Source organism: Mammaliicoccus sp. D-M19 (assembly GCF_022386695.1).
GTDB lineage: Bacteria > Bacillota > Bacilli > Staphylococcales > Staphylococcaceae > Mammaliicoccus > Mammaliicoccus sciuri.
This window is the reverse complement of sequence record NZ_JAJNHW010000009.1, coordinates 1-57671: the sequence shown is the minus strand read 5'-3', so window position 1 is coordinate 57671 and position 57671 is coordinate 1. Positions and strand designations below refer to the sequence as shown.

Sequence of the window (57671 nt, the reverse complement as noted above, 5' to 3'; positions counted from 1 at the left end):
GTTCAATGAAGTCTTCTCTTAAATCTTCTTTACCATCTTGTGTTTCAGTTTCAACAACTTCAGTCTCTGTTGTTTCTTCTAACACACCTTCAACTGGTGATTCTGCAATTTCATTTTCGTCTGGTTCAACTTTAGCTACTGTTGCCACATGTTGATTATCACCTAAACGAATTAATCTTACACCTTGAGCACTTCTACCATTTTGAGAGATATCCGCTACGTGTAGTCTAATAATAACACCTGAATTTGTAACAATCATCAAGTCTTCGTCACCGTTGACAGTTGTGATACAAACAAGGTTACCATTCTTCTCAGTTAGCGTGGCAGTCTTAATACCTTTACCACCTCTATTAGAAATACGATATTGATCAGCTGAAGTACGTTTACCATAACCTTTTTCAGTTACGATAAGTATTTCATCTTGTTGATCTTCATCTGTTACATCTAATCCAATAACTTCATCATCTTCTCTTAATGTAATACCCTTCACGCCAGCTGCTGTTCTTCCTAATGGGCGTAATTTAGATTCATCAAAGCGTATCAATGATGCATGTTTCGTACCAATAATGATTTCTTTCGTACCATCCGTCAGTCTAACCGCAATAAGCTCGTCGCCTTCTTTAAAGTTGATTGCAATTTTACCGTTTTTGTTAATTCGTGAGAAATTAGATAATTTAGAACGTTTAACTGTACCATGTTTAGTAGCAAAGACTAAGTAATCTTCTTCACTTGATAAGTCTTTAACAGCTATCATTGTACTAATCATTTCATCTTTATCGATTTCTAAAGCATTAACGATTGGTAAGCCTTTAGATTGTCTAGACATTTCAGGAATTTCATAACCCTTAAGTTTGTATACACGACCTTTATTCGTAAAGAATAAGACATTATCATGTGTACTTAAAGTTACGAGTTGGCTAACAAAGTCATCTTCTATCGTATTCATACCTTGTACACCACGTCCACCTCTATTTTGTGAACGATATGTAGATACCGGTAATCGTTTAATATAGTTGTTATGACTTAATGAAATAACGATTTGTTCTTCTGGGATTAAGTCTTCATCTTCAATTTGATCAAGACCCGCTGCCGTAATTTCTGTACGACGCTCATCACCATATTTATCTCTTATTTCAGTAATTTCTTCTCGGATGATTTCTAGTAATTTTTCTTCATCACTTAAAATCTCTTTTAATTCTTCAATAAGTTTAAGTAAATCTTGATATTCTTTTTCGATTTTGTCGCGTTCTAAACCAGTTAAACGACGTAAACGCATATCTAAAATCGCTTGCGCTTGTCTTTCAGATAGGTTGAAACGATTTTGTAAACCTTCCATCGCTTCTGAGTCACTTTGTGATTCACGAATTAATGTAATGATTTCATCGATATGATCTAACGCAATTCTTAATCCTTCTAGAATATGCGCTCTATCTTGAGCTTTTTTCAAGTTATATTTCGTACGTCTTGTTACGACATCTTTTTGGTGTTCTAAATAATGATATAGAACTGCACGTAAGCCTAATAATTTAGGTTTACCATCAACTAGTGCAATCATATTCACACCAAATGATGTTTGTAATGGTGTTTGTTTATATAGATTGTTCAGAATAACATTAGCATTTGCATCTTTTCTAACTTCTATAACAATACGTACACCGACTTTTAAGCTTGTTTCATCTCTTAAGTCTGTAATACCTTCAATTTTCTTATCACGCGCTAATTCAGCAATTTTCTCGATTAATCTTGCTTTATTAACTTGGTAAGGTATTTCAGATACGACGATACGTTCCTTACCATTTTTCATAACTTCAATTTCAGAACGAGCTCTCATTAAGATTGATCCACGACCAGTTTCGTATGCACGTCTAATTCCGCTTCTACCCATAATTAAACCAGCTGTTGGGAAGTCAGGACCTTGAACGATATCCATTAACTCATTTGTTGTAATTTCTGGGTTATGACTAAGCGCTAATACGCCGTCTATAACTTCATTTAAGTTATGAGGTGGAATATTTGTTGCCATACCAACTGCGATACCTGATGTACCATTCACCAATAAATTAGGGAATCTTGCAGGTAAGACTACCGGCTCTCTTTCATTTCCATCGTAGTTGTCTTGGAAATCAATCGTATCTTTATTGATATCTCTTAATAATTCACTTGTGATTTTAGCCATACGTGCTTCTGTATAACGCATTGCAGCAGCACCATCACCATCCATAGAACCAAAGTTCCCTTGGCCATCTACTAATGGATATCTATAACTAAAGTCTTGTGCCATACGTACCATTGCTTCATAAATAGATGAGTCACCGTGTGGGTGATATTTACCCATTACGTCACCAACAATACGTGCAGACTTCTTGTAAGGTTTGTCTGAAGTCATACCTTGATCATTCATACCATATAAAATACGTCTATGAACTGGTTTTAAACCGTCTCTAACATCGGGTAATGCACGAGATACAATTACACTCATTGCATAGTCTAAGAATGATTCTTTCATTTCTTTACTGATGTTACGTTCACTAACTCTTGATTGTGGTATTTCAGCCATTAATCATATCCTCCTTAAATCGTAAATGATGCTTTATATATCTAACGTTGCGTATTCGGCATTTTCTTCAATAAATTGACGACGAAACTCAACAACATCTCCCATAAGCATTTCAAAAGTTTCGTCAGCTTCTATCGCATCTGTTAGTGTTACTTGAAGCATTGAACGATGTTCAGGATTCATTGTTGTTTCCCACAATTGATCAGCATTCATCTCTCCAAGACCTTTATAACGTGCTATAGACAATTTCGGTGTTGAGCTAAGTTCTTCTTTTAATTTATCTAATTCTCTATCGTTAAATACATAATATTTTTTCTTACCTTGTTCAACTTTGTATAAAGGTGGTTGTGCAATGTATACATAACCCGCTTCAATAAGTGGTCTCATAAATCTATAGAAGAATGTTAATAATAACGTTCTAATATGGGCACCATCGACATCGGCATCTGTCATGATAACTAATTTATGATATCTCGCTTTACTAATATCAAACTCTCCACCAATACCTGTTCCTAGTCCTGTAATCATGGCACGAATTTCGTTATTACCTAAAATTCTATCTAAACGTGCTTTTTCAACGTTTAAAATCTTACCACGTAACGGTAGAATCGCTTGTGTCTTAGAGTCACGACCTAATTTAGCAGAGCCCCCGGCAGAGTCACCCTCAACGATATATAATTCACATTCTTCAGGTTTCTTACTTGAACAGTCTGCAAGTTTACCAGGTAAGCTTGAAACTTCTAATGCAGATTTACGTCTTGTAACTTCTCTCGCTTTTTTAGCGGCAAGACGTGCTCTAGAAGCCATGACACCTTTATCAACAATAATTCTTGCCACGTTTGGATTCTCTAATAAGAATCGTTCAAAGAGTTCAGAGAATAATTTGTCAACGATTTGACGTACTTCTGAGTTACCTAATTTAGTCTTTGTTTGACCTTCGAATTGAGGATCACCGTGTTTAACAGATACAACAGCAGTCATACCTTCACGTACGTCTTCACCAGAAAGCTTTTCTTCTCCTTCTTTAAGAAGCTTATTCTTAATACCATAGCTGTTAATAACACGCGTTAATGCACGTTTAAATCCATCCTCATGCGTACCACCTTCATAAGTATGAATGTTGTTCGCATAAGTTAATAAATTCGTCGCAAAACCGTTGTTATATTGAATTGCAATTTCAACTTCTACGTCATCTTTAGTATCGTGAATATAAATTGGCTCATCATATAGTACTTCTTTAGATTTATTTAACATTTCAACATAAGATTTAATACCGCCTTCATAGTGGTATGAATCTTCTTGGATGTTTTCATCATCTCTTTCATCTCTCAAAGAAATTTGGATACCTTTATTTAAGAATGCTAATTCACGAATACGTTTTTGTAATGTTTCATAGTCATATTCAGTTGTTTCAGTAAAGATTTCACCGTCAGCTTTAAAGCGTATTGTTGTACCTGTATGATCTGTATCACCAATGACTTTCAAATCAAATGCTGGTACGCCTCTTTCATATGCTTGATGATAAATTTTATTATTAAGGTGAACGTAAACTTCTAAATTAGAAGATAACGCATTTACGACAGATGAACCTACACCGTGTAAACCACCAGATACTTTGTATCCGCCACCGCCAAATTTACCACCGGCATGAAGTACTGTTAAGATAACTTCTACAGCAGGACGTCCCATTTTCTCTTGAATATCAACAGGTATACCTCTACCGTTATCTGTTACTTTAATCCAATTGTCCTTTTCTATTACAAGTTCAACATGATCTGCATATCCAGCTAATGCTTCATCGATACTGTTATCTACAATTTCCCAAACGAGATGATGTAATCCTCTTGCAGATGTAGAACCTATATACATACCAGGGCGTTTACGGACTGCCTCTAAACCTTCTAATACTTGTATCTGATCTGCACCATAACTTGAAGCGTTATTTTGTTCTGACACGTATTTCCACCTTCACTTTCATCTACTCAATAATATTGCCTTTAGATACGTTAAATACCTTGGCATCTTTCATAATCTCATGCTCTATTCCATCAACAGATGTTGTTGTTACAAACGTTTGTACCTTCTCTTGAATTGTACTTAATAAATGGGTTTGTCGATTATCATCAAGTTCACTTAGCACATCGTCTAACAGTAGAATTGGATATTCACCAACAACTTGATTAATCAACTCAATCTCAGCAAGCTTTATGGATAATGCTGTCGTACGTTGCTGTCCTTGAGAACCATAAGTTTGTACATTCATATCATTAACATGAAAACTAATGTCGTCTCTATGCGGTCCAAACCGTGCACTTCCACGCTCAATCTCTTTATCCATTGAATCATTAAGCAACGAACAAAAAACATTTTTAAGTCCAGGTACATCTTGATATGTTTCTGACAGTTTAATATTCGGCTCGTATTGAACCTTTAAACTTTCTTTTTCGCTCGTAATGCCTTGATGAATCACTTCGGCAATCTTTTCTAATTCACGAATAAAGTGCGCACGTTTCAAAGTCACATTTGCTGCCGCTTCTGAAAATTGTTCATTGAATACTTCTAACATCGTTCGATCTTTCATTTTCCCAATTTGTAATTGTTTGAGGTAATGATTTTTTTGTTTAAGTAATCTTTGATAATTAGATAAATGATTTAAATAGACCGCAGACATCTGACCGAGTTCCATATCAATAAAACGTCGTCTGATTTGCGGGCTACCTTTTACAATATTTAAATCTTCTGGTGCGAACAACACCACATTTAAGTGACCAATATACTGCGTTAATCGGCTCTGTTCTAGATGATTAACTCTCGCCTTTTTGCCTTTTTTCGTAATGATTAAAGAAATAGGCATTGAGCCGTGGCGATAACTTAGTTCACCTTCTATTTTACCATACTCTTCACCAAACTGTATGAGTTCTTTATCATTCGAAGTCCTATGACTTTTAGCTAGTGCTAAAGTATAGATAGATTCTAATAAATTCGTCTTACCTTGCGCGTTCTCACCAATTAATATATTAACATTGGAATTAAAATCAAGTGTACATTTATCATAATTTCTATAATGAGTTAAAGTAAGTTTCTGTAATATCATAATCTATTCACTGAGATGGTTAATACGAAATTGACCTTCAGAAGGAATTTCGACTAAATCACCATCATGTAATTTTTTTCCACGACGAGTTTCACGTTCACCATTTATTAATACTTCTTCATCTTGGAGGAACCATTTAGCCTGACCACCCGTTCCAATGACGCCTTCATTTTTTAGGAATTGACCTAAAGTAATATCGTCTTTTACTGAGATATCTTGTACCACTATCTTCACTCCAATCTTAATTAGTCATCTCTATATTATACCTTTTTTTCACCAAAAAATCATGCTTTTACGCACAATTCATTTTAAGATAAATTAATCTTCAAAATATTTATATTCTAAGTGAAAAATTAAGTCCGGAACTTAAACATTATTTTCATAATAAAATCAAAAAAGTATAGCTAACGAGTATAGTGAGATACTATGGCGCCTGTTAGTTACACTTCACGCGACTTTTGTTACTATAGACGCCCTATCCTTAAACTTTCACACGAAAAAGCTGAGACAATGATCTTTGTCTCAGCTTTCTAAATATTTATATTGCTTTATCTTTCTTTGTAAAAATTAAAATCAAACTGATTAACAGGAATGCTGTTCCTGCTAAAAATGGAATTGTGATGAAGCCAAATACATTAATATACTCTGATGAACATGGAACACCTTGTGTACATGGTTTGATTTCTGCAAATCCTGGTACTTTTTGCTCTAAGTAATGCCATGTGGATATCAATAGTCCAATGATTGATAAAGGTAGGGCTATTTTTTTAACATTAAAATCATTTTGGAATGAGCCAATTCCGAGTATTAACACGAGTGGATACATACAGATTCTTTGATACCAGCACATTGTACATGGGACAAATTGTCGTATCTCACTAAAGTATAAACTACCTAACATAGCTACTAAAGCTATTACCCAGGAAATAAATAGTGCATATTGTTGCTTCAAATATATCACCTATTTTTACTTATTTTTCTTTTCTATAGCTTGATCGATTGCTTTAGAAACTTTGTCGTAATCCATTGGATCTGATAATACTTTACCATCTACTACAATTGTAGGTGTAACGTCTACATCGTATTTATTTGTTAAATCTGAATCATTTTTCATTTGTTTATAAGACTCTGAATTTCTATCTTTCACTAATTTCATGATTTGATCTTTTTTAGATTTATTAATATCTAATCCGTCTACTGCTTTTTGGACTACTTTAAGATCTAACCATTCGTCATCTGTTTCTGCATTGTGGTCATCTGGTTGTGCTTCAAATAATGCTCTATGGAAATCCCAATATGCATCAGGTGCGATTTTATAAACAGCATGTGCTGATGCACCACCAATTTCAGATCCTTCACCGTGGAATGGTGCGTTCACAAATCTATATTCCACTTTGTCTTTATCGATATAATCTTTTTCTATTTGATCCATGTAATTCGTTTCAAATGCTTTACATGCTGGACATTTAAAATCTCCGAATTCAACTATTTGAACTTTAGCTTTATCTTTTTTATGTGTTGGATTATCTTTTGTATCTTTTGATAAGTCTGTGGCTTTAACAGTTCTATCAAATAGACTATCTTCTTTGTTGTCACTTCCGCTTCCACCAAACACAACAAGCAATACGATACCTACGACAACAACAAGTATTGCTATCATTAAAAACATAATATTACTGTTACTATTTTTATTCGCCATATTAATCCCTCAATCTCTTTTGTTGATAATATAAATTTTATACTATCACTTAAAGAAATTCTATATCATTCAATAAAAATTCATTAAGGTTTTGTGACAAAATGGTGATTAATATTTTCGTAAAAATTATTTAGTAATTTTTAATGCATTTTTTAAATTTTTGATAACGCCTTTTTCATAAGTGAGCACGCTACCACGATACGTTTTCGCTGCAAACACCAGTAGAATGATACATGTAACGATTGAAATGACAATTCCTAAAATTAAATGCCATTCAGGTGTAGTTTCTGATGTTGTTCTTAATAACATCACCATTGGCGATAACATTGGAATAAAGCTTGTCACTTTTACAAGCATTGTATCTGGGTTTGAAATACTAAATATCGCAATATAGAATGCTGCTAATGAAATAAATGTAACTGGCATCATAGATTGAGCAAGATCTTCTATACGGCTCGTTAATGCCCCTAGAATAGCCGCTAATGAAATATAGGATACAACACCCAAAATTAAGTAAACGGCGCCATAAATAATGATTCTCGTCGTCTCAGAGCCATATTCAACGCCAGCTGACTCAAATAGTCCTTTCAAATCAAATGCGAATATACTAATTACAATTGCAAGTATGATAAAGAATATTTGTGTAAAGGCTACTGCAATGATTGCGAGTATTTTCGCGGATACATGAATCGACGGTTTCACACTTGTAACAATCATTTCAATCACACGTGTTGTTTTTTCAGTCGCAATTTCTGAACCGATTTGGTTAGCGTAATTGATTGTGATAAAGAATGATAAGAAAATGATGATGTAAACAACAGCTGAGTTTAGTGCTTGAACTTTCGGATTAACATCACTAGATTGTTTTTCATCATTCGATTTAATTTCTTCTGTCTTCACATCACTTGGTGTATTTAACGTTTTCAAATCTTTTTCTGATAGATTTAATTTTTGCGCTGTTAATGATGATTGCATTTGGCTAAGCGTTGATTGTAAGGTCATTTTCTCACTTTCACTTACATTGCCTTTTTCATAAATTGTGCCATCTACTTTTTCACCATTCACGTTTACTTGAATTAAACGTTTATACTTTTCGTCTTTAACACCTTTTTTACCTTTTTCGAGTGAAACTTTTTCTACTTTTTCAATATCATCGTTTTGTTTATATTGCTTTTCTAATACTTTATAGATCATATCGTTATCTGTTTGTATCGCAACAACTTTACTATCGTTATCAAAGAAATCAATAATTTTGTCGATGTTACTTAATGCAAAGATTAAAATCATAAAAATTGCAGTCATGATGATAAATGATTTACTTTTCACTTTTTGCATATACGTTAAATTAAATGTCGGCCAGAATTTATTCATGCTTATCACCTACCTTAGCTATAAAGATATCGTTTAGAGATGGTTCTGCAACTTGGAATCGTTTGAGGTAACCTAACTTCGTCACATTTTGATAAATACTTTCTGCATGTTTTTCATCAGAAATTGTGATTTTAACGCCTTTTTTAGTCGTTTTAAATGCTTCTACACCTTCAAAGTCTTTTAAGAATTCTAAATCATAGTCGCCTTCGATAAATACATCTTTCTTACCAAAGTCATCTTTAACTTGATCAAGAGAACCAGCAACGACTGCTTTACCTTTATTCATAATGCAAATATAGTCACAAAGTTCTTCTACATGTTCCATTCTATGTGAGCTGAATATAATCGTTGTGCCTTGTTCTTTTAAATCTTTAACAGCAGCTTTAAGCAATTCAACATTGACTGGATCAAGTCCACTGAATGGTTCATCAAGAATTAATAATTCGGGTTTATGAATGATTGCAGCAATCAGTTGTACTTTTTGTTGATTACCTTTCGATAATGCTTCGATCTTTTTTTCTTTATTTTCAAATGCATCAAATCGTTTCAACCAATAATCTAATGCTTCTGAAATATCTTTTCTTTTCATGCCTTTTAGTTCAGCTAAATATTGCACTTGCTCCCAAACTTTTAATTTTGGATGCAATCCTCTTTCTTCAGGTAAATAACCAATCGTATTGGTCATATTATAGTCAATTGGCTTGTCGTTAAATGTCACAACTCCAGTTGTCTTTGGTAATAAACCTAAAATCATACGAAATGTTGTCGTTTTACCTGCACCATTTCCGCCTAAAAATCCATACATCGTACCTTTAGGAACTTCCAAATTAACATCATGTACAGCCGTAAAGTCATTGAATTTTTTGGAAACATCTTTAATTAGTAATGTCATAATGTTTACTCCTTTTCTTTAGATTCTATTTCTGAAATATCTATATTCTCGTCTTCTTCGAAAATAAATAATTCATCTATAGATACTTCGAACACTTGAGAAAGCTTATGTGCTAGTACTAACGTGGGATTGAATTTGTAACGCTCAATAGAATTGATTGTTTGTCTAGACACTTTAACCAATCGAGAGAGTTCACTTTGTGTCATGTTTTTCTGTGTGCGATATTCATAAACTTTGTTTTTCAATTCATCACTTCCTGTCAAGTTAACTTTACAATATATGAATTTTTACACCGTGTCAAGTAAACTTGACACAAAAAATAGCTGAGACCCAAATTAGGTCCCAGCCATTACATGTTTATTAATATGTTCTGATTGGTAAGATAAGTTGTACGACAGTTTCGTCGTCTTTAGGTTTAAGAATAAACGGTCTCATTGTACCAAAGAATTCTACTTGTACTTCATCGTTGTCGATAGCTTTTAATGCATCCATCATGTATTTAGAGTTAAATGAGATTTTTAATGATTCACCTTCAACATTGTCTGTAGATACATCTTCTTTAACTGTACCGATTTCTGGTGAAGTAGATGATAATTCAACTTTATCAACATCCGTAGATAATTTAATGACGTTGTTACCACCCTCACGTGCTAATAGTGATGCACGATCTATTGCATGATAGAACTCACTATTATCTAAGATGATTTTAGTTTCATAGTTCTCTGGGAATAGTCTTGTTGTATCTGGATAGTTCCCTTCAAGTAATCTTGAAATAAAGTTAATGTGACCAACTTTAAATAATACTTGGTTACTTGCAAAGAAGATATTGATGTCTTCTTCAGAATCAGAAACGATTTTGTTTAATTCAGATAAAGCTTTACCCGGGATAATAACATTTTTATCATCGATTTCTTCGTCTTCTAATTTTAATTTTCTTAATGCAAGTCTGTGTGAATCTGTTGCAGTACAGATTAGTTCATTGTTTTGAATAAGCCAGTTAACACCTGTTAATACAGGGCGTGTTTCTGACGTGGACACTGCAAAGTTCGTTTGTGCGATAATGTTCTTTAATACTTTAATTGGTAATTTAATTGCATCGTCTTCAGATACTTGCGGTAATAATGGATATTGATCTGGATCTAAGCCACTTACGTTAAATTCAGAATGTCCTGATGTGATCAGTGTTTTAAATTGATCATTCGTTGATAAATTAACGGTTTTACCTGGTAATTTTTTAACGATATCTACAAAGAAACGTCCTGGAAGTACTACAGAACCTTTTTCTTCAATATCTACAATTTTTTCACCATCAATATTTTGATTTATTGTTATTTCTATTGATATTTCAGAGTCTGATCCTGTTAAGATGATGCCTTTATCTGTAGCATCTATCTTGATTCCTGTAAGTATCGGTAATGTAGTTCTTGGTGAAATTGCTTTTAATGTATCATTCAATTGATTAAGAAAGTAATCTCGTTGAATTGTAAATTTCATAACTTATAAAACTCCTTCCAGTCGTTATATATTTAATTATATATCTTTTAAAATCATAGTAATAGTCATAGGGGCTGTGGATTGGTGGATAACTCGCCTTAAATGGTGATATAAAAGTTATTCACATGTTGATAAACTGTGTATGAATGTGCACAACTTATCAACATTATCCACGAATTTGTTTTTCCAGTTGTTCTAAATCATTTTTGAGTTCTGGGTTATTTTCTAAATCTTTTTTAATTTTATCATGTGCATGGATGACAGTTGTATGATCTCGTCCACCAAATTCTTCACCAATTTTAGGTAATGAAAAATCAGTAAGTTCTCTTGATAGATACATAGCGATTTGTCTCGGATATGCAATTGATTTTGTACGTTTCTTAGCAGCAAAGTCTTCGATTCTAACGTTATACATTTTACCAACAGCTTGTTGAATGTCTTGAATCGTGATTTTAGTAGATCTTGGTGATGAAATAATATCTTTAAGTGCTTCTGCTACTAAATCTGTATTAATCGGTTTATTTCTAAGTTTGGAGTACGCTAATACTCTCGTTAAAGCACCTTCTAATTCACGTATATTGGATTGAATTGAATTAGCGATATAAGTTAAAGCTTCAACAGGTATATCTAAGTTTTCTTCTTCGATTTTCTTTTGTAAAATAGCCATTCTCGTCTCAAAGTCAGGAGGCGTAATATCTACTATTAATCCCCATTCGAAACGTGTTCTTAAACGATCTTCTAAAGTTGGAATTTCTTTAGGCGGACGGTCACTTGAGATGACGATTTGCTTTTTATTTTGATGTAAATCATTAAAAGTATGGAAGAATTCTTCTTGCGTTTGCTCTTTCTTTTGAATGAATTGAATGTCATCTATTAAGAGCACATCGATGTTTCGATATTTGTCTCTAAAGCTTTCCGTATCGTTCATACGTATAGACTTAATAAATTCATTTGTGAATTTTTCGCTAGATGTATATAGAACGTTAGCATTTGGATTTTGTTCAAGCACATAATGACCAATTGCATGCATTAAATGTGTCTTTCCTAAACCGACGCCTCCATATATGAAAAGCGGATTATAAGCATTGGCTGGTTCTTCGGCTACTGCTAGTGAAGCAGCGTGCGGGAACTGGTTACCAGGTCCAATAACGAATGTATCAAAAGTGTTATTACTGTTCAGCTGACTATTTGTAACTTCTTCATATGCTTCAGTTTCTTTAGGTTTTTCTGGCTGTTCAGTGAAATCTTCACTTTGTAAATCTTCTTCTGATATAAATTTAACTTGAACTTTGTCTCCAATCACTTCATATATAAAGTTTGTGACGTGTTCATGATATTTATTGGTTAACCACTCAGCGACAAAAGGACTTTGTGCAACAACTATTGCGCGCTTACTATCAATTTGATGTAAGTAAGTCCCTTTGAACCATGTATTATAACCAGCAGAAGCGATTTGATCTTCAGCAATAGATAACACTTGCTCCCAAATTTCTTCTTTTGAATTCATAAAAGTCCTCTTTCTCATTTAAATTTATTGAGTTATACACATAAAATAAGATTGTTGATAAAGAAAAGCACAGGTTGTGAATTATTATCCACAACTTACACACAAACGGTGGATAACTACACTTTATAATTCTCTTGTCCACAATCTTTACACGTAAATATTTGTGAAATAATCACAGTAATATCAATGCTTTGTATAACTTATCCACACAATTATACTTTTAAACAAATCGAGTTGTCAAATACCTGTGAATATGTGCAGTTTGATGAGATTATACTGTGAATAAGAATATATCTTAATCAATTTATCCACAAAAAGTTGGTTATGTATTGTGAATAAGTGGATAACTTAATAAATAGAAGTTGTAAATTTCTTCTTGATTTTTAAAATCTGATTTGTTATAGTTTAGTAGTTATTGAAATTGTGACAAATCACACGTATGGTATAAATAATTTTGAAACTAATCTTCTGATATATATAAATGAATATCATACAAATGATAATCTAATGTAGAATTAGATGTTAAGAATAATTAATGGAGGTGTTCTTAAATGGTAAAACGTACGTATCAACCAAATAAACGTAAACATAGTAAAGTACACGGTTTCCGTGCACGCATGAGTTCTAAAAACGGCCGTAAAGTATTAGCTCGCCGTCGTCGTAAAGGTAGAAAAGTATTATCAGCTTAAGATCACTGAAGAGCAGTGGTCTTTTTTTTGTTTTAATTGAAGGAATTGTTTTGTATAATAAACAATAATTAAGTGATGTATTGTGGAGTGGATGTTTGTGGAAAAGGCTTATCGAATTAAGAAAAATAATGATTTTCAAAGAATTTATAAAAAAGGTAAGTCAGTCGCTAATAGACAATTTGTTATTTACACAGCTGAAAATGATCTTGATCACTTTAGATTAGGTATAAGTGTTTCAAAGAAAATGGGTAATGCTGTTACAAGAAATAGAATTAAAAGGTCCATTAGAGAATGTTTTAAGAATCATAAAGAAAATATTATTCCTAAAGACATCATTGTTATCGCTCGAAACCAAGCTGTTGATTTAAAAGTCATTGAAACACAGAAGAGTCTAGAGCATGTATTGAAGATTGCTAAAGTTTTTAATAAACGTATTCCCTAAGTATTGATATATTACTAGGAGGTTGCAGCATGCTTAAATCGCGCTATGAAGGACAATCAGTAGAACAAGCACTACAACAAGGTTTAGAAGATTTGAATGTTCAAGAACAACAAGTAAGAATTGATGTTATTAATGAAGGTAAAAAAGGTATTTTTGGATTTATGAAACAAGATGCACAAATTGAACTAACTGTAATCGATCCAGAACTTAAACAGTTTGAATCAATTGAAGCATTAAAAAATCGTCACGAGTCGGTCGAAGAGGACGATAGCCCATTAATAGATGAAGTGACACATCAAGAAGACACAATAATAGAAGAAAAAGATATTCAGTCAGAAACAGGCATACGTGAAAATCGCAATCAGAAAAAAGATTCATTAAATGAAGTGGCACAAAACACTTTAGATTATGTACTTAATATCATAAGAGAAATGGATATTGATGTAGATGGTTCATATGAAATTAAGTCTAATACAATTTATATTAATATGACTTCCAACAATGCTGCTTATATAATAGGTAAGCGTGGTCAAATTTTAAACGCCTTACAAATAGTAGGTCAAAATTATATGCATCAATTTGTTAAAGGTTATTATACGCTTATATTAGATATCGAATCATATCGAGAAAAGCGTAAAGAAACGTTAGAAAAATTGGCGCTTAATATGGCTAAGAAAGCAACTCAGACAAAGAGACCGGTTAAATTAGAACCAATGCCAAACTTTGAACGTAAAATTATGCATCAAGCAGTCAGTAAAATTGAAAATATCGAAACATACTCTGAAGGAAGAGAACCACATCGATATTTAGTCATTAAGAATAAATAAAAATAGTCGGAGTGAGTCATCTCGCTCCGCATTTTTTCGAACAATATATTCGAAAAATATTACAAAACCATTTACAATCAATAGAATAGTTATTAATGGTGGAGGAGAATATCATGGATTTAGATACAATTACAAGTATCTCAACGCCTATGGGTGAAGGTGCAATAGCAATCGTACGATTAAGTGGTCCGGATGCCTTAAATATTGCTAATCGTATATATAAAGGTAAGAAACAAATTACTGAAGTGGCATCACATACAATTAATTATGGTCATATTATTGATCCTGAGACTGATGAAGTCGTAGAAGAAGTCATGGTTGCTGTTATGAAAGCACCAAAGACTTTTACGAGAGAAGACATCGTTGAAATAAATTGTCATGGTGGTTTAGTAACAGTTAATCGTGTACTTGAGTTAACGTTATCTAATGGTGCTAGAATAGCAGAACCAGGTGAGTTTACGAAACGAGCATTCTTACACGGACGTATTGACTTGTCTCAAGCAGAAGCGGTTATGGATTTCATCCGTTCTAAGACGGAACGCGCATCGAAGGTAGCCTTAGGTCAGATGGAAGGACGTCTAAGTAGTCTTATTAAAGGCTTAAGACAGTCCATATTAGAAATACTTGCTCAAGTAGAAGTGAATATTGATTATCCTGAATACGATGACGTAGAAGAAGCTACGACTAAATTCTTATTAAAAGAATCAAGGCATATTGAAAATGAAATCGATCAATTATTAAGAACAGGCCAGCAAGGTAAAATTATGCGCGAAGGTCTATCAACAGTCATTGTTGGGAAACCAAACGTAGGTAAAAGTTCTATGCTTAACAACTTGATTCAAGATAATAAAGCGATTGTTACTGAAGTAGCTGGTACAACAAGAGATGTATTAGAAGAATACGTCAATGTTCGTGGTGTACCATTAAGATTAGTGGATACTGCAGGTATTCGTGAAACAGAAGACATCGTAGAAAAAATAGGTGTAGAAAGATCAAGAAAAGCTTTATCAGAAGCAGATTTAATTTTATTTGTTCTTAATTATAATGAAGCATTAACGGAAAATGACTATCAGCTATTTGATGTCATTAAAGATGAAGATGTGATTGTGATTATAAACAAAATGGACTTAGAACAGAAGTTAGATATTGATGAATTAAAAGCAATGATAGGTGACCATCCTTTAGTTCAAACTTCTATGGTTGAACAACAAGGTATTGAAGAACTTGAACAGAAGATTTCAGAGTTATTCTTTGGTGGACAAGTACAAGCACAAGATATGACATATGTCTCAAATTCAAGACATATAGCATTATTAAAAGACGCTAAGACATCTATAAATGATGCAATTCAATCTGCTGAAGACGGTGTACCTATAGATATCGTACAAATAGATTTAATCAAAACTTGGGAATTGCTCGGTGAAGTAATTGGTGAAGAAGCAAGTGATTCACTAATTGACCAACTGTTTAGTCAATTCTGTCTCGGAAAATAAAAAGGAGGAAAAATTTTGACACAAAAATATGACGTTATTGTTGTCGGCGCTGGACATGCAGGTGTGGAAGCTGGTTTAGCTTCTGCAAGACGTGGTGCAAAAACACTAATGCTTACAATTAACCTTGATAGTGTAGCATTTATGCCATGTAATCCATCAGTTGGTGGTCCAGCTAAAGGAATTGTTGTAAGAGAAATCGATGCGCTTGGTGGTCAAATGGCTAAGACAATCGATAAGACACACATTCAAATGCGTATGTTAAACACTGGTAAAGGTCCAGCTGTAAGAGCATTACGTGCACAAGCAGATAAAGTATTGTATCAAGAAGAAATGAAACGTGTGATTGAAGATGAACCAAATCTTGATATTATGCAAGGTATGGTTGAACGTTTAATTATAGAAGATAATAAAGTTAAAGGTGTAGAAATGGTTATCGGCTCAACTTATGAAGCGGATGCTGTTGTATTAACGACAGGTACATTTTTACGTGGTGAAATTATTTTAGGTAACTTGAAATATTCAAGTGGACCAAACCACCAAATGCCATCTATTAAATTAGCTGAACACTTGAAAGAATTAGGCTTTGATATCGTGAGATTCAAGACTGGTACGCCTCCACGTGTTAATGGTAATACAATAGATTACAGCAAAACAGAAATTCAACCAGGTGATGAAGTAGGACGTGCGTTCAGTTATGAAACGACAGAATACATTTTAGATCAATTACCTTGTTGGTTAACATATACAAATGAACAAACGCATAAAGTTATCGACGATAATTTACATTTATCTGCTATGTACTCAGGTATGATTAAAGGTACAGGTCCAAGATATTGTCCTTCAATTGAAGATAAATTTGTTAGATTCAATGATAAACCAAGACACCAATTGTTCTTAGAGCCAGAAGGACGTAAGACACAAGAAGTATACGTACAAGGTCTATCAACAAGTTTACCTGAACATGTTCAACGTAAAATGTTAGAAACAATTCCAGGACTTGAAAAAGCAGACATGATGCGTGCCGGTTACGCAATTGAATATGATGCAATTGTGCCAACACAATTATGGCCAACACTGGAAACGAAAGTCGTTACAAACTTATTTACTGCGGGTCAAATTAATGGTACTTCAGGATATGAAGAAGCGGCAGGACAAGGTTTAATGGCAGGTATCAACGCTGCTGGTAAAGTATTAGGTAAAGAAGACGTTATATTACGTCGTTCAGATGCTTATATCGGTGTGTTAATTGATGATTTAGTTACAAAAGGTACGAACGAACCATACCGTTTATTAACTTCTAGAGCAGAACATCGTCTATTATTAAGACATGATAATGCAGACTTAAGACTGACAGATATCGGTTATGAAATTGGTATGATTTCTGAAGAACGTTACGCTAAATTTAATCAAAAACGTGAAGCAATTTCAGCTGAACAAGAAAGATTAAGAGGTATTCGTATTAAACCGAATGCACATACACAAAGTGTTATCGAAAGTCGCGGTGGAACAGCGCTTAAAGACGGTATATTAGCTTTAGATCTATTACGTAGACCAGAAATGGATTACGCAGCTATTATGGAAATCTTACAAGAAACTTCACCAGTAGATGAAGACGTACAAGAACAAGTAGAAATTCAAACGAAATACGAAGGTTATATCCAAAAATCATTAGCACAAGTTGAAAAAATGAAACGTATGGAAGATAAAAAAATTCCTGAAAATATCGATTATGATGCAATCAATAGTTTAGCGACTGAAGCACGTCAAAAACTTAAAGAAGTTAAGCCACTTGATATTGCACAAGCTTCTCGTATTTCAGGTGTAAACCCTGCAGATATTTCGATTTTACTTGTGTACATTGAACAAGGTAAAATTCAGAAGGTGAACTAACATGAATGAACAAACTTTTATTGATACGTTAAAAGAATCAGGTATAACATTATCAGATAAACAAATTAGTCAATTTGAAACATACTTTGAGATGTTAGTAGAGTGGAACGAAAAAATTAACTTAACAGCAGTTACTGAAAAAGAAGAAGTGTACTTGAAACACTTCTTTGATTCAGTGACACCAAGCTTTTATATAGATTTTAATGAAATTGAAACGATTTGTGATGTAGGGGCAGGCGCTGGATTTCCGAGTATCCCTTTAAAAATCGTATATCCACACTTGCAAATTACGATAGTAGATTCATTAAATAAAAGAATTAAATTTTTAAATGAATTAGCTGCATCATTAGACTTAGATAAAGTAAACTTTGTACATGATAGAGCAGAAACATTCGGTAAATCACAACAGTACCGAGAAAGCTTTGATCTTGTAACTGCAAGAGCAGTAGCACGATTATCTGTATTAAGTGAATTATGTCTACCTTTAGTGAAAAAGGGCGGTCAATTTGTAGCATTAAAAGGCTCACAAGGTAATGAAGAGTTAGAAGATGCACAATTTGCAATTTCTGTCTTAGGTGGAGAAGTAAAAACAGTAAATGAATTTACGCTACCTCTTGAAGAAAGTATGAGACAGATCATTACGATAGATAAATTAAGACAAACACCTAAGAAGTATCCAAGAAAGCCAGGAACACCAAACAAAGAACCTTTAACAAAATAATTCCTGGGAAATATGTATGAACGAAAGTAGGTATATTGAGATGAAAAAGCCTTTTTCTAAATTATTTGGACTTAAAGACAAAGAATTAGAACACATAGAAGAAGCACGAGCTGAAGGTAATGTGGCAGTCATATCAACAGAAAGAATAGTGCCAAACCGTTATCAACCGAGAAAAGTATTCGATGAATCTAAAATTAAAGAACTCGCACAATCTATAAAAGAACATGGATTATTACAACCTATTGTTGTTCGTCCAATTGAAGAAGGTATGTATGAAATCATAGCAGGTGAGCGAAGATTTCGTGCAATGAAATATAACGATTTACCAGAAACTGAAGTTATAATTAAACCATTAAATGACAAAGAAACAGCAGCCGTTGCACTAATTGAAAATATACAAAGAGAAAATTTATCAGCTATAGAAGAAGCGGAAGCCTATAAGAAATTGCTGGATTTAGAAGATATTACACAACATGATTTAGCAGTTAGTATGGGTAAGAGCCAATCATTTATAGCCAATAAATTAAGACTGCTCAAATTATCAGAACCTATTATTATTTCATTACAAAAAGGTGAAATAACAGAAAGACATGCAAGAGCATTGTTAGGTTTAGATGATGAAGGGCAGCAAGAAGTCTTAACATCCATACAATCTCAGAACTTAAACGTTAAACAAACAGAAGATCGCGTTAAGAAAATACGCGGCTCTGAAAAAGTAAAAGCAAAACAATTTCAATTCGAACAAGACATCACAGAAGCACTTGATTCACTCGGACAAAGCATTAAAAATGTTGAAAAAGAGGGTATTAAAATCAAGCGAATTGATGAAGAACATAAAGACTTCTATGAAATTACGATTAAAGTTTATAAGAAGAAATAATATATAAAGTTTGGGACATTATATAATATCCCAAACTCTTTTTTATGTTTACATATAGAATTTCTGTAAATTTCCGATATATTATTGTTATTTGTAAAAAAGTCATTTATACTTTTATGTAAACGTTTTCATTTAAAAGGGGGATTTTAATGATTACATTTTTAGTTTCTATCGTTTTATTAGTTATAGGTTATTTTACATATGGCAAGTATATTGAAAAAATGTTTGGTGTTAAGGATGAACGTCCGACGCCTGCTCATGATCAAAGGGATAATATTGATTTTGTTCCGATGTCGACAAATAAGAACTCATTGATTCAATTGTTAAATATTGCAGGGGTTGGACCGATATTTGGACCGATTATGGGTGCTTTATATGGACCAGTTGCTTTTATTTGGATTGTATTAGGGTCTATATTTGCTGGTGCTGTTCATGATTATTTAACAGGTATGATTTCTATCCGTAATAAGGGGGCTCATTTACCTGAATTAGCTGGTAAGTTCTTAGGTAATGTGATGAGACATCTCGTAAACGTCTTTACACTATTACTATTGTTATTAACAGGTACGGTATTTGTTACGAGTCCGGCATTACTATTACATTCTTTAATGGATGGTAGAGTGGCTTTAGGTATTATTATTTTTGTTATTTTCTTATATTATTTCTTATCAACAGTGCTACCTATCGACAAAATTATTGGTAAAGTTTATCCGATATTTGGTTTCATCTTGATGATTTCTGCAGTAGGAATCTTTGTACGATTAATTATGACTGGTGCAGAAATTCCGGAACTAACTTTGAAAAATATGCATCCTGATTCGGCGCCAATTTTTCCTTTATTATTCTTTACGATTACTTGTGGTGCTTTATCTGGTTTCCATGCGACACAATCACCGATTATTTCTAGAACGACGAATAATGAGAAAAATGGTCGTAAAATATTCTACGGTATGATGATTGCTGAAGGTATTATTGCGATGATTTGGGCTGCGGCTGCTATGAGTTTATTTGGTGGCTATGGTGGTCTACAAGAAGTGTTAGCGAAAGGTGAAGCGGCGCTTGTAGTGAGTGAGGCTTCTACTATGTTATTAGGTTCTGTATTTGGAACATTAGCGATTCTAGGTGTTATTGTATTACCAATAACAAGTGGTGATACTTCGTTTAGAAGTGCGAGAATGATTTTAGCTGATTATTTTAATTTCGGTCAGAAAAAAGTAATGAATCGCTTCGCAATTGCGATACCTATGTTTGTTATTAGTTTTATTTTAACGAGAGTAGACTTCACAATACTTTGGAGATACTTCTCATGGGCAAACCAAACAACAGCTGTTATCGCTCTATGGATAGGCGCTATGTATTTATTACTATCTAAAAAGAATTTCTATGTCGCTTTAATACCTGCTTTATTTATGACATGGAATATATTCACGTATATATTAAGCCAACCAATTGGATTTGGGATGGATTTATCACTTAGTTATTGGTTGTCAGCTGGTTTGACGATTTTATGGTCTATGTATTTCTATTATTTATATCGTAAAAATAGTGAAAATGCGATAGAAATAGATTATCAAATCGGTGGATCACCCGTATCTAAATATTAAACAGTAAAAGCACCTTTCGATCTCCATCGAAAGGTGCTTTTTATATATTTAATATAGGGAAGGTAGTCTGCCATACGATACTCGCTCAAAAATATCATATGGCAGTGCTATTATTTAGGGGTAATAGCAAATGCGCGGACAGGGAATCCGGGTGCATTTTTAGGTTTAGGGCTAATGGCTAATATAACTGAACCACGAGTTGGTAGTTCGTCTAATCCGGTTAACAGTTCTATTTGAAAAGTATCTAAACCAAGTACGTATCGTTCACCGACAATGTCATTATTTTTACGGATGTCTACTGAAGCATCAGTATCAAATGTTTCATGTCCGATTGACTTGATCTTTCTCTCTTCAAACAAGTATTTAAGTGCGTCTAATGACCATCCTGGGAGATGTTCATGACCATCATTGTCTTTGTTCTCAAATTGCTCTTTATCTGGCCATTTCTTTGACCAGTCACTTCTAAATGCGACAAACGTTCCACTTTCAATTGGTCCATTTTCAGATTCCCATTGAAGAATGTGTTCTTTAGTTAGTCTGAAATCTGAATCTTGGGCTACTTCTTTTGAGAAATCTAACACGATTAAAGGTAAGACTGTTTCTTGTAAACCGAGTTCATGTAAATATCGTTTATGTTCTACAAAATGTATAGGTGCATCTATATGCGTGCCATATTGTGTAGGAAATTGCCATGATTGGGCAAAGAAACCGTCATCTTTAACTTTATATAATGTTTTTGTTTCTGCATTTTCAAAAGCTGAAAAATGTGGAGATTCTGAATCAAATGTATGCGTTAAATCTACCCATTTATATTCTTTCAGTTGATTTAGCGAGCTCCATAATGGATATGACATAACATCACCTCATTTATTAGTTAGGTTGTTTAACTGTATTGTCTTGACGTAATTTTTCTACTGAATTTACTAATACAGTTAAAGCTTGTTTTACTTCTTCTTCTTGTCTTGTCTTCAATCCGCAATCAGGGTTTACCCAGAATAGAGAACGGTCAATTTCTTGAAGTGCTCTATCGATTGCAACTGTAATTTCTTCTTCTGTAGGTATACGAGGGCTATGAATATCATATACACCTAAACCGATACCTAAGTCATATGTGATATCTTCAAAATCTTTGATTAAGTCACCATGACTTCTTGAAGTTTCGATTGAGATAACATCAGCATCTAATGATTTGATCGCATGGATGATTTGACCAAATTGTGAGTAGCACATATGTGTATGAATTTGTGTTGAATCTTGTACTGAAGAAGTTGATAATCTGAATGAATGTACAGCTTTATTTAAATAATCTTCATGGTATTCAGAACGTAAAGGTAAGCCTTCGCGCAATGCAGGTTCGTCTACTTGGATGACTTTAATACCCGCTTCTTCAAGTGCTAGAACTTCTTCATTAATGGCTAATGCGATTTGATCTTGAACTTCGCTACGTGGGATATCCACACGTTCGAATGACCAGTTTAAGATTGTAACTGGACCTGTAAGCATACCTTTAACAGGTTTGTCAGTTAAACTTTGAGCATATAATGTCTCTTTAACTGTTAATGGTGCTGTCCATTTAACATCTCCGTAAATGATTGGTGGCTTAACGGCACGAGAACCATATGATTGAACCCAACCAAACTTAGTTACTAAGAATCCGTTTAGCTTTTCACCGAAGAATTCAACCATGTCATTACGTTCAAATTCACCGTGTACTAATACGTCTAATCCAATTTCTTCTTGAATTTCAATCCAACGTTTAATTTCATTTTGTACGAATTCTTCGTATTTTTCATCTGAAATACGATTGTTTTTCCAATCAGCACGGTATTTACGTACTTCTCTTGATTGAGGGAATGAACCAATCGTTGTTGTTGGTAAGTCTGGTAAATTTAATACTTGATCTTGTAAGACTTTTCTTTCTTTAAATGGTGTTGTACGTTCTGATTTAACTGAATCATAGTCATATTCTAGTTGTTTGAATGATTGACTTTCAAAGCGTTCATATTGCGCTTTTAATTCGTTATATAAAGTGTCATCATTTTCGTTAAATAATTGTTTTAAAGCATATAGTTCGTCTAATTTTTCAGTCGCAAAGCTTAAACCTTCACGAACTGAGTCGTCTAATGTTTCTTCTTCTAAAGTAACTGGTACATGTAATAATGAAGAAGATGGTTGAATAACTAATTCATCTGTATAAGATTGTAATGTTTCGATTAAAGCTTTCTTCTCTTCAATATTAGTTGACCAAACATTTCTACCATCAACGATACCAGCGAATAAAGCTTTTTCTTTAGGGAATAAGCCATCTTTGATTTGTTGTAAGTTAAAGCCATTGTCATGTACAAAATCTAAACCGAAACCATAGACTGGTAGTTGACCAACAAAGTTTAAATCTACGCGTTCGAAATATGTTTGTAAGACAAGTTTCGCAGCAGGTGCCGCTTCGTTAAAGAATTCATATGCTTCTTTAGTAATATCTTGAAGATCAGCTGCACCGTCTGTTACTAGAATTGGCTCATCTACTTGGATGTATTCAGCGCCAGCATTAGTTAATTGCTCGAATACTTCTTTATATAATGGTAAAAGTGTTCTTACTTTTTCGTCGAAACTTTGGTCGCCACCTTTAGATAATGCTACGTATGTAACAGGTCCAAGAATAACTGGATGAGATGTTACACCAACTTCTTTAGAAAAGTTGAATTTCTCAAGTAACACATTGTTATTTAATTGAGGTGACACGTTGTCCCATTCAGGTACGATGTAGTGGTAGTTTGTGTTGAACCATTTGATTAACGCACTTGCAACATGATCTTTGTTACCACGTGCAATATCGAATAATAAATCGTCATCTACAGGACGTCCTTGGAAACGTTCTGGAATAATGTTAAATAGTAATGATGTATCTAACACGTGGTCATATAGTGAGAAATCACCAGTAGGGATATGATCAACATGATGGTCTTTCTGAATTGTTAAAATTTCTTTGTGTAAATCCTGCAACGTTTGATCTAATTCGGCTTTATCTATTTTTTTAGCCCAGTAACTTTCGATGGCTTTTTTCCATTCTCTTTTCTTACCTAGTCTTGGGAATCCTAAATTTGATGTTTTAATTGTCATAATATTGCCTCCTTGGTTTTTGTTCCAGTTTTTAGTTGTGAATAATTTGCTAATTCAACTGTTAAATCATATTTTAAAAATGGTGTAACTAAGTACAAGCCATTAAAATATTGGTGTACTGCATCAATCAATTGTTTACTCAAATTAATACTGAGCTCTCTTGTTGCATCTCTGTCATCTTTGACTTTTTCAAAGGCGTTTAGCACCGTATCTGATAGTTTAATACCAGGTACTTCGTTGTGTAAGAAGAGTGCGTTATTGTAATTCGTAATTGGCATAATACCAATGAAAATCGGCGCTTCTATATGTTTAGTTGCTTCATATATTTCTTTAACTCTTTCAGGTTCATAAATCGGTTGTGTAATAAAGTATTCCATTCCAGATTCAATCTTTTTTTCTAATCTTTTGACTGCTGGCTCTAGTCGTCTTACATTTGGATTGAATGCACCTGCAACAGAGAAGTTCGTATTGCTTCTCAATGTGTCTCCATCGGCGTTTATACCTTGATTAAACTGAGTAATAATTTCAGCTAATCCGCTAGAATTAACGTCGAATACACTTGTTGCGCCAGGGAAGTTACCCACTTTAGAAGGGTCGCCCGTAATCGTTAAGATGTCATTAATACCAAGTAATGAAAGGCCCATTAGGTGAGATTGCAAGCCGATTAAGTTTCTATCACGGCAAGCTAAGTGTACGAGTGGTCTAATTTTATATTTTTGTTTAATGACACTTGCTGCGGCAATGTTAGAAATTCTTACACTCGCTAATGAATTATCAGCAAGCGTGACCGCATCTACACCTGTATCTTCAAGGGCTTGTATCCCATCGAAAAATTTATTCGTATCTAAATGTTTAGGTGTGTCTAATTCAACAATAACGGTTGGTCTTTGTTGAACAAGCTCTTTAATACTAGGTTCTTCTTTATTTTGCTTTTTGTACTGTTTTGTTTCGATTGGTATAACATTTTTATGCTTGATAGGCTTTAAATCTTTGACGACATTCTTTATTTTTTTAATATGTTCCGGTGTAGTACCACAACATCCACCTATTAATCTGACGCCTTGGTTAACGAGCTCTTTAGCTGCATCTGAAAAGTAATCTGAGTTGTTATTGTATTTCAAGTCGTTGTCTTCTAAATCCAGTAAACTTGCATTTGGATAACATGAAAGGTAAGCATGATCAGGTAAGTCAATATGTTTAAATGTCTTAATCATATGGTATGGACCGTGATGACAATTTAAACCAACGACATCTGCACCGGCGTTTACTAATGTTTTTAATGCATCTGGTATAGGTGTGCCATTTCTCAAATAATTTGTATTACTAGCTGTTAGTTGAGCAATAATCGGAATGTCGTATCTTGCTTTTGTATCTTTTAAGACAGCAAGTAATTCTTCTAAATCGTAGTATGTTTCAAATAAAATACCATCTACACCTTCATTAACAAGTGTTTCAATTTGAATCTCTGTGTGATATTGAATAGCTTCAATTGATAAGTTACTCTTTTTGATATTACGAAAACCGCCTACCGTACCTAGAATAAACGTATGGTCGTTGCTCGCTCTTTTAGCGATTTGAACAGCTTCTCGATGAATTTCTTTTACGCGATGTTCTAAATTAAAATCTTGAAGCTTCTCAAAATTTGCACCGTACGTGTTTGTTTGAATAATATCTGCACCAGCTTCAATATATGAACGGTGAATTTGTTCTATCTTGTTAGGATGTGTCAAATTATAACTTTCTGGGCAAGTATCCAATCCTTCAGAGTAGAGGATGGTTCCAATTGCTCCGTCAGCTAATAAAATTTGGTTCTTTAACGCTTCTTTTAGACTCATATGTAGCCTCCTTTAATGCCCAATCGATATCTGTAATCAATTCTTTGACATCTTCTAAGCCGACTGACAATCTAAATAATCCGTTAGTGATACCACGTTTAGCTCTCACTTCTTCAGGGATGGCTGCGTGACTCATTGTAGCTGGGTGAGAAAGAATCGTTTCTACACCACCTAAGCTTACAGATACAAGTGGGATATTAAGATGGTCAACAAATGCTTGTGCTTTTGATTCATCTTTAAGTCTGAATCCGAGCACGGCACCGCCATTTTTAGCTTGTCTTAAATGTGTGTCATTTGTGATTGGATAATAGACTGTTTCAATTGCTTCATTATCGATTAAATATCTATAAATTTGTTCTGTGTTATAAACAGATTGTTTAAATCTAATTGGTAATGTCTTTAAATGCTTAGCAAGTGTCCAAGAATCATAAACACTTAATCCTGAACCTGTACCATTTTGAATAAGGTAAATTTCATTTTTAAGTTCTGGGTCATTCACGACTACTGCTCCAGCTATGAGGTCACTGTGACCACCTAAGAATTTTGTAGCTGAATGAACGACGATGTCAGCACCTAGTTTCAATGGTGATTGTCCTAACGGTGTCATAAATGTATTATCGACAGCTAATAGTGCGTCGTGTTTACGTGCAATTTGGCTAACTCCATCAATATCTGTCACTTTAAAGAGTGGGTTAGAAGGTGTTTCAACATAGATCAATTTCGTATTATCTTGAACAGCTTCTTTGATATTTTGTAAGTCTGTTTGATCGACAGTTGTAAATTCTATTTCAAATTTCTTAAGAATTTGTTCAGTTAGTCTGAACGTTCCGCCGTAAACATCATCTGGAAGAATCACGTGGTCTCCTGGTTTCAATGTTAAGAAGACAGCTGTTATTGCAGCAATTCCTGAACTAAATGCAAATCCGTAATTACCGCCTTCTAAATCTGCTAACTTTTCTTCAAGTAACTTTCTATTAGGGTTACCACTGCGTGCATAGTCAAATTCTTGATTGCCCCCTAAAGTTTCTTGATGGTAAGTCGATGAATAGTATAATGGTTGATTGCTTGATAAGTGCTCGTTACCTCTAGTGGAATCCAATATTAAAGACGTTTCTTTTGAATAGCTCATATTGACACTCCTTCTTTTCTTGAATTTTTTAAGGCTTGTAGTATGTCTTCGTAAATATCTTCGTAATCTTCTATTCCAATAGATAAACGGAGTAAATATTCATCAATACCGCGTTTATCTTTTTCTTCATCTGCCATATCTACATGTGTTTGTGTATATGGGAAAGTGATAAATGTTTCAGTACCGCCAAGACTTTCAGCAAATATACATAATTTAATATTTTGTAAGAAGCTATCAACGCTATATGCATTGTTTAAACGGATACTTAACATTCCGGTTTGACCTGAGTAAAGGACTTCATCAATGCTTTCAACAGATTGTAGTGAATGTGCTAACTTTTGAGCATTTTCAGTAGAACGGTCAAGTCGTAAATGTAATGTCTTTAAGCCTCTCAGTAATAAATAACTATCGAATGGTGAAAGTGTTGCACCGATCATATTATGAAATTGGCCAAGCACTTCACCTAAGTAGTCATCTGCTACAGTGACAATGCCAGCTAACACATCATTATGACCACTTATGTACTTTGTAGCAGAATGTAAGACGATGTCAGCACCGTCTTTTAAAGGTGTTGATAAGTATGGTGTTAAGAACGTGTTATCTATAATCGTTAATATATTTCTTGCTTGTGCAATTTCATATAAAGGATTTAAATCTACTGAGAACATTAACGGATTTGAAATGGGTTCAATAAAGAATGCACGTGTATGTTCGTTAATAGATGCGTTTACTTCATCAATATTTGAAAAGTCTATGTACTTAAATTTGATGTTGTATTGTTTTTCATAAAATTCAAATAATCTAAATGTGCCACCATATAAGTCGAATGACACTAAGATTTCATCATTTGGTTTAAATAAGTTACAAACTAATTGGATACTAGCCATACCACTTGATGTTGCAAATGAGTATTTACCACCTTCAAGTTTGGCAAATGCATCTTCAAAGTTTGAGCGAGTTGGATTTTTTGTTCTTGTATAATCAAAACCAGTCGAACAACCTAATTTTTCATGTTGATAGGCTGTAGAAAGATAAATTGGGTTTGTAGTAGCCCCAGTATGGTCTTTAGTTAATGAAATTTGAGCGAGTTGAGTAGATTTCATAATAGCCTTCCTCCCTAATGAATTTAAAAATAAAAAAAGCTTCCGTCCTTTAAACCCGAAATAAATCGGATGTAAAGGACGAAAGCTTAGCTCGCGGTACCACCTTTGTTCGCAATGACATTACTGACATTACCTCTATAAGTACGAGTCTCTTACAAGAAGATATAATGGCAGTAAAATTGGTGAACAAATTCCAGTACGCCATCATCGCTAAAGAGACTTTAATACTGTATCGCTATAACGGGCGATCCCGTTGACACCTCAATATCGATGCCACCACTCCAAGGCCATTTTCAATCTTTCTTTCAATGTCCCCTTTCAGCAAATGGGAACTCTCTGATGATTGCAGTGTAAGATTTACTTTCCTTTTTATCGTGATTTTATTTGTTTTCGTTGTTGATATATTACACAATACTATGCGTATATTTTTTTGTCAACAACTTTTCTGAATATTTTAATTTATCGCTCAACTTTTCTTTTGTGCATATCCCTTTCAAAATTGTTATAATCTAATTTGGATGTTTTACGTGAAACATACGAGAATAAATAACGTGGTGATGAAATGAAAGAAAGAAATCAAGCATTAACAGATAAGATTTCTTATAACCATAGTCATGATAAAATTGTTGAACTTCCTTTAGAAAAATTAAGAAGGAATCCGTATCAACCGAGAGATTATTTTGATGAAGAAGCTTTGAGAGATTTAACTCAGTCTATTTCACAGCATGGTGTGTTGCAACCTATCGTCGTAAGAGAAACGATAAAAGGTTACGACATCGTAGTAGGTGAAAGAAGATTTAGAGCAAGTCAATTAGCTAACAAAGATTCAGTACCGGCAATCATTAAAAATTTAACCGATGAAGAAATGTTAGAACTTGCTATTATAGAGAATCTTCAACGTGAAAATTTAAAACCTCTAGAAGAAGCAAAAAGTTATGCGACGATGATGGAAGAACTGAACTTAAAACAACAAGACGTAGCATATAGATTAGGGAAATCAAGATCATACATTGCAAATGTCTTAAGGTTGCTCAACTTACCACCAAGTGTAAAAAAATTAATCAACGAAGAAAAAATATCAAGTGCACATGGTAGAACATTACTTGGTTTAGATAAGAAACATCAATTAGATCAAGTGGCTAAAAAAGTTGTAAAAGAACATATGAGTGTTAGAGCATTAGAAGAATATATTAAACAGTTAAATGCTCATGGCCAAGACAAGAAAAAGAAATCCAAACAACCGAAACCTAATTTCTTAGTTAAACATGAATATCAATTAAAAGAAAAGTTTGGAACGAATATTGATATTTCTAAGACTAAAAAAGTAGGTAAAATTTCTCTTGAATTTAATTCTGAAGATGAATATAAGAGAATATTAGAATTATTGTTAGAAGAATAAGAGGTGTAAAAGTGAATAAGATTATGAACATCATCCATAAATTGATAGACCCATTTATGGATCCAGAAAATTGGCAGAAGTGGATAGAACAAATATTAATCGGCATATTCTACATTGTATTAGCTTACGTCATTATTAAAGTGCTTCATAAAGTCGTAGAGAAATTCTTTACAACGAAATACGGAACTAAGAGGGTAGGGAAGTCTAACAAGCGTGCTAAAACAATGGTTAACTTACTACAAAATGTTATTTCTTATGTCGTATGGTTTATAGTTGCGACAACGATTTTAAGCAATTTAGGCATAAGAGTTGAAAGTATTATTGCTGGTGCCGGTGTTGTAGGGTTAGCAATTGGTTTCGGCGCACAAACTTTAGTGAAAGATGTCATTACGGGCTTTTTTATTATTTTCGAAAATCAATTTGATGTTGGCGATTATGTAAAAATTAATACAACAGGTACCACTGTTGCGGAAGGTACTGTACAATCAATAGGAATGAGATCTACAAGAATATTATCATTTGCTGGTGATTTAACAATACTTCCTAATGGTACAATGAATGAGATTGTAAACTTCTCAATTCATAACGGTATGGCTATCGTAGAAATCCCTGTATCTATTAAAGAAGATTTAGATGAAGTTGAAAGTAAGTTAAATGAATTTTTACCAACAGTTAAAGAAAGATATGAAATATTCATTAAAGATCCTGAAATTTTAGGTGTAGAAACTGTGACGGCAGGGGAAGCAACGATTAAAATAGCAGGTGAAACAGAACCAAATGAACATGCATCAGGTGCAAGAATCTTAAGAAGAGAAGTGAAATCTTTCTTCGATAAAGAAGGTATTCAAGCGCCAATTCCAACAATGGTTTCTTATAATCCAAATAACATTCAATAATCATCTAATCGGGAGGCAAAAATATGATCAAATCATATGAGTTAAATGATATCGTTGAAATGAAAAAACAACACGCATGTGGGTATAATAGATTTAAAATTATAAGGCTCGGTGCAGATGTTAGAATAAAATGTGAAGAATGTTCTCGTAGTATTATGCTACCAAGACAAGAGTTTAATAAAAAAATTAAAAAAATATTAGTAAAAGGACAAGGTGAATAAAATATGGCATTAACAGCTGGCATAGTAGGATTACCAAACGTAGGTAAATCAACATTATTTAACGCAATTACGAAAGCAGGAGCACTTGCAGCGAACTATCCTTTCGCAACAATCGACCCTAACGTAGGGATTGTAGAAGTACCAGACCACCGTTTACAAGAATTAACGAAATTAGTAAAACCTAAGAAAACTGTACCAACAGCATTCGAATTTACAGATATTGCAGGTATCGTTAAAGGTGCATCTAAAGGTGAAGGATTAGGAAATAAATTCTTATCACATATCCGTGAAGTAGATGCGATTTGCCAAGTCGTACGTGCATTTGTTGATGAAAATGTAACGCACGTATCAGGAAAAGTAGATCCAATCGATGATATTGAAGTTATTAATATGGAATTAGTATTAGCTGACTTAGAATCAGTAGAAAAACGCTATGAAAGAGTAGCAAAAATGGCAAAACAAAAAGATAAAGATGCCGTGGTTGAAGAAAAAGTATTAGCAAAAATTAAAGAAACATTAGAAAACAATAACCCAGTAAGAAGTTTAGAATTCACACCAGAAGAAAAAGCAATCGTGAAACATTTAAGCTTACTTACTTCTAAACCAATGTTATATGTAGCAAACGTAGCAGAAGATGAAGTAGCAAGTCCAGAAGATAACGAATACGTACAAAAAATCGAAGAATACGCAAGTAACGAAGGTTCACAAGTTATCGTTATTTCAGCAAAAATCGAAGAAGAATTAGCAACATTAGATGACGAAGACCGCGAAATGTTCTTAGAAGATTTAGGCGTAGAAGAAGCAGGATTAGACAAATTAATCCGCGCATCATATAACTTATTAGGATTAGCAACATACTTTACAGCAGGTGAACAAGAAGTAAGAGCATGGACATTTAAAGAAGGCATGACAGCACCACAATGTGCAGGAATCATCCATACAGACTTCGAAAGAGGCTTCATAAGAGCAGAAACCGTAAGTTATGACGATTTATTAGCAAATAACGGTATGAACGGTGCTAAAGAAGCGGGTAAAGTAAGATTAGAAGGTAAAGAATACCTAATGAAAGACGGAGACGTTGTACACTTTAGATTTAATGTGTAAGATAAAGGCCAGTAGTGTTTATGCACTATTGGCTTTTTCTGTGATATCATTGAGAAAAAGATTGTAAAAAGTAATACTCTATGCTATAATTCTTGATTGTGAGTAATGAAAATTATTCCTTGCTTAATACTGAGTTATTAGGCCGCATAGACCACAAGGAGGTGTAAATTGATGAGAACATATGAAGTAATGTACGTAGTACGTCCAAATATCGAAGACGAAGCTAGAAAAGCTGTCGTTGAGCGTTTTAAAGGAATCTTATCTTCAAACGGTTCAGAAATCATCGAAGAAAAGGATTGGGGTAAACGTCGTTTAGCTTATGAAATCCAAGACTTCACAGAAGGTTTCTACAACATCGTTAGAGTTAAGTCTGAAAATGACGAAGCTATCAGTGAATTTGATCGTTTAGCAAAAATCTCTGATGATATCATTCGTCACATCGTAGTACGCGAAGAAGAAAAATAATTTAACTTATAAAATGGGGGAGATTAAATGATTAATCGTGTTGTATTAGTCGGTCGATTAACTAAAGATCCGGAATACAGAGTAACACCCTCAGGCGTTCAAGTTGCTACTTTTACTTTAGCTATTAATCGTACTTATACGAATCAGCAAGGTGAAAGAGAAGCTGACTTTATCAACTGTGTTGTATTTAGACGTCCCGCAGAGAATGTAAACAATTACTTATCTAAAGGTAGTCTGGCAGGAGTTGAAGGTCGTCTACAATCTCGTAGCTACGAGAACCAAGAAGGTCGTCGTGTTTATGTAACTGAAGTTGTTTGTGACAGTGTTCAATTCCTTGAACCAAAAGGCGCAAACCAACGTCAATCTGGTAATGATAATCAATCATATAACCAAAATAATAACGAATTCCAAAATTATGGACAAGACTTTGGTGGTAACCAACAACAAGGACAAAAAGCACCTTCAAATCAACAGTCAAATAATCAACAATCAAGTAATCCATTTGCAAACGCTAATGGCCCAATTGATATCAGTGATGATGATTTGCCGTTCTAATAGTTGATTGAAACGAATATAAATTGATAAACATTTAACGAGAAGGGAGGAACACAATCATGGCAGGTGGACCAAGAAGAGGTGGTCGTCGTCGTAAAAAAGTTTGTTACTTCACAGCAAACGGTATTACACATATCGACTACAAAGATACAGATTTACTTAAAAAGTTTATCTCAGAAAGAGGTAAAATCTTACCACGTCGTGTAACAGGTACTTCAGCAAAATACCAACGTATGCTTACTGTAGCTATCAAACGTTCACGTCACATGGCTTTATTACCATACGTTAAAGAGGAACAATAATATATAACGTATAGCAAAACCCTTTAGCAATCAGGCTAAAGGGTTATTTTTGTATTTGGATATATAGGGGAAAGGGCAGAAAAAGGGCAACATATGAGTAAAGATGACTCATATACATAATCCTAAGAAAAAATTTTTAAAATTATTGCATATATATGGAGTAACAGGGTATAATACTAATGACTCATCTACCATGTTGTAGAAGGAGACTACGAAAACGTCCCAACTCTATGGGGCGTTTTTTGCTTTGTCTTTTTCTTTTATAATACCTTTAAGATAGTATTCTTGTTCAATATAAAATGCAGTTATAAGTAGATAATAACTTCCTCTATCTTCTAATACTATTAGGTATCTATCTAATTCGTTAAAAAACTTAACTCTTGGATATTTTCCTTTTTTGTTATCTGTGTAAGGTATGAAGCAATCCATATAACACAAATCTAAATGATTTGTTTCTATTGCAGGTTTTATCCAATGTAACCTTTCGCATCTTCTAAGGTCTGGTTCTCTATCAGTAAAAGGTATACCTTTTTTGTCTGAAACAGTTGTTAAATGGAAAAAAGTATATTCTCTGTCACATTCTATTGGATATTTCTTTAATGCGATGGGTTTACCATTATAATAAACTTTATTATTATATAAATACTTTTTAAATATTTCAACATATAGATAGTCCATGTAAGCATGATAATTATGGTTGAATTGGGACATTTCAATTAATCCTTCACATGCTTTACAATTAATAGTCAAACTTCTTTTATACTATCTAAAATAAAGATATTCAACTTCTCTTCACTAAATTGAGATGTCCTAGATAGAGAAGTTTGAAATTTACGTTCAATATAATTTACTAATTCTAATTTTCCTTTACTTGTTTTTAACCCTCTGTTTTTATATCCTACAGCTCCAATTAGAAGGTCAGCTAATTGTAATATAGAGTTTTCATGTGATCTGATGTGCTGTATCTTTTTTATTTCTTTAGAATTATTTTTTCTCCCATAATAACCTAAAATTTGATGGAGTTTTCTTACTTTTTCACTGCTTTGTGTGTCTTTTATATCTATATATACAGAAATACTTTCTTTAGTATTCATATATTTCCTTATTAAGTAATAATACATAATATAATAAAAATCATCATGTGTTCTTTCAAATGCGTCATGATTGAGTAGAGATTTATCTGGTAACACTACTGCTCTAAAAGTTAAAAGTTCGTTATCAAAGAAAAAATCTATTAATCTTTTATAATAATCTATTTCACCCATTGAAACTTTCGTCCATTTAATTTCTCTATGTTTTGATATGTTCATATCTTTTTTTAAAAGTTTTATATGTTCATAGACACTTTCTTTTGCAAATTCCGGCACAGTTAATGCACCAAGTATCATTGTATTGATTTTATCGTTCTCCAAATGACAACTCTCGTCACAATACATGTTAATCATAAATTTTCTCCTCCTTATTATCTGCTAAACGCTTCTAATTTATTCATCATATCTTGAGCCATTTTATCTGTAACGTGGGTATATATGGCTAGTGTTGTCTTATAATCGCTATGTCCTACTCTACCTTGAATGGCTTTTAAGTTTATTCCTAATTGTGCCAATGTAGATATATGAGTGTGTCTTAATGTATGAGTAGTTATACGTTTACTAATAGAACTGATTTCAACCGCTTCAGCAATAATGTTATTAACCTTATTGAGGTCTATTGGACTACCAGCAGTATTAGTGAATATATATCCTCTATCAATAAACTTGTCGTTCCACTGATTTTCTTTCTTGTTATCAAGTATGATTGATTTTAATAACTTAATGCTTTGAGAAGTTAAACCGATCGTTCTATAACTTGCTGATGTTTTAGTTGTTTCTTTTACTCCAAATGCACCTGTTTCATTATCTTTTTTCCATACAATGGTTCCGTCAATTAATAATGTTTTACCCTCAATATCTATATTCTCTGTTTTAATGGCCAACAATTCACCTATGCGCATACCATTATTAACTTGAAATTCAACTATTGATTTAACCATTGCATAATTACGTTTACGACCAGAATGCTTTTTACTCTTAATTAGGTAATCAAAACATTCTAGTAACTCTTTAAGTTCATTATCCTCTAAATAATTCTCTCTTTTAGCTTGTAATTCGTCTCTAGTAATTGCTTTTTTGGGTATATCTACTCTATCTAATAGTGAGAGTTCCAATTGGCCATAATACTTATCAATGTATTTAAACACTGAACGTATCCCAATCATTAAAGCTTGTACATGAGAACGTCCCATAGTACCACTTTTAGACCAGTTATCGACTATTCCTTGCAAATAAGTATGAGTAATTTTAGAAATGAGTACATCTGATTTAATAGCTTTCTTAACTGTACGGATATTGCTTTGCTTCTCTTTTATAGTGGTTTCTTTAGAACCAGAATGCTTTTTGTAATGATTTAGCCACTCATCACACGCCTGGTGAAATCTTAATGTTTTTAATGTGCTTGGTGTCTTGTCATTCAACTTCTCTTGAATACGCTCATTTAACCGCTTCTGTGCCTCTTTCTGTGATTGTTTGCCATTCCTATTCATTACTACACTTACACGCTTCCATTTTTCTGTTAATGGATCTTTATACTTTTCATAGAAGCGGTACTGCACAACATCGTATTTGTTAGTAAATTCTTCATACCACATATGTTAACCCTCCTTACAAGAAAAACCCACGATTTGTGAGGTTATAATTTATTCTTCTACGCCATCTTCATCATATTTTGTTACATCACCGTCTTCATCTACAATATATGAACCAGCAAGTTCACCATCTTTGGTATAAAATGCAAATCCCCAACTACCGTCTGATTTTTGCTCAGGTTCTTTATAAGTATAAGTACCAGTGTCTAAAGATGCCCCTTCGTAATCTTCAACTAAGTCCATTACATTATCACGAGTAACTTCTTTTTCTTCGCTATCTGAATTTTCTTCTTCTATACTACTATCGTCATCAGCTGATACTATACCATTCCTTATATCCATAATATTGTTATATTCGGTAGTAGAAACCATTTTATTAGTATGCTCATAATGAAAGAACTCAGGACTATTTTCGTTTATATCATCAATAAGCGAATTATATTCGAGTTTTGAAGTATCTGGTGTTTCAGTAATCATAATTTTAGAATTATTTTTGCGAAATTCTTTATTTGAAAGAACCTTAATATCTTTAGAACTTAAATTATCATTGAATTTTGATATAAAAGTTCCTAATACTTCTGAGTTATCCATATGATCAAAATCGTTTGATAGTGCCAATAAGTTTGTTACAGATTCATTACCTTTGGCTCCTAATTCTTCGTTTTTTAAATCTGAATTCAAATTGTCATATTCAAAAGATAATGATTCTAATGTCGAAGTTGTCGTTAGGAGTGCATCAAATGAAGCTATATCATATGATGTTTCTTTATCTGGGTTGTTCTTCTTAAATACTTCTAATTCATAAACTCTTTCAGAAAATAGACTCATTACTTTATAGGTTTTAGCGGCATAATCTCCAACACTTGTATCAATGTCTTTTAAGTTTTTAGTTTTTTCAGTATATCTATCTATTTCTGATTTTATAGTTTGAATTTCTTTTTTTACATCTGAGTTAATAACATCTTCTTCTATTTCATCATCATTTGATGAGTTTTTTCCTGATTCATAACCTTCAAAAAAATAATTGCTAAATTTAGTGATTGATTCACTTAATTTTTTCGTTTCTTTTTTATAGATTTTATTTTGTTCTTCTAATGATAACTTTGCAGAGTTGGCTTTGTTACTTTGCGTTTCGCCCTTACTACTTTCTTCTTTTTGGCCACATGCTCCAAGTGCTAATAAACAAGAAAATATTATGATTAATACCTTTTTCATTCCACATTTCCCCTTTATTTGAATTCTATATATTTAAACACCTGCAAAGGTTCAAATTTAATAACATAACCTTAGTCGTAGGTGGATAAACCAAACTTCATTTTATAGTGTTGGATAACCAGGATTATGTGTTTTTCGGTCACCTCAAAGTAATTAGACATTTCATATACATTATGGCAACTATTCTTATATGCTTTTATAACACCATCTAAAGAAATTACTTGTTCCATAGAGTAACTTCTAGTATAATTTTCAAATTTTCTAATATTAAAATCATTTTGATCTGTAATGTTGCCAAAAGTTAATTTATAATGAGCGAGCTCTTCAGCTAATACTTCGTGTTTTCTTATTAAAAAATCTGTTTATTTTCTTTCTCAATGATTACAAATAACCTTTTATGTCTTGGGAATATATAACTTCTTGAATTTCTTCAACTTTGCTAGGTATAATTTCTTTCATTAATATGGCACTTATTTTACTTTCAATATCAGCTAATAATTTATCTAATATTACTTTACTATAAGGCAAATCTTCAGAAACTAAAAAATCACTACCGCTAAATAGTAAATTACCTGTAACATAATCAATTTCAGGTTCAAAAGAAGTGGATAGAGTAATATTGAAAGTATTATTAAGTTTGATGTTATCTATTAATATATCTGACTTAAAATAAATTAATGTTTCTCCATCATATTTTCCAGAAATATCGGGTTTCGAAATAGTTTCATAAGTTATTTTATATTCTTGGATCTCTACTTTTAAAAGTTTAATTAAGTCTTTCGGTTCACAATTGAAAAGATCGCATAATTCAGCTAACGTCTCAAATTTCAGGCCATCAACATAAAAATTATACATATTAGATATAGTAGTTCTTGATAAAGAAGTTCGTTCTTTTACATCTTTGATGCCCCAGCCTCTCTCAGCCATTTTTATTCTTAAATTAGGTATTATTATACTCATTTTATCACTCCTTTTACTTATTATAACCACCCAATTGATTATCTTCAATAGTTTACTGTTGACTTATTTATATAACCATTATAATATTATTTATAACCAATTAATTGGTTATTATGATTGGAGGAGAGATTATGAAGAATAATTTAAGTCTATTAATGGGAAAGGAAAGATGTAAAATTTCTGATATTCACAGGTATACAGGAGTTTCAAGAACGACGTTGCAAAATTTATATTATGAAAGAACAAAAAATCCAGACATACAAACTGTTATGAAAATTTGTAAATACTTTGGAATAACTCCGAATGAGTTCTTTGGTATTAAATCAAAGGAGATGTAAACAATGACAAACGTAAAAACAATACCAACTAAAGAAAACACAGTGATAAATGAAGAACAAATAATATTTAAACCACTATATGCGAAGGCGCCGATTCTGGCCAATATGTTTGGAATGAGCAGATCTACTGTAGACCGTATCTTGAAGCGGTGGGAAAAGGAGCCAAACGGAATTGATGAAATGTATATCTCTATATCTGAAACACTTAAGTTAGTCGATATAGAGCAGTTTAGAGGTTACTTAAAAACACTAAATAAAAAGTGGATGTAGATCGTTATTCATTATAGTTACAATTACAAATTTTAATGGGGTGTATAGGTGTGAAATAAATCATAAGTTAGCTGCTAAAGTTTATAAAATAGTAATAGGAAAAGTTATATAAAAATAATAAAAAGGGGTTAAATACTTAAATGAAAAACAAATTATTTAATATTGAAAACATAAAATTTAACATGGATGTTCTACAAGACAGAATGCAAGATTTAATAGATAGTTATTATTGGTTAATTGAGGATCATTTCGATAAGTACAGGCTAAAGAGTAAAGATGAAGTGATGAATCACGGACTAGGTTATGCTCAACAACGCATCAGGCTATGTCAATCAGTTATATTACTTCAAACCTACAAAAAGGAAATGGACGAATTTGTTCAAGAGTTTGGTTCAGAAGTAAAGAAGCTTAAAAAGGAGGAAATCCAGTGCGAAAAACAGTAATAATATTTCTCATAATTTCAAGTGGATCTATCTTGATTTATAAAGGTATAGACACTATAAATGCTATTTACTTTTCAATTTTAATATCAGGCATGCTGTGTTATCTATATGCAAGTTTATTAGAAATAAAAAAAGCCCACTTCTCAAAGTTTGGAGACCGAAGAAGTGAGCAATCAAAGTGCAGTTATTAAGAAATAACTCAATGTAATCTTAACATAATTCATCAAATACAGAAAGTGAGGGAGTGATGTATGGCACGACCTGGATATTTAAAACTTTGGCGAGGTATTGCTGAAAAGCCGATTTGGAAACAGTCTACACCTGAACATAAAACAATCTTAATTCAACTATTAATTATGGCGGATTTTAATGGCAATGAATGGGAATATAAAGGCGAAACATACACTACAAAGCCAGGCCAATTTGTAACATCACTCAAAAATATAGCTGAAGAGTGTGGAAAAGGGATTTCTGTACAGAATGTTCGCAGTGCTTTAGCGAGGTTTGAGCGATTAGGTTTTATAACAAACGAATCAACAAAGATGAATAGGCTTATAACCATTATCAACTGGGGAGTTTATCAGTCTAACGATGAAAAGAGTAACAAAGATAGCAACAATGTTACTAACAGTGAGGTAACAAAGAACCAACAAAGGACTAACAAAGAGGTAACAACTAATGAAGAAGTAAAGAAGTTAAGAAGTAAAGAAGGTAAGAATATAAATCATCTTCATCATCAAGATGATGTGAGTGATGAAGACTTCAAAAAAATAGTCGATTATTACCAACATGCGATAGGCATGTTGAACGCGACTGACTATAACTATTTATCACAGGACGTAGATAAATTTGGCAAAGGTATCGTCTGTAAAGCGATACAAGAAGCAGGTAAGAATAGCGCTCAAAAATACAAATATATTAATTCTATCTTGATTGATTGGGCCAATAACGGAGTTAAGACAAAAGAAGACGCTGAACGGTACTTGATTAAGCGCAATCACAATTTTAAAAACAAATCACAAAAGAAAGATGAATATTATTCGACGTATCAAGATATGGAGTTTAAGGAAATTCCTGAAGATTCACTTCCGTTTTGAGTTAGGAGGTTAACGTGTGGAAAAAGTAAAGTATAGAAATTCAGATAAAGGTTCGCCAGTTATTTATGAATCAGATCTATATATTTGTTCAGGTTGCGGTAGGACAGTCAATGATATAAAGCATGAGAACGGTTATGAATGGCGCTATAACTGTCACTGCAACTTGAATGAGTTAGCCAAAAGAAATCGAAAGCAGTATGAGAAAGTTAGTCGAGATAGATATTTTAAGAAGTCATTATCGTTTGTGCCGAAAAAGTTTCAAAGTGTGTCTTTTGAACAGTACAAACCAGAGAATAATCTAAATGCAAGAGCTCAAAGGATTTGTCAAAGGTACGCAAATAATTTTGACATGTATAATCCTCAATCGCTTTTTATATACGGTGACTATGGTACTGGTAAATCAATGTTATCCGCTTCAATCATGAATGAAGTTCGCAAAAGTTTTAGAGTGATGTACCTGGATATTAATCAGCTTTTGAATAATATTACGATGAGCTGGAATTCTAATACATTACTTGCCAAGCAGAACTACCAAGAAACAATGCTGCAACTCATTAGAACGGCTGATTTGGTTATTTTTGACGATGTAGGGGCTTCAGCTAACTACAAAACTCAAATGTCGTTATTGTTGACGATTATCCAATCAAGACTAGGAAAACATAATATATATACAACAAACCTTACACAAAAGGAGTTGTCGGATGATAAAGACTGGGAACGAATATTTTCAAGAATGATGGAGAATACTACGCCAATAGAGATGAGAGGGACTGATAGGCGGAGAAAAGGTAAGTTTAACGATTCTAAAGACAACAAAGAAGCGGTGAGAAAGAAACCTAGAACTAATCAACTAAACGGCTTGCCGTATGATATTTATGATCCACCGTTTTAAAATAAATTATCAGCAGTAAAAAGTGGTTTTTTTGACAAATTGATTTTAAAAAAGAAATGTAATACCCCTAATTTTAAAAAAATAGGGGTATTTTTAATGGATTATATGTTCGATAATACAAAATGTCATGAAATGCTAAACGTCCTAAATTGAACCGTTAAAATGCAAAATAGGGTATGTTGCTTGTGGATAATTAAACTACGGTGAATTATGATTTGATATTCATTCTAATATGCCAGACATGAAAAAATATACTTAATAGCTTAAATAACGATATTGAGTAAGGTTATCTGTAATTGCTCAAATATATGATGTGATAAATGTATAGAGTTGTTCTTGTATATTAAGGAGCCTGAATAAATTACCGCTTCAAATTAGGCATTTAAACGGCTGATAAGAGCATTTAGTCAATAATACAAATGATAAGTAATAAGCATTCAAACATGTTATAGGAGTTGAAGGTGTGAGGGATTATAATCAGTTACACAAAAATTCTGAGACAATAGAGAAACAGGAAAAGAGTATTAAAATTGATAGACCGATTTAACGGTGTGTAACAACAGATAGAGTACCAGGAGAAGGAGAAAGAAGCAGAATAAGAATTATTTGATTAGCAGCAAGTAAATTTAATCTATTTGAGACTAGCTGCTCTGTTAGTTTGTATGATAAATAATTCAAATATTAATGCTATATAAATATAATAAAATGGTAGTGTGTTTATTACGGTAGGGATAAAGAAAGTTGTAAGAGGAATAAGTAATAAGCACTCCCCTGCCAATGCAACAGTGGCGCGGTTTCCGGGTAACCGGAGATTGCTCATACTTCGCAACGCGGGGGATTTTTCATGAAAGGGGGTAATGATTTATTCCATCGTTTGTCTGTATGTAAATTATCTATTCATCTTCTGAAATTAGATGAGCTAAGTACCCAAATCGAGTACGCAGGTTCAAACGACAATAAGAACAGTAGGACAGTGATAATAAAAATTAAAATTATGCAATATGGATATAATTGCGTTCGACAAATTTTTAAAAGCTAAAGAAATATACGAAACCCCCCTAAACTATATTTATTATAGATAGGGGGTTTTTTATATTCATATATATTAGTTAGTATGAGTAATGATATAAACTAACGCACCACCTATAACAATTGTTAAAAGTGCTGTTCCCAAAAATGGTAAAGCACTAATACGAAAAGTAAGATAAATAAACCATAGTGATACAAGAATTTGAAATAATCCAGTAAAAGATGCGCTTTTAAAAGCTATAAATATTGTAATAGCGAACAAGACGATAGTTAAAAACATTAATGCTAAAATTCTTCCTGTGTCTGTCATATATTCTTGATTAATCAGGTTTCTAGCTCTAACACCACTACCGTGTAAAGATACGAAAGTGTTGGCTGAATGTTTTAAATAGAAATAGAACGCAATTGATAAAGCTAATGTAATAAAGTTCCAAACTGATCTACTAATATCTTCTATAATTTCATCCATTTTATCATCCTTCCTAGTATAGTTTTTATTAATTATAAACTAAGGCTTAACAACATTTTAAGATAAATCCTCACTGTCAATAATTAGTTCCTAAGTGAAGGATATTAAATAAATAAAAACAGATAGGCATATAAATAATGCCTATTCGTACATCATCGTGTGTATTGTTTAATAACATCAAAACCATAACTTTATAAAATGTTGATATTGAGAAATGAGAATCATCAAAAAAAGTAAACGGACATAATGTATGGTGAAAAAATATGTTAAAGGGTATCCCGAAACCGGGGCAACCTTATGTACAATGACCAACCGCTTCAATTCATATTTATATAATGAACACAGTAAGAAAAGTGTATAGTCAATAAGGATGATGAACTCGCTCATAACTGAGCGCGTTGAATAAGCACACGCCCAAAAAAGAGCATGTACTATTGATCAAATATGGGCAGTAGCTATTACTCAAAAATAAGTAACAGTAAATAAGATAAAACAATCGGTACAAAAGTGTACAGGTGTATTTATAACTACGGTTGTTAATATAATTACACAAGTGTACTTACAAGTACGGTTGTAGACAAATAAGTCCGTAACTAGAGGTTAGTCGCAGGGTCATTCATGCAACATTACCTCTATCTACTGATCAGCAAAGCCAATTGCGAGAGTTCATTTCATTTAAGTTGGAATGTAAGTTAATTAAAGAAGCGGTTGAACTATTGAGGTTACGAATAGTAATTGAATATATGTGTTGAAATGTGACTAATACATTAATGGATATATAATAGTACATGGGACACCAGACATCAGATACATAAGCAATAGATTACATGCTAACCTCAATGGATATAGTAAGTTGGACTAATCTGGGCGACAGAAGGTTAATGAGTGTATATACATATTAGCGAATGTATATAGAGTATAAGCTAAGTCATAATGATAAAAGTAAGATATGTGAAGCATATATTCAAGTAACAAACGATTACATATTCATATCACAAGATTTATCAGGTAGCGTTATCCTAAACCTTTAGAATAAGGCGATGACCTGACTGGATGAAATATCATGATGTCTAGCAGTAGAATAGTAATAATGATATGTTAAAAGAGTGTTAGCTATAGTTGGCCAAGTATATGGCTGTAATGAATTAAAAATAAGTAACATGTATTACATAGTAAGAGTTAGCGCAGACTTTACAGTGTGCAGGTAGCGATTTGAATCTGCTCAATATCTTATGGATTTGTATAAGTGAACAGGTGAGTTGTGAGAGATGTTATGCAAAGTATTACCAAGTATTAAAACATAATAAAACCATTTGGTATGTGGGATACCGAATGGTTAAGAGATAAATAGATTATAAAACTTATGATTGAATTAATTGATCAACTACATCTTTATTATAATTTAAAGAGGTGTTGATATCATGTTACTAGCACTAAATGATTTAAAAGAATTTAAATGGTATAGGATGAGTTGGATTCATGAATACTTACAGTTAGAAGCGGAGTGTTTAACAAAGATTGATAAGTTAACAATTGTTGAATCGGAATATGAACGCTGGAGACAAGGCGATTTGTTCTACAAAAATAAATATTTAACGGTATTATCTAAGCAAAAAGAACTATTATTTGAAGTAAAACGTATTGAAAAAGAACTAAATAAGTTGAAAATAGAAATGAATTTATTAAAAGAAGTAAATAATTTACCCCATTCATTAGAGAATAAAATACTCATCATGAAATATACAGAGAAGAAAACATTAAAACAAATCTCAAATGAGTTAGGGTATAGCGAATCCTACATTCGTAATAAACATGCGTTGATCAGAAAAAAATTAGAAATCTAAAAATGAAAATTCGAAAATTTAAAAAGTCCCCCCACCAATTTTGACGGCCATGGAAAAATTTTTCCTCGGAACGGGGCAGACCTTTCTTTCGGACTTTTTCCCTTTTTTAAATATTAATGTACATTAAATAGGAAAATCTAGTAAAAATTTGTAGAATATAATAGTCGAATTGATGTGAGAAATACTACAACAATACAGAGAAACCCGCCTTATTTGGCGGGCATCTTTTTGGTCTTAATTAAGCTTGATGGTATTTTATTTAGTCGAAATTGGTAATAAGTCGCATTATTTAGTTTATCAATCGTTATATTAGTGATTTGTAGTATCTCTTTAATTAAATCGTCTTTTAAAATATTTATTTTAGAATGATTAAATTCATCCTGGTTACTACTGAATTTGTAAGAATTCATAGAATAATAGAAATAGAGGATTTCCAACACTTTTTTTCTTGATACTTTTTGGTCTAGCACTTCTAATTTCCCACTAAGTATCAAGTTTCTATTTTCATACCACTTTTCTTCATTTAATATTATCTCTTCATTATCAAAATATTCTTCGTCAGTTATATTTAGAAACAATACGCGTTTTTGTCTTCTAGTTTCTCTATCTTTACAGATCTCTTCCATTCTTTTGTTGAAACCATTTCTATTATTTTCAATATATGAGTATATTTCGTTATTAACTAATTTCTTGTCTATTTCAATAAATAGGCTTGCTACATACTGGCTTGGTAAATATGCTCTTTCTCTACATAACTTTTCCCACACTTTTTTAGGTTCTTTATATAATACATACCACTCAGTTATTATTGGCTTAAGGTATTCACAAAGGCCGTTAACTCCATATTTTCCTTCAGTTTCTTTGGTTATTAAAACGTGTAGTATTAAATGTTCAATCAAATCACAATAAACCAAGTATTCTTTGTTTTGATACTCATAGGGATATTTATACTTTAAGATATATTCTTTGTTAGAAAGGTTTTGGAATTTATCTTCAAGAATATGGTGGCAGAATAGACCTTCCATAGACTTTGAATATTTCCCATGAGATATAGTTTTTATTTTGCCATTCAAAAATCTATTATATGACTTTTCCATATAGTAGTTATCGATAACATTCCCATGTTTTTTGATTAAATGGCCGACCAGTTGCCTATAGTTTAGTTTCAATAAGCTTAAATAGTAATTGTATTTATCTTTGTATTCAATATCGTATACCATTATTAATCCCCCTTTTTTGATATATTTAGCTTACCACTTGTCTGTTTAAAACTTAATTTAAACCATAATAAAAAGTTGGTGGAACGAATTGTTACGGTAGGATATAATATGTCTTCGCTATTAATTTTTTGGGCTTGCCATGAAGATGTCATTACTAATGACGTCACATTAATAGGCTTCCGCTAAAACGTTAACTAGCCAATGTAAAGTTAAAGTCGTAAATCACGACATTAGATGATGAAAATTAGTGTATTCATTGTAATCTACCCGCTTCGAAATTGCTTTGAGTGAAGAGGTATATACAATATTCTGATTAATATTGTATTATTAAGTTAAAAATGGGTGAGATAATGAGTAAAGAAAGCTTAAGAACAATTATTGTAATCATTGTTGTGAGTATGATTGCGATATTATCATTTGGTTTAGTAATAGGACAAATGGTAATAAAAGATTACATATATGAAACAATGACAGTGATACTAGCTTTTGTTAGTTTGTTTGCTACAATGGGAGGAGCATATCTCGGTGCTAAAGTGGCAGGAGATAATGCTAGAAAATTATATGAGCATCAAAAAAATCAAAATGATTATGAAAAAATTAGTAAAGTTGAGTTAGTGGCAAATATTAAGTTGGTAGAAGTGATAAATCATTCTTTGGCTGTAAAAAATGATATTGAACTTTTATATGTTGATGAAAATGATAAAAGAGAATTTAATGAGATTGTAGAAAGTATTATGCGCCCAGGAGAAGTCATAGACGGATATGCAAAACCTATTATAGAATTGCTTGAAGATAGAGAAACTTACAATGGAACTTCAGGCTTATATAAAAGTTTGATAAAAACCTATAATGAATGTAATAGAATGAAACAGCATATAGAGTTAATAAATATTTATGATACAGGATTAGGACATCCTGAAGATAATTCTAATTTAGAAAAATCTGAAATTGATAGGTTAAGAGATGATTATACAGAAACCAGAAATAAAGAATTAGTAAGAAAAGACGTAATATCAACATTTGTAGAGTATCAATTCATAAAATCTAACCTAGATAAATGTATTGAAGATATTAAAATAAATATTTCTGACGAAAATAAACTTTTTGAGGAAGTAAAAGTTCATAAGTATTTTGGTTTAAAGTATTTTATAAAGTTTAAATAGTAAATTTAAAGGGCAAAAAAAGGGCGGATTTATAATGAAAAGGGCAGAAGTATGAAGTACATTAGATTGCAGGTACTCTTTGAAAATTGATATTAAAGCATTTTGAGAAAGTATGAATATAATAAAAATAGTCGTATATCAAAGAGGAACAATAATATATAACGTATAGCAAAACCCTTTAGCAATCAGGCTAGAGGGTTTTTTTGTGTTTGGATTTATAGAAAAGTTGTTATTTATAATGACAACGATATTATTGTAAATAATTTGGAATTATTAAAAGTATAAATAGTATAAACATTACTAGTGCGCTGAAGTAAATAGACTTGTTATTTCTTATATATACTTTAGATATTGTTTCACAAATTAATAATTGAGTTAAAAAACTAAATACAAACAAGAATAATAAACTAAAGATTAGTCTTAATAAATTAATATTTGTAAAATTAAAAGAAATAAACATTGTCAGAAATAAAAAGGCTGTATAAATAAAGTACTGGAAAAGAATGTGTGTTCTATCTAATAATCTTCTAATAATTTCAAAGTCAAAGATATATTTTAGTAAAAATATGTTTACTGAAATAGAGAAAACAAACTGTATATATAGCAAAGCGGTTAAATTATTAAAAAAAGATGTCTTTTGATCCAAGAAAGTCGTTATTATAGATAATAATAAAATGAGAAATACGATGAATAAATTTATTTTTCTATACATTAAAAAGCTCCAATATATTAATTGATTTTTACTACGTTTTGAAAGCTATCAGGTGCATCTTTCTTATTGTTTATAATATCAATATAATCAAGTATAACATCTTCCCCTATACCTGTGGTGTATACTAAGTATGATTCATTATCATAAATTTTTCCTAGATGATTATTAATAAAATCTTGCATAATTTGGTATCCATCTTAAGTATCGTCATTAGTTATTTTTTTGAGAATGTCTGTTTTTAGTGAATGTTCTATATCTAAACACATAGGTAATAATATGTAACGTAATCTCATATCTAAAGTCGCAAGATCTGATAATGCAGAAAATTCGAAATTATAATCTCCACTATCATCTTTAGGTACATTTTTTCTGAATGAAGATAATTTAAATAAGTACGTATTATATTTCAATATTTCTTTAGCTTCATCCTCTTTTATTTCGTTAAATAAAATACCTAATGATTTTAATTTTTAATTTGCTCTTCAAAGCTCAATTTTGATTTTCTTTTCATACATAACTACTTATCCTTTATATCTGGCCATCTTTTGATAGTTTATATTGATTAAATTATATAATAATAATCCAGCATTTCATATATCATGTTATGTTGGCTTTTTCTTTATTTCTGTAGTTGTTTTCAATGCATCTCATTTCATTCATTGTAAAAATACAATATAATAATGAGTAATAGAATTTATGGGATGTGTGTTTATGAAGGCTATTTATGACCTTATTAAAAGTGATGCGGATATGATTTATATTTTAGAAGTTGTAGAAAGCCTGAATTTAAATGATTCGTGGGTTAGCGCGGGATTTATAAGAAATAAAATTTGGGATATGATTCATGATTATACAGATAAGACACCATATAATGATGTTGATGTTATATTTTATGATGCTGACTGTCTAGATGAATCTATTGAGAAGCGATATGAACAGCAATTAAGAGATATTGATTCTAGCATACCTTGGTCAGTAAAAAATCAAGCGAGAATGCATTTGAAAAATGATTTTAATCAATATATTGATTCGAAGGATGCTGTGGATCATTATACAGAAGCGCCAACAGCTATTTGTGCTAGGATAAAAAATGGTGAGTTAGAAGTACATTATAACTACAGTGTTCAAGACTTGTTTAACGGTATTGTTTCACCAACTCAATATTTTAATCATGACTCTGGTAGATATGACGTTTATTTGGATAGAATTAATCGAAAACAATGGCATAAGCAATGGCCAAATTTAACATTTGATAATTAGAATTTAAGTAAAGATTTAATTCTTAAAGGATGTGTTCTTAATGACAATCGAAGGATTAATTGAAAGATATAAAAATACATTACCTGATGAACAAATAACTGAAGAAGATTTTAAATTAATGATGTCCAATATTGGAAATCTTAATGCCAATATTCGTGAAGATAATTTTGACTTAATTGCGCGTTTAATTATAAGTGGGAAATTGGAAGATTATCAAATGCTACAGTTACTTGAGCATTGTGAATTTGTTTTAAGAAGTGTTAACGAAAGTGATACTGAACATCTTGTGCTGGATAGAAGTTTCAGTGCACTTATTATCGGAATCATTGTTGAATATTTAGAAGAACATGAACAGTTACCTCAGGATATTTACGAGAAGATTATAAACATAGCGATTAAATACATGGATAAGGAATCTGATGTTAGAGGATATGTACAAGGGACAGGATGGATGCATAGTGTTGCGCATGGATCAGATTTACTTGCAACATGTGTTAGATCTAAAAATTATTCAGGTGACTGTAATAAAGTGATCTTAAAGGTCATCGCTAAAAAACTTTATCAGTTAAATACTGATTTATCTTGCTATATAGATGATGAAGATGAGCGACAAGCATTTATCATTGAAGCATTACTTGAAAAAGGACTTGCAGATCAAGAATTAAGTAATTGGATAAGCGAGTTATTCGTGACAGTTAATCAAACAGATTTAAATCAATCTGAAGAAGTATATTTAAGTTATTTTAGAATAAGGAAAAATATAAAAGATTTCTTGAAGACATTGTATTTTAGACTAAAATTTAATCAAAAATGTCAGGTAACTCAAGATAAAATAGAAGAAATCCTTAATAAGTTATACTTAGAATTAACACAACAAGGAGAATAAAAATGGGGATAAAATTTTATGTAGCAGGTAGTTTTGGAAATAAGAATGTTGTAAATAAACTTATAAAGAGCTTAGAACAACACGGCTTACAAAATACTTATAATTGGACGCTGAATGATAAAGCAATTAATAAAGAGGACTTAAGAAAAATTGGTCAATCAGAAGCGGATGCAGTGAAAAATTCAGATATACTGTTAGCTATATTGCCCGGAGGTAAAGGGACATATACAGAAATAGGTATTGCGATAGGACATAATAAACCTATTCTATTATTAGCACAAAATGAAAACATATTTGAAGCTGATAATGCAGCTACATTTTATTTCCTGGAAAATGTTTATCGAAAGCAGCTTGATAGGGTTAATGTATATGAAGAAGTTGTAGGTATTATTGAATCTGTGAAATAATATGGTCATGATTTAAATATAAATAAAGGATGATGTTTCATGAAGTCGGTTAGTGTATATCATTATGATGCATTTAGTTTAGAAGCGAATAAAGGAAATCCTGCTGGTGTGGTATTAGATAGTGAAGGATTAACAGATGAAGATATGCAAGAAGTTGCGAAACAAATTGGATTTAATGAAACAGCATTCCCTTTAAAATCAAGCCGTGCTGATTTTAGGATACGATATTTTACGCCAGGTCACGAAATGGATTTGTGTGGACATGCTACTATTGGAACAATCGCGGCAATGAAACAACATGGATTATTAGAAGATAATAATGAATTTATAATAGAGACGAATGCAGGTATCTTACCAATTACTTTAAATGTTGAAAATGATAATATTTATATAACGATGCAACAAGCTAGCCCTCAATTTGATGCGTTCAATGGATCGAAAGTAGATTTGGCTCATGCTATCGGAATTGATGAGAAAGATATAGTAACAGATTATCCGATTGTTTATGGGAGTACAGGAGCATGGACATTATTAGTACCTGTTAGGAATCTAGAAGTATGTAAAAGAATGATTCCTCAAAATAAATTATTTCCAGAAATATTAAAAGAAAGACCCAAAACTTCAATTCATCCTTTCTGTATGGAAACATATAAAGAAGGCTTGAATATGCATGCAAGACATTTTTCTTCACCATTTTCAGGAACGACTGAAGACCCCGTTACAGGAACTGCTTCTGGTGTAATGGGCGCATACTATGCTCAATATATAAATACATCGACTAAATATCCGCTTGAACTAATCGTTGAACAAGGACAAGAAATAGGAAAAGATGGACAAGTGTATGTGCATGTGAATAATATAAACAATCAGCTTAATATTGAGATTACAGGTAGTGCAATATATGTTAAAGAATTAAAAATAGAATTATAATCATTTAGACTACCGGAACACTAAAAACCCTCTCTAGACAAGGACTAGAGAGGGCTTTGATTTTTTCTATAGTAGTGTTCTTGATAATTCCCCCATTCATTATCAAGCTCTGATTTAGTTGCAATTTTATAAGGATTAAAAATGGTTTGTCCATTTTTATTTATGAATAAACCATCATCAATTTGATATGCTGCATGTACTACGGCGTTATTCTTTAAATAAACAATTACATCTCCGTTTTGATTTCCTTCTGAAAATAATTCGTAGTTTAAAGATTTAAGGTTAGTTAGAAAAGCATCTGCTTTTATCCACTGTTGTAATATATTTCTATCTCTAGTAATAGCATAAAGGACTGTTGAAAGACAGTTTGATCCTTGATGTTTTGGAAAAGTAGAAACGATTGAACTTAAATGATTGGGTAATTGTAAAGTTGAAAGGTGCTTTACGTGATTATCATAATATCTATCTATTCTGTTTTTAAAAAACTGTCTTTGTTTATTCGTTGTTAATTGGCTCCATTTTTGTGAAGTAATGAGGTTGCCTTCTATGAATAGTGGATTGTTAACTCTTTCTTGTTCCTGAAGAATATATGTTTTTGAATCTTCATTAAGATTTTCAAACCATCCTTTTGAAGCTTTAATTACATAATTGTAGACACCTAAATTCCAAAACTCATATAAGTTATTTGTATCAATATTAAATGAACTTGTTGTCTTAAATGCATCTTTATGAGTGATAACTATATCTTCAATTTCAAAAGGGATATCATTAACAAAAAATAAATCAAAATTATTATAGTAATTTTCAGACCAATGTTTAAGTATTTGTTCAGTAGGATATATTTTCATAACTATACCTCAATTCGTATAACTTAAAATTTATTAAATTTCAGTTTTTCTATAACATGGTCGTGATTTTTATATAGTACGAGATCTGCTCTGTTTTTAGTTGGCAAGATATTTTTTATTAAATTGACTTCGTTAATATTGTCCCATAGATCTGTTGCTATTTTTAAGGCTTCTTCTTTTGGGATGTCTCGATATTTATAGAAATGTGAGTCTGGCTTCTGGAAAGCTTCTTCTTGAAGTAGTAAGAAGCGATTGAGATACCATTTCTTCATATTTTCTATTGTTGTGTGTAAATATATTTTGTAATCAATATAATCACTTACGAGTTCTTCTTCATGTGGACTTACTTGGAAGATATTCACGCCTTCTATAATAAGAATGTCCGGACAGTCTATGTTGTGATACTGGTCCTTAAGACGGTCGTATGTGATATGTGAATACGTGTATGTTGGAATGTTAGGCTCGTTGTTCTTAATTTGTTTTAAGTGACTGATTAATGTTTTTGTATCATAACTTTCAGGAAATCCTTTTTTAGAAAGTAAGTCTTTATCGATGAGTTCTTGTTTAGGCATGATATAACCATCAGTCGTAATCAGATCAACTTTCCAGTCCGCGTTATATTCTTGTAGTAAGTTTAAAAGCAGTCTTGAGACAGTGCTTTTCCCTACAGAAACCCCTCCTGATATTCCAATAATAAAAGGTGGTGTATTATTTTTGTTATGTAATTTGTTGTTAATGTTAGATGAATAATCTTTATGGAATTTAACTTTGTTTGTCAAAAAATTAATGAGTGGCAAATAGAGTTCATTAATTTCTGAATTTGTTAAGTTATCATTTAAACTGATAATTTCTTCTAAGTTTAAATGACTTGTATCCATATCTAATTTAAAATTTGTGTTTTGCCATTCTTCTTTTGTGAATTTCATAATGAGTTCCTTTACTTAAGAATTTTTCACTTTTTACAGTACTCGTATAGGGTAACATAAATAGTCATGAAAGTGCTTTATTAATTTTGAAAAATTCTTATATACTATTTTATTCATGTACATCATGATTTTCTTTATAGTGTTAAAATGTATAGAAGATATGGGAATTATTAAAAATTGTCTTAATATAATTTTGAATTTGAGGTGACTGGAAGATGAATGGTTCTATACATCATTTAGAGATCTATGTTAGTGATATAAATAAATCTAAAAACTTTTATAGTTGGTTATTAGGACTGCTAGGATATAGTTTGTATCAAGAATGGAGGGAAGGTTTTAGCTTTAAATTAAATGAAACGTACATAGTATTTGTACAAGTGGACGATTCATTTAAACAATATGGATATCATCGTAAAAGGATTGGATTAAATCATTTGGCATTTACAGTTGAAGACAGAGTAACAGTGGATGGTATCAATATTATTTTGGAACAAAAAAATATTAATAGACTGTATGATGATTTATATCCATATGCTGGAGGTAATCATCATTATGCTGTTTATTTTGAAGATCCAGATAAAATGAAAATTGAAATAGTATCTAAAGAATAACACCACCTCTAGATTTGATATAAAGGTGGTGATATTCTTAAAATTCTGCTATGACAAGTTTATCTTCAAGGACTTGGTTTACAAAGTTTACTGTTGCTTCTCTTGATATAGGGTTATGTCCTAGCTTTTTATTGTTGTATAATATGAACTTTATGTTTGAACTGTTTATTTCGTATTTATTTAAGAAACTACAAAATGGATCGAAATGTCTAGTCATATCAGTCTCACATAATCTGTTTTGGATGTAGTAAATTTTAGGTACATATTTTTGTTTGCGAAATAAGCTCGTGATTGATAGTCTAAGTGCATATTGTTTCTTGATATAATCGCGTGAACGGTTGGGAAATATTTTAGTGTATAATTTTTCGACGTTCACTTTATCGTAACGATCTACGTAACATTGTGGATTGTTCACTACAGCAGTTGTGCCTTTATGTAATGTTGCTAAATACATAGACATAAAGCCACCTGCTGATGAACCACAATAGACGACATTTTGAGATTCTATTTGGAGTGCTTGCGTGACTTGTTGCGCAATTTCAGAATAGTCTTTTAAGAAATGACGTTCTTCTCTTCCGACACCCCAACCAATACGTAATTGCTTATAATGAACAGTTCTGTCATCTATATAAAGACAATTTGCATTAAAATCTTCATGCCATTTACTTCTCATAAAGACAGGTGGTTTACTTTTAGATGGATCAATCGCACCATTTGAAAATACAACTAATTTATGATTATCTTCTTTAAGATTTAACTTGATATAGATGTCTAATTCATCTTTCATGATTTTCACAACTTGATTATTATGCGCCCATAAAAGGTCGTTGTTCAAATCTTCGTAATTTAATGTTTCCATGATGTGGAACACTCCTAATGGTTAATATTCATTACAAATACTTAATATAAAATTCAATATAACAAAGTACTCTAGCAATTAACAATTATATAGTGGAAATTTACAAAAACTTAACAAAAAAGAGGCTAGGCATCATGCCCAACCTCTTTTTAAAGGGATTAAATATTGAATAATCTTTGGAAGAATCCTTTTTTCTTAGGTTCTTCTTCAGTTTCTGATTTGATTTCTTCTTTTACTTCTTCTTCTTTGTTTTCTGAAAGCGTTGAAGTTTGTTCTACTGTCGTTTCAGGTGCTTTTTCTTCAGTAGATGCTGCTTTGTCAGTAGTTTCTTCTTTAGCTGTAGTTGTATCTTCTTCTTTAGATTCTACTACTTTATCAGTAGTCGTTTCTGGTTTAACAGCAGTTTCTTTATTTTCTGATTTCACTTCAGCTTGTGTTTCAGATTTAGCTGGCTCTTCAGCTGCAGTATCTTTTGTTACTTCTTTATCTTCTTGTTTTTTAGTTTCAACTGATTCACTAGAAGTCTTGTCTTTTGAAACTACTTTAGAACTTTGTGGTTGTTCAGCTTGTTTCGTTTCAACTTTAGTATCATTCTCTTGAGCAGTAGCCTCTGATTGTTGGGGTGCTTGTAATGCTAAAGTTTGTTCTAGTTTCTGTTGTTGAATATGAACTTGTTGCAACATTTCACCAAGCATTTGTCTTTCTCTACGCATATGTTGAACTTCTAATCTTAATTCTTCAATTAAATGTTGTAGTTCAGGTGTTTGATTAGCAGGTTCGTCTTTAACAAGAACTTGTAAAAAGTCTTTCTCTTGTTCTAGTGTTTCGAATGCTTGGTCATAACTATTTGTTTCTTTAACCTTTTCTGCTATTTCTTGGAAAAGTTCAATATCTTCTTCTTGGAAGTCTGTCGCTTCTCTTCCACGATATTCTGTCTTAGAAAGTTGATATCCTCTGTCTTCTAAGTGTTGTACAATTTTTCTAACTTGCTTTTCACTAAGACCTACTTTAGTTGCGAATTCTTTAGTTAACATATTATAAATCATCCTTTATTTGACAGTAATTTAATAGGTAGGGTTGTCTGTCGGCAGACAACCCTCACACTTCCCTTTATACATTACATGTAAATAACAGAAAGTTCAAGTATTTATTGTATTAATTGTGAAAAGTATTATATGCAAAAAAGAAATATGTTATTATTTAGGAAATTAGAACAATAAAAATTAATATTGGAGCTGTTAGATATGTCTAATAATACTGAGAAAAAAGCTTTTAAACCAATTTGGATTATTGTTAGTTTTGTTGTATTAATTGGAATATTGTTATTACCGACTTCAAACGATTTACCTGTTATGGCAAAATGTGCGCTAGCGATTTTAGCTTTTGCAGTTATTATGTGGGTAACAGAAGCCGTAACTTATCCTGTATCAGCGGTCATGATTGTTGGACTGATCGTTGTACTCATTGGATTTAGTCCAGTTCAAAATTTAGGAGATGCTTTAGGCAATCCGTCAGCAAATGGAAAAGCTTTAGAAGGGGATTCATTACTAGGTACAGGCAATGCGTTACAAATGGCTTTAAGCGGATTTTCAGGATCTGCAGTGGCACTCGTTGCAGCAGCATTATTCTTAGCTACAGCGATGCAAGTAACCAATTTACATAAACGTTTAGCATTACAAGTACTTTCTATTGTAGGAAACAAAACAAATAGAATTGTTATCGGTGCAATTGTAGTTTCTATTATTTTAGCATTCTTTGTACCTTCAGCTACTGCAAGAGCTGGTGCTGTTGTACCCATCTTATTAGGAATGATTGCTGCATTTAATACATCTAAGAACAGTAAATTAGCAGCATTATTGATTATTACAGCCGTGCATGCCGTCTCAATATGGAATATAGGTATTAAGACTGCCGCCGCTCAAAATATCGTTGCGATAGGGTTCATTAATAAATCGATGGGACAAGATGTTTCTTGGGGTGAATGGTTCTTGTATGCAGCACCATGGGCGATTATCATGTCAGTCGTCTTATACTTTGTGATGATTACTGTCATTAAACCTGAAGAGAAAGAAATAGAAGGTGGAAATGAATTAGTTAAAGCACAATTAAAAGAATTAGGACCAGTTTCAGCAAGAGAGTGGCGACTCATTACGATTTCTATCTTATTATTATTTTTCTGGTCTACCGAAAAAGTGCTCCATCCGATTGATTCATCTTCAATAACAATCATTGCATTAGCAATTATGTTAACACCTAAAATCGGTGTCTTTACTTGGGAAGATGTTGAGAAGAAAATTCCTTGGGGTACAGTTATCGTATTTGGAATTGGTATCTCACTAGGAACAGTATTGTTGGAAACAACAGCGGCACAATGGTTAAGTGATAAAACATTTGGATTGATGGGACTTAATCATATGCCACTAATCTCAACCATTGCACTCATTTCTATATTTAATATTTTAATACATTTAGGATTTGCGAGTGCAACGAGTTTATCTTCAGCATTAATACCTGTATTTATAGCTTTAACACAAACATTAAATTTAGGTGACCAATCTATCGGGTTTGTACTTATACAACAATTCGTGATTAGCTTTGGTTTCTTATTGCCAGTTAGTTCACCACAAAATATGCTGGCATACGGCACAGAAACATTTACCGTTAAAGACTTTATTAAAACAGGTGTACCACTCACAGTTATTGGATACTTATTAATTATCTTGTTCAGCATGACATATTGGAAGTGGATAGGATTGATATAAAGGAGAAGACTTATAAACAGGCTGCTGAGATGAGAAATCGCCGAAGTCGTGGCTTAAGTTGCGAATAAAGCCAAGAGATCGCGCAAGTCATGGCTTAACGATTGAATAAAGCCAAGAGATCGCGCAAGTCATGGCTTAATGCCTAAATAAAGCCAAGAGATCGTCCAAGTCATGGCTTAACGACTAAATAAAGCCAAGAGATCGTCCAAGTCATGGCTTAATGCCTAAATAAAGCCAAGAGATCGTCCAAGTCATGGCTTAATGCCTAAATAAAGCCAAGAGATCACCCAAGTCGTGGCTTAACGACTGAATAAAGCCAAGAGATCATCCAACTCCATCCGAACTACATAAAAAAGCCGTTCAATCTTCAAAATTGAACGGCTTCTTCTTGTGTAATTAAAACCATACGCTATGCGTATGGTACAGTATGGTTTAACCGTTGTATTAAAAAATGCATCTCTACATGCTAAAATAATATTTGGTCAGCCAACCAAAATTAACAACACGAGGAGATGCATTAAATGTCATCAGACACAAACAGTTTAGCACATACAAAATGGA

At 32.4% G+C, this 57671-nt stretch carries 55 protein-coding genes, 2 pseudogenes and 1 other annotated feature (1 of these 58 running past the window's edge); of the genes and pseudogenes, 28 read left to right on the top strand and 29 right to left on the bottom strand.

Going from position 1 to position 57671, the window contains the following annotated elements:
* The 11 genes from gyrA to dnaA all read right to left on the bottom strand — a co-directional run.
* A protein-coding gene (gene gyrA, locus LQ675_RS13205) for a DNA gyrase subunit A (protein WP_078354851.1) crosses the window boundary here: on the bottom strand, positions 1 to 2557 show its 5' portion. 44 nt of this gene lie to the left of the window's left edge; only the first 2557 of its 2601 coding nucleotides appear in the window; the start codon lies at positions 2555 to 2557; the stop codon falls past the left edge of the window.
* A gap of 33 nt (positions 2558 to 2590) precedes the next feature.
* Positions 2591 to 4513 carry a DNA topoisomerase (ATP-hydrolyzing) subunit B gene (gene gyrB, locus LQ675_RS13200; RefSeq protein WP_025906237.1) on the bottom strand — a complete coding sequence of 641 codons (1923 nt, stop codon included), beginning with the start codon at positions 4511 to 4513 and terminating at the stop codon, positions 2591 to 2593.
* Between the two features lie 22 nt (positions 4514 to 4535).
* Positions 4536 to 5651 (bottom strand): DNA replication/repair protein RecF, encoded by a 1116-nt coding sequence (gene recF / locus LQ675_RS13195; RefSeq protein WP_058590716.1) that lies wholly within the window; start codon positions 5649 to 5651, stop codon positions 4536 to 4538.
* 3 nt (positions 5652 to 5654) lie between these two features.
* Positions 5655 to 5885: a S4 domain-containing protein YaaA gene (yaaA, locus tag LQ675_RS13190; protein WP_269750679.1), complete on the bottom strand. Its 231-nt coding sequence runs from the start codon at positions 5883 to 5885 to the stop codon at positions 5655 to 5657.
* Positions 5886 to 6189: 304 nt separating this feature from the next.
* A complete protein-coding gene (locus tag LQ675_RS13185) occupies positions 6190 to 6603 on the bottom strand; it encodes a disulfide oxidoreductase (protein WP_025906234.1) in 414 nt (137 codons plus the stop codon).
* 15 nt (positions 6604 to 6618) lie between these two features.
* The gene (locus LQ675_RS13180; protein WP_058590717.1) at positions 6619 to 7350 is read right to left on the bottom strand and encodes a DsbA family protein; all 732 of its coding nucleotides are present in this window, start codon (positions 7348 to 7350) and stop codon (positions 6619 to 6621) included.
* Between the two features lie 126 nt (positions 7351 to 7476).
* Positions 7477 to 8721 carry an ABC transporter permease gene (locus LQ675_RS13175; RefSeq protein ID WP_058590718.1) on the bottom strand — a complete coding sequence of 415 codons (1245 nt, stop codon included), beginning with the start codon at positions 8719 to 8721 and terminating at the stop codon, positions 7477 to 7479.
* Positions 8714 to 9613: an ABC transporter ATP-binding protein gene (locus LQ675_RS13170; protein WP_078354854.1), complete on the bottom strand. Its 900-nt coding sequence runs from the start codon at positions 9611 to 9613 to the stop codon at positions 8714 to 8716. Before LQ675_RS13170 ends, LQ675_RS13175 begins: the two co-directional genes overlap by 8 nt.
* A 5-nt stretch (positions 9614 to 9618) precedes the next feature.
* Positions 9619 to 9858 (bottom strand): helix-turn-helix transcriptional regulator, encoded by a 240-nt coding sequence (locus LQ675_RS13165; RefSeq protein ID WP_048542884.1) that lies wholly within the window; start codon positions 9856 to 9858, stop codon positions 9619 to 9621.
* Between the two features lie 115 nt (positions 9859 to 9973).
* Entirely contained in the window at positions 9974 to 11107 is a 1134-nt protein-coding gene (gene dnaN / locus LQ675_RS13160; RefSeq protein ID WP_037589476.1) for a DNA polymerase III subunit beta, read from the bottom strand.
* 166 nt (positions 11108 to 11273) lie between these two features.
* Complete coding sequence (dnaA, locus tag LQ675_RS13155; RefSeq protein WP_048542887.1) at positions 11274 to 12614, bottom strand: chromosomal replication initiator protein DnaA; 1341 nt, start codon at positions 12612 to 12614, stop codon at positions 11274 to 11276.
* Positions 12615 to 13165: 551 nt separating this feature from the next.
* Here dnaA and rpmH point away from each other — a divergent pair.
* The 8 genes from rpmH (at position 13166) to LQ675_RS13115 (ending at position 21160) form a co-directional block, all read left to right on the top strand.
* Complete coding sequence (gene rpmH, locus LQ675_RS13150; RefSeq protein WP_016999186.1) at positions 13166 to 13303, top strand: 50S ribosomal protein L34; 138 nt, start codon at positions 13166 to 13168, stop codon at positions 13301 to 13303.
* Between the two features lie 97 nt (positions 13304 to 13400).
* Entirely contained in the window at positions 13401 to 13745 is a 345-nt protein-coding gene (rnpA, locus tag LQ675_RS13145; protein WP_025906220.1) for a ribonuclease P protein component, read from the top strand.
* Positions 13746 to 13774: 29 nt separating this feature from the next.
* The gene (jag, locus tag LQ675_RS13140) at positions 13775 to 14572 is read left to right on the top strand and encodes an RNA-binding cell elongation regulator Jag/EloR (RefSeq protein WP_107603084.1); all 798 of its coding nucleotides are present in this window, start codon (positions 13775 to 13777) and stop codon (positions 14570 to 14572) included.
* Positions 14573 to 14685: 113 nt separating this feature from the next.
* Positions 14686 to 16065, top strand: a complete 1380-nt coding sequence (gene mnmE, locus LQ675_RS13135; protein WP_239728031.1) for a tRNA uridine-5-carboxymethylaminomethyl(34) synthesis GTPase MnmE — start codon at positions 14686 to 14688, stop codon at positions 16063 to 16065.
* 15 nt (positions 16066 to 16080) lie between these two features.
* Positions 16081 to 17955 (top strand): tRNA uridine-5-carboxymethylaminomethyl(34) synthesis enzyme MnmG, encoded by a 1875-nt coding sequence (gene mnmG / locus LQ675_RS13130; protein ID WP_048542892.1) that lies wholly within the window; start codon positions 16081 to 16083, stop codon positions 17953 to 17955.
* 1 nt (position 17956) lies between these two features.
* The gene (gene rsmG, locus LQ675_RS13125; RefSeq protein ID WP_107603083.1) at positions 17957 to 18676 is read left to right on the top strand and encodes a 16S rRNA (guanine(527)-N(7))-methyltransferase RsmG; all 720 of its coding nucleotides are present in this window, start codon (positions 17957 to 17959) and stop codon (positions 18674 to 18676) included.
* Between the two features lie 40 nt (positions 18677 to 18716).
* On the top strand, positions 18717 to 19556 hold the full coding sequence (gene noc, locus LQ675_RS13120; protein ID WP_048542895.1) for a nucleoid occlusion protein: 840 nt from the start codon (positions 18717 to 18719) through the stop codon (positions 19554 to 19556).
* Positions 19557 to 19705: 149 nt separating this feature from the next.
* Positions 19706 to 21160 (top strand): carbon starvation CstA family protein, encoded by a 1455-nt coding sequence (locus LQ675_RS13115; protein ID WP_048542897.1) that lies wholly within the window; start codon positions 19706 to 19708, stop codon positions 21158 to 21160.
* A 110-nt stretch (positions 21161 to 21270) separates the two neighbouring features.
* Here LQ675_RS13115 and LQ675_RS13110 read toward each other — a convergent pair whose 3' ends face one another.
* From LQ675_RS13110 to LQ675_RS13090, 5 genes are read right to left on the bottom strand one after another with little or no spacing between them, the layout of a single operon-like run.
* Positions 21271 to 22014 (bottom strand): cyclase family protein, encoded by a 744-nt coding sequence (locus tag LQ675_RS13110; protein WP_058590722.1) that lies wholly within the window; start codon positions 22012 to 22014, stop codon positions 21271 to 21273.
* Positions 22015 to 22030: 16 nt separating this feature from the next.
* Positions 22031 to 24280: a 5-methyltetrahydropteroyltriglutamate--homocysteine S-methyltransferase gene (gene metE, locus LQ675_RS13105; protein ID WP_106417464.1), complete on the bottom strand. Its 2250-nt coding sequence runs from the start codon at positions 24278 to 24280 to the stop codon at positions 22031 to 22033.
* Complete coding sequence (locus LQ675_RS13100) at positions 24274 to 26112, bottom strand: bifunctional homocysteine S-methyltransferase/methylenetetrahydrofolate reductase (RefSeq protein ID WP_078354856.1); 1839 nt, start codon at positions 26110 to 26112, stop codon at positions 24274 to 24276. Before LQ675_RS13100 ends, metE begins: the two co-directional genes overlap by 7 nt.
* Positions 26069 to 27241, bottom strand: coding sequence for a cystathionine beta-lyase MetC (metC, locus tag LQ675_RS13095; protein ID WP_048542905.1), 1173 nt, complete (start codon positions 27239 to 27241; stop codon positions 26069 to 26071). Before metC ends, LQ675_RS13100 begins: the two co-directional genes overlap by 44 nt.
* Positions 27238 to 28344: a PLP-dependent transferase gene (locus tag LQ675_RS13090; RefSeq protein WP_078354857.1), complete on the bottom strand. Its 1107-nt coding sequence runs from the start codon at positions 28342 to 28344 to the stop codon at positions 27238 to 27240. Before LQ675_RS13090 ends, metC begins: the two co-directional genes overlap by 4 nt.
* A 71-nt stretch (positions 28345 to 28415) precedes the next feature.
* Positions 28416 to 28726, bottom strand: a binding site (T-box leader).
* Between the two features lie 180 nt (positions 28727 to 28906).
* On the opposite strand from LQ675_RS13090, the gene LQ675_RS13085 reads away from it, so the two are divergent.
* From LQ675_RS13085 to rpsR, 7 genes are all read left to right on the top strand, one after another.
* Entirely contained in the window at positions 28907 to 29743 is an 837-nt protein-coding gene (locus LQ675_RS13085) for a ParB/RepB/Spo0J family partition protein (RefSeq protein WP_107603082.1), read from the top strand.
* Positions 29744 to 29754: 11 nt separating this feature from the next.
* Positions 29755 to 30639: a mechanosensitive ion channel family protein gene (locus LQ675_RS13080; RefSeq protein ID WP_025906205.1), complete on the top strand. Its 885-nt coding sequence runs from the start codon at positions 29755 to 29757 to the stop codon at positions 30637 to 30639.
* Positions 30640 to 30662: 23 nt separating this feature from the next.
* On the top strand, positions 30663 to 30860 hold the full coding sequence (locus LQ675_RS13075; protein ID WP_025906204.1) for a DUF951 domain-containing protein: 198 nt from the start codon (positions 30663 to 30665) through the stop codon (positions 30858 to 30860).
* Between the two features lie 3 nt (positions 30861 to 30863).
* The gene (gene ychF / locus LQ675_RS13070; RefSeq protein ID WP_058590728.1) at positions 30864 to 31964 is read left to right on the top strand and encodes a redox-regulated ATPase YchF; all 1101 of its coding nucleotides are present in this window, start codon (positions 30864 to 30866) and stop codon (positions 31962 to 31964) included.
* A gap of 171 nt (positions 31965 to 32135) precedes the next feature.
* Positions 32136 to 32429: a 30S ribosomal protein S6 gene (gene rpsF, locus LQ675_RS13065; protein WP_025906202.1), complete on the top strand. Its 294-nt coding sequence runs from the start codon at positions 32136 to 32138 to the stop codon at positions 32427 to 32429.
* Between the two features lie 27 nt (positions 32430 to 32456).
* The gene (ssb, locus tag LQ675_RS13060) at positions 32457 to 32984 is read left to right on the top strand and encodes a single-stranded DNA-binding protein (protein ID WP_025906200.1); all 528 of its coding nucleotides are present in this window, start codon (positions 32457 to 32459) and stop codon (positions 32982 to 32984) included.
* Between the two features lie 59 nt (positions 32985 to 33043).
* A complete protein-coding gene (gene rpsR, locus LQ675_RS13055; RefSeq protein ID WP_025906198.1) occupies positions 33044 to 33286 on the top strand; it encodes a 30S ribosomal protein S18 in 243 nt (80 codons plus the stop codon).
* 228 nt (positions 33287 to 33514) lie between these two features.
* On the opposite strand, the gene LQ675_RS13050 is transcribed toward rpsR, so the two are convergent.
* The 5 genes from LQ675_RS13050 to LQ675_RS13030 all read right to left on the bottom strand — a co-directional run bounded on the left by LQ675_RS13050 (position 33515) and on the right by LQ675_RS13030 (position 38144).
* On the bottom strand, positions 33515 to 33997 hold the full coding sequence (locus LQ675_RS13050; RefSeq protein ID WP_239732949.1) for a hypothetical protein: 483 nt from the start codon (positions 33995 to 33997) through the stop codon (positions 33515 to 33517).
* A gap of 35 nt (positions 33998 to 34032) precedes the next feature.
* A complete protein-coding gene (locus LQ675_RS13045; protein WP_239728018.1) occupies positions 34033 to 34731 on the bottom strand; it encodes a DUF3800 domain-containing protein in 699 nt (232 codons plus the stop codon).
* Positions 34732 to 34748: 17 nt separating this feature from the next.
* Positions 34749 to 35972 carry a tyrosine-type recombinase/integrase gene (locus LQ675_RS13040; RefSeq protein WP_239728016.1) on the bottom strand — a complete coding sequence of 408 codons (1224 nt, stop codon included), beginning with the start codon at positions 35970 to 35972 and terminating at the stop codon, positions 34749 to 34751.
* A gap of 48 nt (positions 35973 to 36020) precedes the next feature.
* Positions 36021 to 37184, bottom strand: a complete 1164-nt coding sequence (locus LQ675_RS13035) for a hypothetical protein (protein ID WP_239728013.1) — start codon at positions 37182 to 37184, stop codon at positions 36021 to 36023.
* 381 nt (positions 37185 to 37565) lie between these two features.
* Positions 37566 to 38144 (bottom strand): helix-turn-helix domain-containing protein, encoded by a 579-nt coding sequence (locus tag LQ675_RS13030; RefSeq protein WP_239728003.1) that lies wholly within the window; start codon positions 38142 to 38144, stop codon positions 37566 to 37568.
* A gap of 131 nt (positions 38145 to 38275) precedes the next feature.
* Here LQ675_RS13030 and LQ675_RS13025 point away from each other — a divergent pair, with 131 nt between their 5' ends.
* The 5 genes from LQ675_RS13025 (at position 38276) to LQ675_RS13005 (ending at position 41184) form a co-directional block, all read left to right on the top strand.
* Entirely contained in the window at positions 38276 to 38482 is a 207-nt protein-coding gene (locus LQ675_RS13025) for a helix-turn-helix domain-containing protein (RefSeq protein WP_239728000.1), read from the top strand.
* A gap of 3 nt (positions 38483 to 38485) precedes the next feature.
* The gene (locus LQ675_RS13020) at positions 38486 to 38752 is read left to right on the top strand and encodes a helix-turn-helix domain-containing protein (RefSeq protein ID WP_239727998.1); all 267 of its coding nucleotides are present in this window, start codon (positions 38486 to 38488) and stop codon (positions 38750 to 38752) included.
* Between the two features lie 140 nt (positions 38753 to 38892).
* A complete protein-coding gene (locus LQ675_RS13015; protein ID WP_239739077.1) occupies positions 38893 to 39195 on the top strand; it encodes a type II toxin-antitoxin system toxin TscT in 303 nt (100 codons plus the stop codon).
* Positions 39196 to 39446: 251 nt separating this feature from the next.
* Entirely contained in the window at positions 39447 to 40292 is an 846-nt protein-coding gene (locus LQ675_RS13010; RefSeq protein WP_239727993.1) for a DnaD domain-containing protein, read from the top strand.
* 16 nt (positions 40293 to 40308) lie between these two features.
* Positions 40309 to 41184 (top strand): ATP-binding protein, encoded by an 876-nt coding sequence (locus LQ675_RS13005; protein ID WP_239727985.1) that lies wholly within the window; start codon positions 40309 to 40311, stop codon positions 41182 to 41184.
* Between the two features lie 1105 nt (positions 41185 to 42289).
* Here the strand turns inward: LQ675_RS13005 and LQ675_RS13000 are convergent.
* Entirely contained in the window at positions 42290 to 42682 is a 393-nt protein-coding gene (locus LQ675_RS13000) for a hypothetical protein (protein WP_239727983.1), read from the bottom strand.
* A gap of 1421 nt (positions 42683 to 44103) precedes the next feature.
* Between LQ675_RS13000 and LQ675_RS12995 the strand changes: the two genes are divergently transcribed.
* Entirely contained in the window at positions 44104 to 44526 is a 423-nt protein-coding gene (locus LQ675_RS12995; RefSeq protein ID WP_239727981.1) for a hypothetical protein, read from the top strand.
* Positions 44527 to 45176: 650 nt separating this feature from the next.
* Here LQ675_RS12995 and LQ675_RS15055 read toward each other — a convergent pair.
* Positions 45177 to 45746 (bottom strand): annotated as a pseudogene (locus tag LQ675_RS15055) (SAV1803-related protein); the annotation flags it as partial.
* A 350-nt stretch (positions 45747 to 46096) separates the two neighbouring features.
* On the opposite strand from LQ675_RS15055, the gene LQ675_RS12985 reads away from it, so the two are divergent.
* Positions 46097 to 46909: a hypothetical protein gene (locus LQ675_RS12985; protein ID WP_239727979.1), complete on the top strand. Its 813-nt coding sequence runs from the start codon at positions 46097 to 46099 to the stop codon at positions 46907 to 46909.
* A 729-nt stretch (positions 46910 to 47638) separates the two neighbouring features.
* Here the strand turns inward: LQ675_RS12985 and LQ675_RS12980 are convergent.
* Positions 47639 to 47803, bottom strand: coding sequence for a hypothetical protein (locus LQ675_RS12980; RefSeq protein WP_158259168.1), 165 nt, complete (start codon positions 47801 to 47803; stop codon positions 47639 to 47641).
* An 18-nt stretch (positions 47804 to 47821) separates the two neighbouring features.
* A pseudogene (locus tag LQ675_RS12975) lies at positions 47822 to 48132 on the bottom strand (Abi family protein); the annotation flags it as partial.
* A gap of 200 nt (positions 48133 to 48332) precedes the next feature.
* Between LQ675_RS12975 and LQ675_RS12970 the strand changes: the two are divergent.
* The 4 genes from LQ675_RS12970 to LQ675_RS12955 are packed head-to-tail and all read left to right on the top strand — an operon-like array spanning position 48333 to position 51104.
* Complete coding sequence (locus tag LQ675_RS12970) at positions 48333 to 48881, top strand: nucleotidyltransferase family protein (RefSeq protein ID WP_158262750.1); 549 nt, start codon at positions 48333 to 48335, stop codon at positions 48879 to 48881.
* Positions 48882 to 48921: 40 nt separating this feature from the next.
* On the top strand, positions 48922 to 49767 hold the full coding sequence (locus LQ675_RS12965) for a DUF2785 domain-containing protein (protein WP_078354859.1): 846 nt from the start codon (positions 48922 to 48924) through the stop codon (positions 49765 to 49767).
* 2 nt (positions 49768 to 49769) lie between these two features.
* A complete protein-coding gene (locus tag LQ675_RS12960; protein ID WP_078354860.1) occupies positions 49770 to 50174 on the top strand; it encodes a nucleoside 2-deoxyribosyltransferase in 405 nt (134 codons plus the stop codon).
* A 39-nt stretch (positions 50175 to 50213) separates the two neighbouring features.
* On the top strand, positions 50214 to 51104 hold the full coding sequence (locus tag LQ675_RS12955; protein ID WP_078354861.1) for a PhzF family phenazine biosynthesis isomerase: 891 nt from the start codon (positions 50214 to 50216) through the stop codon (positions 51102 to 51104).
* Positions 51105 to 51148: 44 nt separating this feature from the next.
* On the opposite strand, the gene LQ675_RS12950 is transcribed toward LQ675_RS12955, so the two are convergent.
* Entirely contained in the window at positions 51149 to 51952 is an 804-nt protein-coding gene (locus LQ675_RS12950; protein WP_088592602.1) for a hypothetical protein, read from the bottom strand.
* 23 nt (positions 51953 to 51975) lie between these two features.
* The gene (coaA, locus tag LQ675_RS12945; protein ID WP_048542921.1) at positions 51976 to 52878 is read right to left on the bottom strand and encodes a type I pantothenate kinase; all 903 of its coding nucleotides are present in this window, start codon (positions 52876 to 52878) and stop codon (positions 51976 to 51978) included.
* Positions 52879 to 53093: 215 nt separating this feature from the next.
* Between coaA and LQ675_RS12940 the strand changes: the two genes are divergently transcribed.
* Positions 53094 to 53489, top strand: coding sequence for a VOC family protein (locus LQ675_RS12940; protein WP_048542923.1), 396 nt, complete (start codon positions 53094 to 53096; stop codon positions 53487 to 53489).
* Positions 53490 to 53526: 37 nt separating this feature from the next.
* On the opposite strand, the gene LQ675_RS12935 is transcribed toward LQ675_RS12940, so the two are convergent.
* A complete protein-coding gene (locus LQ675_RS12935) occupies positions 53527 to 54348 on the bottom strand; it encodes a YqiA/YcfP family alpha/beta fold hydrolase (RefSeq protein ID WP_058590749.1) in 822 nt (273 codons plus the stop codon).
* 158 nt (positions 54349 to 54506) lie between these two features.
* Positions 54507 to 55382 carry a hypothetical protein gene (locus LQ675_RS12930; protein WP_119650037.1) on the bottom strand — a complete coding sequence of 292 codons (876 nt, stop codon included), beginning with the start codon at positions 55380 to 55382 and terminating at the stop codon, positions 54507 to 54509.
* A 210-nt stretch (positions 55383 to 55592) separates the two neighbouring features.
* On the opposite strand from LQ675_RS12930, the gene LQ675_RS12925 reads away from it, so the two are divergent.
* Positions 55593 to 57110 carry a DASS family sodium-coupled anion symporter gene (locus tag LQ675_RS12925; RefSeq protein ID WP_048542929.1) on the top strand — a complete coding sequence of 506 codons (1518 nt, stop codon included), beginning with the start codon at positions 55593 to 55595 and terminating at the stop codon, positions 57108 to 57110.
* Positions 57111 to 57671 lie beyond the last annotated feature (561 nt).

Excerpts from the sequence above, each read along its gene's own strand:
- recF (WP_058590716.1), bottom strand. The coding sequence starts at position 5,651 with ATGATATTACAGAAACTTACTTTAACTCATTATAGAAATTATGATAAA.
- LQ675_RS13180 (WP_058590717.1), bottom strand. The coding sequence starts at position 7,350 with ATGGCGAATAAAAATAGTAACAGTAATATTATGTTTTTAATGATAGCA.
- LQ675_RS13175 (WP_058590718.1), bottom strand. The coding sequence starts at position 8,721 with ATGAATAAATTCTGGCCGACATTTAATTTAACGTATATGCAAAAAGTG.
- LQ675_RS13170 (WP_078354854.1), bottom strand. The coding sequence starts at position 9,613 with ATGACATTACTAATTAAAGATGTTTCCAAAAAATTCAATGACTTTACG.
- dnaN (WP_037589476.1), bottom strand. The coding sequence starts at position 11,107 with ATGAAATTTACAATTCAACGAGATTACTTTCTTAATCAATTGAATGAT.
- dnaA (WP_048542887.1), bottom strand. The coding sequence starts at position 12,614 with ATGAATTCAAAAGAAGAAATTTGGGAGCAAGTGTTATCTATTGCTGAA.
- rpmH (WP_016999186.1), top strand. The coding sequence starts at position 13,166 with ATGGTAAAACGTACGTATCAACCAAATAAACGTAAACATAGTAAAGTA.
- jag (WP_107603084.1), top strand. The coding sequence starts at position 13,775 with ATGCTTAAATCGCGCTATGAAGGACAATCAGTAGAACAAGCACTACAA.
- mnmE (WP_239728031.1), top strand. The coding sequence starts at position 14,686 with ATGGATTTAGATACAATTACAAGTATCTCAACGCCTATGGGTGAAGGT.
- rsmG (WP_107603083.1), top strand. The coding sequence starts at position 17,957 with ATGAATGAACAAACTTTTATTGATACGTTAAAAGAATCAGGTATAACA.
- noc (WP_048542895.1), top strand. The coding sequence starts at position 18,717 with ATGAAAAAGCCTTTTTCTAAATTATTTGGACTTAAAGACAAAGAATTA.
- LQ675_RS13115 (WP_048542897.1), top strand. The coding sequence starts at position 19,706 with ATGATTACATTTTTAGTTTCTATCGTTTTATTAGTTATAGGTTATTTT.
- LQ675_RS13110 (WP_058590722.1), bottom strand. The coding sequence starts at position 22,014 with ATGTCATATCCATTATGGAGCTCGCTAAATCAACTGAAAGAATATAAA.
- LQ675_RS13100 (WP_078354856.1), bottom strand. The coding sequence starts at position 26,112 with ATGAGTCTAAAAGAAGCGTTAAAGAACCAAATTTTATTAGCTGACGGA.
- metC (WP_048542905.1), bottom strand. The coding sequence starts at position 27,241 with ATGAGCTATTCAAAAGAAACGTCTTTAATATTGGATTCCACTAGAGGT.
- LQ675_RS13090 (WP_078354857.1), bottom strand. The coding sequence starts at position 28,344 with ATGAAATCTACTCAACTCGCTCAAATTTCATTAACTAAAGACCATACT.
- LQ675_RS13085 (WP_107603082.1), top strand. The coding sequence starts at position 28,907 with ATGAAAGAAAGAAATCAAGCATTAACAGATAAGATTTCTTATAACCAT.
- LQ675_RS13075 (WP_025906204.1), top strand. The coding sequence starts at position 30,663 with ATGATCAAATCATATGAGTTAAATGATATCGTTGAAATGAAAAAACAA.
- ychF (WP_058590728.1), top strand. The coding sequence starts at position 30,864 with ATGGCATTAACAGCTGGCATAGTAGGATTACCAAACGTAGGTAAATCA.
- rpsF (WP_025906202.1), top strand. The coding sequence starts at position 32,136 with ATGAGAACATATGAAGTAATGTACGTAGTACGTCCAAATATCGAAGAC.
- ssb (WP_025906200.1), top strand. The coding sequence starts at position 32,457 with ATGATTAATCGTGTTGTATTAGTCGGTCGATTAACTAAAGATCCGGAA.
- rpsR (WP_025906198.1), top strand. The coding sequence starts at position 33,044 with ATGGCAGGTGGACCAAGAAGAGGTGGTCGTCGTCGTAAAAAAGTTTGT.
- LQ675_RS13050 (WP_239732949.1), bottom strand. The coding sequence starts at position 33,997 with ATGTCCCAATTCAACCATAATTATCATGCTTACATGGACTATCTATAT.
- LQ675_RS13045 (WP_239728018.1), bottom strand. The coding sequence starts at position 34,731 with ATGATTAACATGTATTGTGACGAGAGTTGTCATTTGGAGAACGATAAA.
- LQ675_RS13040 (WP_239728016.1), bottom strand. The coding sequence starts at position 35,972 with ATGTGGTATGAAGAATTTACTAACAAATACGATGTTGTGCAGTACCGC.
- LQ675_RS13035 (WP_239728013.1), bottom strand. The coding sequence starts at position 37,184 with ATGAAAAAGGTATTAATCATAATATTTTCTTGTTTATTAGCACTTGGA.
- LQ675_RS13030 (WP_239728003.1), bottom strand. The coding sequence starts at position 38,144 with ATGAGTATAATAATACCTAATTTAAGAATAAAAATGGCTGAGAGAGGC.
- LQ675_RS13025 (WP_239728000.1), top strand. The coding sequence starts at position 38,276 with ATGAAGAATAATTTAAGTCTATTAATGGGAAAGGAAAGATGTAAAATT.
- LQ675_RS13020 (WP_239727998.1), top strand. The coding sequence starts at position 38,486 with ATGACAAACGTAAAAACAATACCAACTAAAGAAAACACAGTGATAAAT.
- LQ675_RS13015 (WP_239739077.1), top strand. The coding sequence starts at position 38,893 with ATGAAAAACAAATTATTTAATATTGAAAACATAAAATTTAACATGGAT.
- LQ675_RS13010 (WP_239727993.1), top strand. The coding sequence starts at position 39,447 with ATGGCACGACCTGGATATTTAAAACTTTGGCGAGGTATTGCTGAAAAG.
- LQ675_RS13000 (WP_239727983.1), bottom strand. The coding sequence starts at position 42,682 with ATGGATGAAATTATAGAAGATATTAGTAGATCAGTTTGGAACTTTATT.
- LQ675_RS12995 (WP_239727981.1), top strand. The coding sequence starts at position 44,104 with ATGTTACTAGCACTAAATGATTTAAAAGAATTTAAATGGTATAGGATG.
- LQ675_RS12985 (WP_239727979.1), top strand. The coding sequence starts at position 46,097 with ATGAGTAAAGAAAGCTTAAGAACAATTATTGTAATCATTGTTGTGAGT.
- LQ675_RS12980 (WP_158259168.1), bottom strand. The coding sequence starts at position 47,803 with ATGCAAGATTTTATTAATAATCATCTAGGAAAAATTTATGATAATGAA.
- LQ675_RS12970 (WP_158262750.1), top strand. The coding sequence starts at position 48,333 with ATGAAGGCTATTTATGACCTTATTAAAAGTGATGCGGATATGATTTAT.
- LQ675_RS12965 (WP_078354859.1), top strand. The coding sequence starts at position 48,922 with ATGACAATCGAAGGATTAATTGAAAGATATAAAAATACATTACCTGAT.
- LQ675_RS12960 (WP_078354860.1), top strand. The coding sequence starts at position 49,770 with ATGGGGATAAAATTTTATGTAGCAGGTAGTTTTGGAAATAAGAATGTT.
- LQ675_RS12955 (WP_078354861.1), top strand. The coding sequence starts at position 50,214 with ATGAAGTCGGTTAGTGTATATCATTATGATGCATTTAGTTTAGAAGCG.
- LQ675_RS12950 (WP_088592602.1), bottom strand. The coding sequence starts at position 51,952 with ATGAAAATATATCCTACTGAACAAATACTTAAACATTGGTCTGAAAAT.
- coaA (WP_048542921.1), bottom strand. The coding sequence starts at position 52,878 with ATGAAATTCACAAAAGAAGAATGGCAAAACACAAATTTTAAATTAGAT.
- LQ675_RS12940 (WP_048542923.1), top strand. The coding sequence starts at position 53,094 with ATGAATGGTTCTATACATCATTTAGAGATCTATGTTAGTGATATAAAT.
- LQ675_RS12935 (WP_058590749.1), bottom strand. The coding sequence starts at position 54,348 with ATGGAAACATTAAATTACGAAGATTTGAACAACGACCTTTTATGGGCG.
- LQ675_RS12930 (WP_119650037.1), bottom strand. The coding sequence starts at position 55,382 with ATGTTAACTAAAGAATTCGCAACTAAAGTAGGTCTTAGTGAAAAGCAA.
- LQ675_RS12925 (WP_048542929.1), top strand. The coding sequence starts at position 55,593 with ATGTCTAATAATACTGAGAAAAAAGCTTTTAAACCAATTTGGATTATT.